This is a genomic window from Halorubrum distributum JCM 13561, assembly GCF_000337395.1.
Lineage (GTDB): Archaea > Halobacteriota > Halobacteria > Halobacteriales > Haloferacaceae > Halorubrum > Halorubrum distributum.
Genome location: NZ_AOJF01000054.1, coordinates 1 through 54057, shown reverse-complemented (window position 1 = coordinate 54057; position 54057 = coordinate 1). Strand labels below are relative to the sequence as shown.

Genomic DNA, 54057 nt, shown 5'->3' with positions numbered 1-54057 from the left:
TCACTTGGCCGGTATGTCACTACGTGAGGTAAGTAAACATCTTGAACTATTTGGGATCAAGCGGAGTCATGTTGCGATCCATAATTGGGTTCATAAAGCCGATTTACAGCCGGTCTCGACCGTCTCAGAGGATCAACTCGCAGTTGACGAAAAGATGATCCGCCTCCACGGCCAGCAGTTCTGGCTGTACGGCGCGGTTGATCCGCAGACGAACGAGATCCTCCACGTGAGCCTCTGTCCGACCACAAATAAACAGACGACGCGATGGTTTCTCACCGATCTCCACCGGCGCTATCAGCTTGATAACGTCGAATTCCTCGTCGATGACGCAGACTATCTCGGATCAGTACTCGCTGAAGACGGCTATCGATTTCAAGTCATTCAACATGGAAATCGGAATGCTATCGAACGTGTCTTTTGGGAGATAGAACGACGAACATCATCGTTTGCGAATAGTTTCAGCAATGTCGCGTTAGAGACAGCTCAAAACTGGCTCGAAGCCTTCGCCGTCTACCACAATTCACGTCAAACTTAACGCGAGGNTAGTTTCAGCAATGTCGCGTTAGAGACAGCTCAAAACTGGCTCGAAGCCTTCGCCGTCTACCACAATTCACGTCAAACTTAACGCGAGGGTCACTTCCCCCAGAAGGGGTCGCGTTTCCGGCGCGTCTCCAAGTAGCCTTGGAGCGCCTCGCGCTCGTCGGCGGTGATCTCCTCTTTTAATTCCTGTTCGAGGATCTTGGCGTGCTTCTCGGGCACCTCGGTCCAGAGCGTGTCGCCCTCCTCGATGTCGCGGCCGACCGTCGGCCCGTCGATGGCGATGCTGACGCGCTCGCCGGAGCGCGCCTCGTCGACGTCGTCGCCCTGCTTTTGAATGCCGGAGAGGCCGCCGACGCGCTCGAACTCGTTGCCCTCGAAGAAGCCGACGTTGCGGTTGTTCTGGAGCGTGCCGGCGATGATCTCGACGCCGACGACGGCGGGGTCGTTCTGCCGGAACGTGTGGTCGGGGAGGATGCGGAAGCGGGCGGGGCGCACGACCTTGTCCAGCACCGTCTCCTGTTGCGCGCGCTGCTTCTCCTCGACGTAGCGCTCGTAGTCCTCGACCAGCTGGTAGATGACCTCGTTCTTGAACAGCTTCACGTCCGCGTTCTCCAGGTCCGACTCCGCGTTCTGGAGGAGGTCGACGTTGAACCCGAGGATCGCCTTGTGCTCGTCCTGATTGGCGGTCTCCGCGACCGCGATGTCGCGCGGCGCGATGTCGCCGACCTCGGCGCGCAGGATGGGGACCTCGGCCTCGCGGAGGGCGTTGGCCATCGCCTCAAGCGAGCCGAGGGTGTCGGCCTTGACGACGACGCCGTTGTCGGCCGTCTCGACCTCGATCTCGGCGAGCTCGGCCTTCACTTCCTCGACCACTTGGTCGACGGTGCGGTCGCGGACGACCCGGACCGGCGCGCCCGCCATCGCCTGGTCGAGGTCGGGCGCGGCGATCTTCACGCCGGCCGCGGCCCCGATCTCGCCGACCTTCTCGAACTCCTTCTCGGTCCGGATCTCCGCGAGCGGCCGCGGGCGGAGCAGCGCGCGGATCTCGGTGACGATCGGCTCGTCTTGGCCCCCGACGACGACGGTGTCGCCGTTGCGGATCACGCCGTCGTAGACGACGGTGTCGACGGTGGCGCCGAACCCGCGCTCGTCTTTCACTTCGAGGACCGTCCCCTCGCCCGGCCCCGTGACGTCGATCGCCATCTCCTCTTTCATGAACCGCTGGGAGAGGCCCATCAGAACCGTCAGGAGGTCCGGGACGCCCTCGCCGGTGAGCGCCGACAGCGGGACGACGCCGATGTTCTTCTGGAAGTCCTGAACGCGCCAGTAGAGGTCGGCGGAGAAGCCGGCGTCGGACAGCTGCCCGATGATCTCGTAGAGGTTCTCGTCGAGCATCGACTTGGCGCGCTCGGACTGCGCCTCCATGCTCCGCTGGATCGGCTCGCCGTCCTGCGGGTTCCACCCGGGCGTCGTGTCCACCTTGTTGGCCGCGACGACGAAGGGGGTCCCCGTCCGGCGGAGGATGTCTATCGCCTCCTCCGTCTGCGGCTGGAACCCGTCGTTCACGTCGACGACGAGCACCGCGATGTCGGCGAGCGCGCCGCCGCGGGCGCGCAGCGTCGAGAAGGAGTGGTGACCCGGCGTGTCGATGAAGAGGAGTCCGGGAAGGTCGAAGTCGGACGGGTCGATGAGCTCGCCCGCCATCCCGGAGATAGTGTCGAGCGGGATGTCCGTCGCTCCGATGTGTTGGGTGATCGCGCCGGCCTCGCCCTCGCTGACGGCGGAGCCGCGGATCGTGTCGAGCAGGCTCGTCTTGCCGTGGTCGACGTGGCCCAGCACGGCGACGATGGGGGTTCGCAGGGTGTCCGCGTGTGTGTGGTCGGTCATATGTGATCGCCCCGAGAAGGTTATACCGCCTCTTCCGCCGGCCGTCAGTTAAGCCTTTCAAAACGCCGCGACGAGCCGAACCGAACCGGACCGACCGATTCGGCGTCCGTCGCCCGTCCGGTGACGAACGCGCGGCCGCGTCCGTCGCCCGTCCGACGCCCCGTGGCGTTTAATACCGTCGCCCGGGACCGTGGGGGTATGGTCGACATCCTCGCGGAGAACCTCTCCGGGAAGGCGGTGATGAGCTCCGACGGTACCGAACTCGGAGACCTGTACAACATCACGATGAACCTCGATTCCGGGGAGCTGAACCACCTCCTCGTCAGCCCGCACGAGCAGCTCAGGCCCGAGCGCGTCGACTTCGACGTCGACGAGATGGGCCGGCTCCGCGTCCCGGTCGCGAACGTCCAGGCGGTGAAAGACTACATCGTCGTCGCCCGCTGATGCAAGTTCTCGACTCGTCCGCGTTCATCCACGAGTACACGACCGACGACGACGTGGTCTCCATCCCCGCGGTCCACGACGAGCTCACCGGCGAGGTGGCGCTCCGGTTCGACGCGATGGAGGGCTCCGGGATGACCGTCCACGTGCCGGCGCCGGAGGCGGTCGACCGGGTCCGCCGGGCCGCGAAGGGGTCGGGCGACGCCGCGGAGCTGTCGGACACCGACATCCGGCTGATCGCGACCGCGCTGGAGCTTCACGCGACGCTCGTCACCGACGACTACGCGATGCAGAACGTCGCCGAGCGGCTCGACCTCCCGGTCGAGGCGATCGCCCGCGACGGCATCTCCGAGGAGCGCGAGTGGCGCTTCCAGTGCGTCGGCTGCAACCGCACCTTCGACGAGAACAAGGAGCGATGTCCGATCTGCGGCAGCGACCTGACGCGGAAGAACCCGGCCTGACCGCTCCCGCACCGCTTTCTGTGGAACACGAACCCACGTGAGAGGGGTTCGCACGCGACCGACCGATTGAACAGGCGCCCCGCCGACCACCCGCCATGAACGCCTTCGAGGAGCTGTCGCCGGACGCGCTCCGCGCCGGGCGGCCGGACGCGCTCGACGACGCGGTCGCGGCGGCGCTGGCCGCCCACCCGCTCGACGGAGTCGAGACCGAGTACCCGCACTACCAGGGGGTGGTGGAGGGACCGGAGGCGCCGCCGCGCCCCGCGGAGGAGCATCCCGTCTTCTACGGCTGCTTCGACTGGCACTCGGCGGTGCACAGCCACTGGGCGCTCGTCCGCGCGCTGCGACTCGTCTCCGACCACCCGGACGAGGCCGAGATCGCGGCGGGCATCGACGGGCGGCTGACCCCCGAGAACGCCGCTCGCGAGGTCGAGTACCTCGACGAGAACCCCGGCTTCGAGGAGCCGTACGGCTGGTCGTGGCTGCTGCGCCTCGCCGCCGAGCTCGCCCTGTGGGACGACCCGCGCGCCGACGCGTGGCGCGAGACGCTCCGTCCGCTCGAAGAGCGAGTCCGGCGCGGGACCCGCGAGTCGTTCCTCGGGACCGACCGCCCGCACCGCGTCGGCACCCACGGCAACACGGCGTTCGCGCTCGCCGGCGTCCTCGACTACGCGCGGGTCGTCGGCGACGCCGATCTGGAATCGGAGACGGAAGCGACCGCTCGCCGCCTCTACGCGGACGACACCGCCGCGGTCGTCGGCGCGGAGCCGGTCGGGTGGGACTTCCTCTCGCCCGCGCTCGTCGAGGCGGACCTCATGCGGCGCGTCCTCGACCCCGACCCGTTCGCGGCGTGGCTCGACGACTTCCTCCCGGACCTCACCGAACCCCCGCACGACGCGCTGCTCGCGCCGGTCGACGTCGAACCGGAGGAGGGCGACGGCGCCGCGATGCACCTGATCGGCCTCAACGTCTCCCGCGCGTGGTGTCTCGCCGGGGTGGCCGACGCGCTGGGCGGTCGAGACGGCCCGGCGGCGACCCGGCTCCGGGAGCCATTGGAGACCGCGGCGCGCCGCCACGCCGAGGCGGGGGCCGCGGACGTGCTCACCGACGACTACGCGGGCTCGCACTGGCTCTCGTCGTTCGCGCTGTACCTGCTGACGCGGAACGAGCGGGGGATCGCGCCGGGCGCGGCTTAGTCGGCTCTCGGCGGGTCCTGCGCGTCGCCGTCGATCCGACCCGCCGACTCGCCGTCGGCCGACCCCACCGCGTCGCCCTCCGCGATGCCGAGGGCGTCGTCAGAGAGGTCGCTCCGATCGAGCCGCGGGACGCGCTCGCGGAGCCGCGCGGCCGCGGCGCGCGCCTCCGCGAACTCCACCTCGGCGAGCGCGCGCACCAGGGCGACGGCCCGCTCCGCCCGGGCGCGCTGCCACGACTCCTCTCGCGACTCGTAGGTGCGGATGGCGCGCAGGAAGTCGGCCTCGGAGAACTCCGGCCAGTACGGCGCACAGAAGTAGACCGCGGCCTCGTTGCCGTTCGCGTGCCACGGGAGGAAGTTCGATGTCCGCTCGTCGCCGCCGGTGCGGACGATCAGGTCCACGTCGCGGATCGGGCGGTCGTACAGCCGGGACTCAACGGTCTCGACGTCGACGTCCGCGGGCGCCATCTCGCCGGCGTCGACGTCGCGGGCGATGGCGCGCGCGGCGTCGAGCAGCTCGGTCCGGCCGCCGTACGCCAGCGCGACGTTGAGCGTGAACCGGTCGTTGTCGGCGGTGCGCCGCTCCGCGTAGTCGACCGCGTCGCGGACGCGCGGCGGGAGCCGGGGCACGTCGCCGATGGCCCGGACGCGGACGCCCTGCTCGTGGACGCGGTCGGCGTCGGCGAACTCGCGCAGCTTGTGCTCAAGCAGGTCGAAGAGGGGGCCGAGCTCCTCGTCGGGGCGCTCGAAGTTCTCGGTGGAGAAGGCGTAGAGGGTCAGCTCCGAGACGCCGAGCTCGGCGCACCAGTCGAGGACGCGCTCGGTGGTGTCCGCGCCCGCGCGGTGGCCCTCGGGCGCGTCGTCGCCCTGCTCGCGGGCGTACCGCCGGTTGCCGTCCTGGATGACGGCGACGTGATCGGGGACGTCGTCGATCTCGCGGCGGAGGTGTCGCCGGTACGCACGTCCGACGAGGCCGCGGAGTCGGTTCAGCATCTTCCCTGACTCAGACGGCCGAGCGGTATGTACTTTTATTCTCCGGCCGGTCCTCAGGCCCACAGATGGAGGCCGCGTACGTCTTTCGCGTCACGGTCCGGCTCGATCCCCGGGCCGCCGCCGTCGACCCCGACCGGTTCGAGACGACGATGGAGCTTCCGGCAGTGGAGCCCGAGACCGACGGCTGGCTGTTCTTCCGCGACCGCCTGTGGCGCGGCGGGATCGGCGACGAACCCTCGTTCCGACGGCTGGCGGCGGAGCGGCTCGGGATCGCCGACGCCCCGGGCGCCGAAGTCGCCGCCGCCGACTTCCGGGAGCTCCGCACCGACGAGGCGTACCTGGACGCGCTAAAGGACGCTATCGCCGCGGATCTCGACCGGTTCAACGCCGACTCGGTCGACGAGGTCCTCCGCAAGTACCTCGGCTCGTCGGTCCACGTCCGGGACTGAGCGGGAGGCGAGGGGTCAGAGCCCCGGCCGCTCCGAACCCGCAACGCACTTGCCCGCCGCCGGCGTACGGAGCGATCCATGACCGTCGCCGACTACGATTTCCACCTGTTCGACCTCGACGGGACGCTCGTCGACGCCGAGTGGGAGTACACCCGTGCGGTGTTCGACCGCGTCGGCGACCGGCTGGACCGCGAGTTCTCGGACCGGGAGGCGCGCGTCCTCTGGCACGGGCTCGGCGGCTCTCGCGCCGAGACGCTCCGCGGGATGGGGGTCGACCCCGACGCGTTCTGGCCCGCGTTCCACGCCGTGGAGGACCCCGCGGCCCGCGCGGAGGCGACGTACCTCCACGACGACGCCGCGCGCCTGCTCGACCGCGTGAGCGAGGTCGGCGGGCCGACCGGCCTCGTCACCCACTGTCAGGAGTTCCTCGCGGAGCCGGTCCTCGACCGCGTCGACCTCGACCACCGATTTGACGCGGTCGTCTGCTGCACCGACGAGACGGGGTGGAAGCCGGAGCCGGACCCGATCGAGGCCGCGATGGAGTCGCTCGGCGTCGAGGCGGGCCGGCACCGCGGCTACTACGTCGGCGACGGCGAGAGCGACGTGGCCGCCGCCTGGAACGCCGGCCTCGACGCGGTCCACGTCGAGCGCGTCGGCCACGACGAGCGCGGGCGGTGCGTCCTCGGCGACCGGCGCGTGAGCCGCCTCGACGAGCTGGTCGGCGGCGACGGGAGCGACGCCGACCGCCGCGGCGGCGTGCGCGTCGACTCCGACGGCGCGGTCGGCGCCGGCGGGCCGGCCGACGCGTCGTGAGCGATTTATCAGCCCGCGGGGCGAGGCGCCGACCATGACCAAGTGGTTCCACAGCGGTCGGCGCCGCGACCTCTGCGCGCTCCTGTACGACCACGGCGAGCTGCGCGCGCAGTCGGCGAAGAGCCGGCTCGAATCCCATTACGACGAGCGGATCGATCCCGGCTCCTTCTACGGCACCCTCTCCGCGCTCGTCGAGGCCGGCTACCTCGACCGGCGGACCGAGGGCATCGCCGACGTGTACGCGCTCACCGAGGCGGGCGAGGCCGCGCTGCTCGACCACTACGCCTGGCTCGGCGAGCGAATCGAGGGCGGCGACGGCGACGACGACGGTGCGTAGCGAGGCGGCGGGCGCGGGGCGGGGCGTCACGGCCCGGACCTCAAGGATTAACAACTCCGCCGGCGTGGATTAACATATGACCGTCGTCAGCGTGTCCATGCCGGAGGAGCTGCTCGATCGGATCGACCAGTTCGCGGACGAACACGGGTACACGGGCCGCAGCGAAGTCGTCCGCGAGGCCTCCCGGAACCTCCTCGGCGAGTTCGAGGACGCGAAGCTGGAGGACCGCGCGCTGATGGCCGTGGTGACGGTCCTGTTCAACTACGAGACGACGAACGTCGAGGAGCGGATGATGCGGCTGCGACACGAGCAGGAGGGGATCGTCGCCTCGAACTTCCACAGCCACGTGGGCTCGCAGTACTGTATGGAGCTGTTCGTCTTGGAGGGCGGCCTCGAGGAGATATCGGCGTTCGTGGGGAAGGTCCGGGCGACGAAGGACACGCTCACGGTCGATTACAGCGTCACGCCCGTCGACGAGTTCGGCGCCGGCGCGCTCGGTGAGGCCCGCGCACACGCCGGGCACGGGAGCGGCGAGGCCGAGGGCGACGCGCACGAGGAGGACGAGACGGAAGCGGGCGCGACCGCCGAAGACGACTGAGGGCGGACCGAGCCGGACCGACCCGCAGTTGTCCCTCCTTCAGGCGGTCTCGGGGCGGACGGAGTCGAGCGCGGCGTCGAAGTCCTCGTCGGTGACCCCCACCTCGTCGGCGTGGTCGTTGGCGGCCTCGCCGTGTTCGTCGGCCACGCGCTCGATGGCGCGCATCGCGGCCGCCCGCGTCAGCGAGGCGATCTCCGCGCCGGAGTACCCCTCCGTCTCGTCGGCGACCCGCTCTAAGTCGACGTCGTCGGTCAGCGGCTTCCCGCGGGTGTGGACCTCCAGGATCTTGCGGCGCGCCTCGCGGTCCGGCTCCGGCACCTCGACGTGAGTCTCCAGGCGACCGGGACGGAGCAGCGCGGGGTCGAGCGCGTCCCGCCGGTTGGTCGCCGCGAGGACGACGAGGTTCGGGTTGTCGCTGGCGCGGTCGAGCTCGGTCAGGAGCTGGGAGACGACGCGCTCGCTCACGCCGGAGCCGTCGCCCCCGGCGGCGTCGCGGTCGGTCGCGACCGCGTCGATCTCGTCGAAGAAGATGATGGCGGGCGCCGCCTGCCGCGCGCGGTCGAACAGCTCGCGGACCGCCTTCTCCGACTCGCCGACGTACCGGTCGAGGAGTTCGGGGCCGGCGACCTGAATGTAGTTGACGCCGCTCTCGCCGGCGATGGCGCGGGCGAGCAGCGTCTTCCCGGTCCCCGGCGGCCCGTACAGCAGGACGCCGGTCGGGGGGTCGGCGCCCGCGGCGTCGAAGAGGGGCCCGTACGACAGCGGCCACGTCACGGCGCGTTCCAGTTCCTCTTTCGCGTCGTCGAGCCCGCCGACGTCGGCGAAGTCGGTGGTCGGCTGCTCGGCGACGTACTCGCGCATCGCGCTCGGCTCGACGCTCGCGTGGGCGGCCTCGAAGTCCGCCTTCCCGACGGTCACGTCGTTGAGCGCCCTCGCGTCGTCCTGGCGCGCGCGCCGCAGGGCCGTCATCGCCGCCTCCTGTGCGAGCCCCTCGATGTCGGCGCCGACGAAGCCGTGCGTCCGGCTCGCGATCCGGTCTAAGTCGACGTCGTCGGCCAGCGGCATCCGCCGCGTGTGGACGTCGAGGATCTGGCGGCGGCCCGCCTCGCCGGGGACGCCGATCTCGATCTCGCGGTCGAACCGCCCGCCCCGCCGGAGCGCCGGGTCGATGGTGTCGACGCGGTTCGTCGCGCCGATGACGATCACGTCGCCGCGGGCGTCGAGGCCGTCCATCAGCGAGAGCAGCTGGCCGACGACGCGGTTCTCCACGTCGCCGCCGTCGTCGCGCTTGCCCGCGATCGAGTCGATCTCGTCGAAGAAGACGATCGCCGGGGCGTCGTCGCTCGCGCGCTCGAACACCTCGCGCAGGCGCTCCTCGGACTCGCCCTTGTACTTCGACATGATCTCCGGGCCGTCGACGGTGATGAACGTCGCGTCGACCTCGTTGGCGACGGCCCGAGCGATGAGCGTCTTCCCGGTCCCCGGCGGGCCGTGAAGGAGGACGCCCTTCGGCGGGTCGATGCCGAGCCGGGTGAACACTTCCGGCTCCGAGAGCGGGAGCTCTATGGTCTCGCGGACCAGTTCCAGCTCCTCGTCGAGCCCGCCGATGTCCTCGTAGGTCGCGCCCGCGGTGTGCTCGGCGGGCGGCGACTCGCCGGACTTCGGGCGGGCGTCGTCTCCGGGCAGGTCGGTCCCCGAGTCGGCGGCAGGTGCGGACCGGTCGGCGTCGGCTCCGTCGTTTCTCGCATCCGCCCGTGCGTCGCCGCGATCGCTCGCGGCCCCCACGTCACCCTCGTACTCGACCGACACGTCGGTCGACGACGTGACCCGAACGGTCCCCGCGGGCGCCGTCCGGGCGACGACGAAGCGGAGCCCGCCGAGCCGCTCGACGTGGACGGCCTCGCCCTCGGTGACGGGACGGTCGCGGAGCTCGCGGGAGAGGGCGCGCTCGACGACCTCGCGGCTCACGTCCACCTCGGCGAGGCGGCCGGGCGCCGTCAGCGTCACGCGGTCGGCGTCCGAGACGTCGACGGGCGCGATCGTCACGGTGTCGCCGACCTTCACGCCGGCGTTCGCGCGGGTGTCGGCGTCGATGAGGACGGAGCCGTCGGGGGCGTCGGGGCCGCCCGGCCACACCTTCGCGACCGCGGTGCGCTCGCCGCGCACCTCGACCGTGTCGCCGCTGAGGAGGGCGAGCCGCTTGCGGGCCGACTCGGGGAGCCTGGCGATGCCCCGGCCCGCGTCCCGCTTCTCGGCGGCACGCACCGTGAGCCGGAGCCCTGCGGTGTCGTTCATAGGCCACGTTCTCGCCCGCGGCTCTTTATCCTTGTCCGACGCCGTCGTGAGTCGGTTCCCGCCCGGAGACGCGGATCCAAAACGGCCGGAGGGTAGCGACGATTGCTTATAAACATCGACTGCGGCGGCGCGTACCGACGAGCGCCCGCGGGGCGCGAGTCGCACGCGCGAGGGAGTCGCGAGCGCCTTTATAAGGCGCGAGCGACGAGGCTGGGGAGGTGAGAGGTGCTGTGCGGTCGCTGTCGGGTGGGACTCAAAGGGGCAGCCGGGAGGGCCGCGGAGACGACGTAAGCACCGCAGGGAGCGAACGGAGTGAGCGACCGAGGAGCGCAACGAGTGTGCGCGGCCCTCCCGGCTGGGGCTTTGGAGGAGTTCTCCGCCGGTCCGTCGGCACTCGTTTATAAACGACCGGTTGGGGCGTTGGAGGTGTTCTCCGCGGCATCGCCGCTTGCTTATAAATATACCACTGCTCGATCCGAGTCACCGCACTCCCGCGCGTATCGACCGCAACCCCCTTCCCTCGGCCGGCCGCGGTGACTGGTATGCAACCGACGGGACACCTGCGGGGCGACGCGGTCCGCGTCGGCGGGGACGCCCGCCAGCGCTTCTACGACGCCCGGGGGTACGGGCGGCCGCTCGACGGCAACGAGATCGCGCTCTCGCGGGTCGAGGCCGCGCACCTGCTGTTCCGCGGCGACCTCTCCGGGATAACGCTGAGCGATGAGTCAGATCCCGTCGGCTTCGAGCGCTTCTTCGTCGCGAGCGCGGCCGCGGCCGACCGCTTCGCGGTGCGCTTCCTCGTCTACTCCGACCTGCGCGACCGCGGCTTCTACCTCTCGCCGGCCCGGGATCCGTGGCCGGGCGGCCGCGACGCGGAGAGCGACGCGGTCGACTTCGTCGCCTACGAGCGCGGCGAGACGCCCGACACGGGCAACGTGAAGTACCCGATCCAGGTCGTCGGCGAGCGCGAGTCCGTCGCGGCCGCGGAACTGGCCGGGCGCACCCTCGCGGTCGTCGACGAGGAGTCCGACATCACCTACTTCGCGGCCGAGGCGGGCGCCATCGACGGCGCGACCGACTACGAGCCCCCCGCCGACCTGCGGGGCGTGCTCCTCGCCGACCGCGTGGTCGTCTGGGACGCCCCCGAGGGCCTCTACGAGCGCGGCTTCTACGGGCGGCCGCTCACCGGGCGGGCGGCCGACGTGGAGGGCGCGCTCCAGCTCTCGCTGGTCGAGGCCGCGTCGCTGGCCGCGGACGGGCGGCTGTCGCTGTCGGCGTCGGTCGGAGACGCGGGGAACGACGGCAGCGTCGCGGACGCGGACTCCGGCGACGCGGCCGCCCGAGTCGTCGCTCGCGGCCGCGACGTGGAGGGCGAGCGCTTCGACCGTCGGCTCGCGATTTATAAGCGCCTCCGCGCGGCCGACGCGGTGCCGAAGACCGGCTTCAAGTTCGGCGCCGACTTCCGGACGTACCTCGACGTGGAGACGGTCGACGACCTCCCGCACTCCGAACACCTCGTTCGCGTCGTCGAGGCCGACCACGAGTTCTCGCCGCGCGAACTGTCGCTCGACGTGCGCCTCGCGGGCGGCGTCCGCAAGGAGATGGTGTTCGCGCTGACGGCAGTCGGCGGCGAGCACTCCGGCGACGACGCCGCCGACGCGCCGATCGGCGCCGACGTGGAGTGGCTCTCGGTCGACCGGCTGACGCCGTAGCTCAGTCCTCGATCTCGAATGGAACGACGTAGGTTCGATCGCTCGCCCTGAGCGAGAAGGCGTACTCGCCCGACCGGTGTAGCACCGCGTCGCGGCGGTCCGACGCGTCCGGCGCGGTCGGGTCGTAGCGGACCTCCCACGTCTCCGTCTCGCCCGGGGCCAGCTCCCGGACGGTCAGGTTGTGGGTGCCCGCCGGGGCGTTCGCGGCCGTCTCCCACTCGGGGGCGTCGGCTCCCCGCGCCGCGGCGTTCCGGAAGACGACCCATTGGTCCGGGTTGACCGGCACCGCTTCGTCCCCGACGTTCGTGGCGGTGACGCGGACGATATCCGCGTCCCGTTCGAGGGACAGCGAGAGGCCGCCCGCCCGTTCCTCCGGACACACCGGGTCGTCGACCCGCTCGCCGTCCGGTCCGATCGCGGGACAGGCCGGCGAACCGCCGGACAGGCAGCCGGTGAGAACGACGAGGCAAGCGACCGCGACGAGCGCGAGCCGAGGCATACCCGGGACGACCGCTCGCCGTTCAAAAATGGGTGCCGGAGGCTACAACGGTCGCTTGAACCACGGCTTCCGAGCGCGGACGTCGTCGGGAGAACGGGAGGTTTTTTCCGGCGGTGACGCCCTTCGCCACCCATGGACGATCCCTCCATGTTCCCGTCCGAGTCGGACGAGTACGACATCTCGACCGTCGACCTCAGCGACGACCGCTACGAGGTGAAACAGTCGCTGGTCCGGAACAAGTACACCGTCCGCGACAGCGCCGGAAACGTCGTCCTCCGCGGGAAACAGAAGATGTTCAAGCTGAAAGAGGAGTTCCCGTTCGTCACCGGCGACGACGAGGACGCCTTCTCGGTGAAGGCGGGCGGCATCGTCGACATCGGCGGCAACTACGCGATCATCGACGCGGGCACCGGCGAGGAGGTGGTCGTGCTGGACGAGGACTACTCGCTGTTCGTCGAGAACTGGACGGTCCGCGACCCCGAGACGGGCGAGGCGCTGGCGACGATCAAATCGAAGAACAAGCTGCTGTCGGGGCTCCGCCACCTCGTCGGCGCCGCGAACCTGATCCCGAACAAGTACGAGATATTCGACGCCGACGGCGGCCACGTCGGCGACATCGAGGGGCAGTTCTCGATGCGGGACGCCTACACCGTCACCATCGACGACGCGAGCGACGTGCCGAAGGAGGCGGTCGTCGCCGCCGCGTGCATCCTCGACGCCTTGGAGAACCAGTAGCGGCGGTCGGACCGTTTTGGACCCAGTCATAGGTCCGCAGAGGAGACATGCGAACACGCCTCGGCGGTAATCAAACGAGATGAGAAAAGAAGAGCGCGCGTACGAGATCGTCGTCGACCTCTATTTCGACGACGTCCTCGGATTCGACGCACTCGCCGCATCGATCGGCCAGCCGGACGCAGAAGCGGCTCGTGCCTCGAAGAAACTGCTTGACGACGGAGAGGCGGTTGCTGACGAATTAGCAGGGGTATAGAGACCCGATTCGGCGACCGACGTCGAGTCTTCGATTCGTCGGTGTGGTACCGATGCGTTTCGAACGTTCAATACCGGAGGCGCAGACCGCCTTCGAATCCGTCCTATTCGGACGCGAACTGGTACTACTCCCCGCCGAGCTTCGATTCGCCGACCGCGTCGTGGCCCTCGATGATCTCCGTCCCACCCATGTACGGCCGCAGCGCCTCGGGGACGGTGACGGTGCCGTCGTCGTTCTGGTAGTACTCCAGGATGGCGACGACGATCCGCGGGACCGCGAGCCCCGAGCCGTTCAGGGTGTGGAGGAACTCGGCCGACTCGTGGTGCTCCTCGCGGTAGCGGATCCCCGCGCGGCGCGCCTGGAAGTCCCTGAAGTTCGAGACCGAGGAGACCTCCAGCCAGCGGCCGCCCCGCTCCGGTCCCTCGTCCATGTCGTCGGCGGGCGCCCACACCTCGACGTCGTACTTCTTCGCCTGCGTGAACCCGAGGTCGCCGGTACACATCTCCAGGATGCGGTAGGGCAACTCGAGGCGGCGCAGCACTTCCTCGGCCTCGTCGACGAGCCCCTCGAAGCGCTCGTCGCTCTCCTCGGGCCGGACGAAGTTCACCATCTCCACCTTGTTGAACTGGTGGACGCGAACGATGCCGCGCGTCTCGGTGCCGTGCTCGCCCGCCTCCTGCCGGAAGTTCGGCGTGTACGCCTGGTACTTGAGGGGAAGGTCCTCGCCGAGCAGGATCTCGTCGCGGTGGAGGTTCGTGACGGGCACCTCCGCGGTCGGGAGCAGCCAGAGGTCGTCGTCGTCGTACTCGTCCTCGTTGGTGCCCTCCACGCGGTAGGCGTCCTCGGTGAACTTCGGGAGCTGGCCGGTGCCGCGCATCGACGCGGAGTTAACCGGGATCGGCGGGAACACGTCCTCGTACCCCTGCTCGCGGTGCACGTCGAGCATGAACTGGATCAGCGCGTGTTCGAGGCGGGCGCCGTCGCCCTTCGCGACGTAGAACCCGCCGCCGGCGACCTTCGCGCCGCGCTCGAAGTCGAGGATCTCGAGCTCCTCGCCGAGGTCGTAGTGGGGCTCGACCTCGTCCGGAAGGTTCCGGAGGTCGTCGAACCCCTCGCGGCGGCGCTCGACGTTCTCCGACTCGTCGGCGCCCACGGGGACCGACTCCTGCGGGATCTGCGGGAGTTCGAGCAGCGACTCCTCCAGTTCGGCCTCCAGCTCCTCGGCGCGCTCCTCGATCGCCTGAAGCTCGGCTTTGAGGTCCTGTGACCGCTCGATCGCCTCTTGGGCTTCTTCCTCCTCGCCGGCCGCCTTCAGCTCGCCGATCTTCGAGGAGACCTCGTTGCGCTCGTGTCGCAGGTCGTCGCCCCGCTGTTTCAGCTCCCGCCACTCCTCGTCGACGTCGAGTATCCGGTCGAGGTCCACGTCGACGCCCTTGTTGTCGAGCGCCTCGCGGACGACCTCGGGGTTCTCCCGGACGAACTGTCGAGACAGCATTTACCGGGAGTTCCGCGGGGCGACCCAAAACCGTATCGGAGCGTCGGCACCGATTCGCACGGAGCGGTGCGGTGGTCGGAACGTGAGGTGGTCGGAGCGTGCGGCCGGGTGAGACACACGCGAAAAACGGACGCCGAGCCGGGGCGTCGGGAGCGGTCCGACGTGACCGCCCGACTGGGGTGTCGGCCGATCCGGTGTCGGCCTAGTTAGTGATCACGTGAGCGACGCAGTCCTCGTCCACGAAGGCGCCGTCGGCGGACAGCTGGGCGCAGTTCTGGACGCCGTCGGAGCCGCCGGGGAACTGGTCGACCGGCGCGACCGCGACGGTCAACACGAGCGTCGGGAGACACTGACCCGCGCTGAGTCCGCCGCTGTTCGGGTGCGTGGCGGTGACCGTTCCGCCGCTCGCCGAGGCGTTCCAGCCGCTGCCGGACGCCGAGACGAACGATATCCCGCCCGGCAGCGTGTCGGTGACGGTGATCTGGCCGTCACAGGTCTGCTCTTGGAGCATACACACGTCGATCTCGTAGCTCGACTGCTGGCCGTACTGGAACTGGCCGCCGGTCGTCTTCTCGATGTTGAGCCCGTCACAGGAGGCCTGCGGGGGCTGGACCGGAACGCTGACGCAGCTTCGGTTGTTCCTGGCGTTGCCGTCGTCGCTCTCGATGCTCGCGCAGTTGCGAATCGCATCGCCGGTCTCGTCTATCGAGCCGATCTCGACTTCGAGGGCGAGCGTCGGGAGGCAGTCGCCCGCGGCCAAGCCGCCGCTGTTCTGGTGTTCCGCGCTGACGACGCCGCCCGACTCGCTGACCGACCAACCGCTCCCGCTTCCGCCGAGGAACGTCACGCCGCTCGGCAGCGCGTCGATAACCGGGACCGGTCCACGGCAGAGCCCGTCGCCGTCGTTACAGACGGTGATCTGGAACTCGGTCGTGTCGCCGGGCGCGACGCTGTCCGCCTCGTGGACCTTCTCGATGGACAGGTCGCAGTCGCCCCCGGTGCCCGTCGTGTCGATCGGGACGCTGACGCAGCTCTGGTTGTTGTCCGAGTTCGCGTCGTCGAACTTGATGCTCGCGCAGTTGCGGACCGCGTCGCCGGTCTCGTCTATCGAGCCGATCTCGACTTCGAGGGCGAGCGTCGGGAGGCAGTCGCCCGGGGCCAAGCCGCCGCTGTTCGGGTGTTCCGCAGTGACGACGCCGCCGGTCTCGCTGACCGACCAGCCGCTCCCGCTCCCGCCGAGGAACGTCACGCCGCTCGGCAGCGAGTCGACGACCGGCACCGAGCCGCGACAGCTCTCTCCGCCGACGTTGCAGACGGTGATCTGGAACTCGGTCGTGCCGCCGGGCGCGACCGCCTCACCGTCGTGTTCCTTCCGTATCGAGAGGTCACAGGCGCCGCCGACGGTGTCCGTGTCGACGGGGACGCTGATACAGTCGCGGTTGTTGGTCGAGTCCGCGTCGTCGCTCTCGACGCTCGCGCAGTTGCGGATCGCGTCGCCGGTCTCGTCTATCGAGCCGATCTCGACCTCGAGCGTGAGCGTCGGGAGGCAGTCCCCTGGAGCTAAGCCGCCGCTGTTCTGGTGTTCCGCGCCGACGACGCCGCCCGATTCACTGACCGACCAGCCGCTCCCGCTTCCGGCGAGGAACGCCACGCCGCTTGGCAGCGAGTCGACGACCGGGACCGGCCCTCGGCAGAGCCCGTCTCCCTCGTTACAGACGGTGATCTCGAACTCGCTCGCGCTACCGGGCACGGCGAGGTCACCGCGGTGCGCCTTCGATATCGACAGGTCACACTCGCCGGTGCTCGTGACCGGGACGGTGACGCAGTCGGTCTTGTAACTCAGGTTCGGATCGCCCTGTTCGACCGCGACGCAGTTGCGGACCGCGTCACCGACTTCGTCCGGAGATCCCACGTCGACCGCGAGGGTCAGCGTCGGCAGACAGTCCCCGGGGCTCAGGCCGTTCGCGTTGGGGTGCTCGCAGGTCACGACGCCGCCGCTCTCGGTACAGTTCCAGTCGGTCCCGGTGTCCCCGGCGTACGTCACGCCGCTCGGGAGGTCGTCCGTGACGGTCACGGTGTCCTCGCAGGTGCCGTCGCCGTCGTTACAGACGGTGATCTCGAACTCGGTGGCGGTCCCGTACGAGACGGTATCGCCGACGTGTGCCTTGGTGACGGAGAGGTCACACTGGCGAGGCGGCCAAGTACAGCCGGCCAGCGAGATCGCGCCGCCCACGCCGACCGTCTGAAGGACACGACGCCGGTTGATCGGTCGCTCGTCCGTCATCGGAGCCACCGCTTCTCCGAGGGGATCCGAGCGGTGCCGAGAGAGCGGCCCGTCTCACGGCCGCGCCCCTCAGAACTCGATCGGATTCGAGTTCGAGGCGACCGGGTCCGCGGGGATTGATCCCGGGGAGATCCGGGTCGATCGAGGCGTCTGTGAGCGGAGAGTCCGCTTCCGTTGAGCTGGTCTGTGGTTGTCATAGTCTGGCATGGAACCACACCCTACCGGGCAGTAAGTGTAGGATACAATTTATGAGTATTCTTATGATTAGGAAAGCACTCCATATATATCTATCGTCGGGGCAGAATACCGAGCGTCCCCGTTCCGCCACGACGGGTCGGACGTATTTGAGGGGAGTAACCGGCCACGGAGGCCGCCGCCTCCCGGTCAGGGGATCACGGTGAAGACGCCGTACAGCATGAACAGTGCGAGCGCGGCGACGACGACGCCCATCACGCGCATCATGAGGATCCGCGTGTCGCTCGGTTCGATTCGCTGCGTCGAGCGGTCGGGCGATCGGGTCTGCCAGCTCGTCATCTTTCGCGGGAACGCCGCCATCGTCAGCGCCCCGGCGGCGACGAGGAGGGGGACGGCGGCGAAGAACAGCCGAAACGGTGCGGGGAGCATGCGCCCGCACCTGTTCGCGCGAGCCAACAAAACTTACGGAGTCGAGCGATCCGCGGGCACCGGCGGCGGTCCCCCGGTGTGGCGCGGGAGCGCCGGCGTCAGTACCCGCCCGGTAGCGCCATCCCGACCGCGAGCGCGACGAGCGGGACCGCGGCGACGACCGCGTACCACAGTCCCGCGCCGCCGAGGAGGAGCCACGTCGAGGGGCCGTACCCGGTCGGGTCCCAGTCGAGCCCGAACCGCGGGAGGCCGGCCGCGGCGACCGCCGGTGCGACGAAGGCGACGAGGACGGTGCCGACCAGCGCCGTGGCGAGGAACCCCCCGCTCCAGGCGGGGCCCGCCTCGCCCGCCCGCGTGACCGTGAGCGCGACGCCGACGAGATACGGGACCGAGAGCGCGATCGAGACGCCGAGGTAGGATGGGAGGAGGCGCCCCGTCGGCGGCAGGGCGCGCAACAGCGCCCGGAGGCGCTCGGCGGCGAGGAACGGCGCGCATAACCCCGCAGCGACGAGGCCGGGGAAGAGGAACAGCGCGACCGTCCACAGCCACCCGACGACCGCGTCCGCGACGGCGGGAACTGCGAGGGAAGCGGCCGAACCCGAGATCGGGGGAACGGCACCTGAGAGGGCGGAGAGAGGAGGGACCATGCGAGAGAGAGCCGCCGCGGGCGACAAACCTCTTGCGGTGCCTTGTGGTGAGTCGCGGCGACCGCAGCCGACTCCTCCGCGCCGACCCGGAACCACCAGCGTTTATCCCGCTCGCCGCGACCGGCCGACAACGATGCTCATCACGGGCGCGACGCTGGCCGACGGCCGGGTTCGAGACGTGCGGATCGGCGACGACGGACGGATCGCCGCGGTCGCCGAGGGGCTCGGCGCCGACGCCGGCGAGCGCGTCCTCGAAGCGCGGGGCAGACACCTCCTCCCGGGCGCGGTCGACGTCCACGTCCACTTCCGCGAGCCGGGCGGGGGCCACAAGGAGACGTGGACGTCGGGGTCCGAGAGCGCGGCCGCGGGCGGCGTCACGACCGTCGTCGACCAGCCGAACACCTCGCCGCCCACCGTCGACGGCGCGGCGTTCGACGAGAAGGCCGCGCTCGCGGCCGACTCGCTCGTCGACTACGGCATCAACGGCGGCGTCACGGAGGAGTGGGACCCCGAGAGCCTCTTCGAGCGCCCCCTCTTCGCGCTCGGCGAGGTGTTCCTCGCGGACTCGACGGGCGACATGGGGATCGACGCCGACCTGTTCGCCGACGCGCTCGACGCGGCCGCGGCCCGCGACGTACCGGTCACCGTCCACGCCGAGGACGCGACGCTGTTCGACGAGTCGGCGCTCGACGGCGACCTCGGCGGCGTCGGCACGGCCGCGACCGCGGACGCGTGGTCCGCCTACCGGACCGCCGACGCGGAGTACGCCGCCGTCGAGCGCGCGCTCGCGGCGGCCGCCGACCGCGACGCGCGGGTCCACGTCGCGCACACCTCGACGCCGGAAGCGGTCGACGCCGTCGCCGAGGCCCGCGAGAGCGGGTCGACCGCGACCTGCGAGGTGACGCCGCACCACCTCTACCTCTCGCGGGAGCGGGCGCGCTCGCTCGGGACGTTCGGGCGGATGAACCCGCCGCTCCGCTCGGAGGAGCGCCGCGAGGCGCTGTTCGCCCGGCTCGCCGAGGGCGCCGTCGACGTCGTCGCGACCGACCACGCGCCGCACACGGTCGGAGAGAAGCGGCGGGGGCTCGTCGACGCGCCGAGCGGCGTCCCCGGGGTCGAGACGCTGTACCCGCTCCTCCTCGAATCGGCCCGGAACGGGGAGCTGTCGCTCGAACGCGTCCGCGACGTCGTCGCCGCGAACCCCGCCGAGATCTTCGGCCTCGACCGGAAGGGACGGGTCGCGGAGGGACGCGACGCCGACCTCGTCCTCGTCGACACCGCCGACCCGCGCGAGATCGAGGCCGCCGCGCTCCACAGCGCCTGCGCGTGGACCCCCTTCGAGGGGCTGCGCGGGGTCTTCCCCGAAGTGACCCTCGTCCGCGGCGAGGTCGTCTACGAGCGCGACCCGGCGACCGGGGCCGCGTCGTTCGGCGAGCCGGTCGGCCGGAACGTCAGGGAACGGTAGTCGCGCGCCGCGGGGAGTCCGCGGGGTCGCCGCCGACTGGGTGAAACGCCGAGACGCCGAGGACCCGAAACGCCGAGACGACGAAGCGCCGAGGACCCGAAACGCCGAAATCGGCCGCGACGAGCGGACCGCCGCCGGCGGAACGCATATGCCGTTGCTCGCCTTACCCGGGGTATATCGATGATCACGGGGAGCATTCGCACGGTCGTCTCCGGACGGGAACCCGACCCCGACGAGGACGACCGACCATGACGGACCCCGGAGAGTCGGGACCGCTCGGGGCCGGTCCCGCGGAGTCGGCGGACGCCGAGACGGAATCGACCGAGGGCAAGGGGACGGGCACGGCGGCCGGCACCGCCGCGGCGGTCGAGCCCGAGACGCCCGCGGACGTCGCGGCGCTCGCGGACCGGATCGTCGAGGAGGTCGAGGACGTGATCGTCGGCAAGCGCGACGCCGTCGAACACGTCCTCGTCACCGTGTTGGCGCGCGGCCACCTCCTCGTCGAGGACGTTCCCGGGGTCGGGAAGACGACGCTCGCGAAGTCGGTGGCGCGCTCGATCGACGGCTCGTTCAAGCGCGTCCAGTTCACGCCCGACCTGCTGCCCTCCGACGTCACCGGCGTCAACGTGTTCAACCGCCGGACCGACGAGTTCGACTTCCAGCCCGGCCCGGTGTTCGCGAACGTCGTCCTCGGCGACGAGATCAACCGCGCCCCGCCGAAGACCCAGTCGGCGCTGCTCGAAGCGATGGAGGAGAACCAGGTGACCACCGACGGGACGACCCGCGCCCTGCCGGACCCGTTCTGCGTGATCGCGACCCAGAACGACGTGGAGCCGGGACAGACGTACGAGCTCCCCGTCGCGGAGGTCGACCGCTTCACGAAGAAGATCCGCCTCGGCTACCCGGACACCGAGGAGGAGGCGGCGATCCTCGGGCGGCTGACCGGCGACCACCCGGTCGACGCGGTCGAGCCCGTGGCCACGATCGCGGACGTCCGACGGGCCCGCCGGATCGTCGGCGAGATCGAGGCCTCGGAGGCGGTCCGGGAGTACGTGGCCCGGCTGGCGGTGTTCACCCGCCGGAACGCGAGGCTCGGGGCGAGCCCGCGCGGGAGCCTCGCGCTGATCCGCGCGTCGCAGGCCCGCGCCGCGCTCGACGGCCGCGGATACGTGATCCCCGACGACGTGCAGGCCGAGGCGCCGACCGTGCTCTCGCATCGCATCCGGACCGAGTCGGGCGGGACCGACGGCGCGGACGTCGTCGACGACGCCCTCGACCGGATCCGCGTGGAGTGACGCCGATGACCCCGACGCTCCCCTCGTCCCGATGACCCCCGAACTCACCCGCCGGGGACGCGTCGCCGGCGTCGTCGGTCTCGTCGCGGCCGCCAGCGCGCTCGCCGCCGGCGGGCGCGCGCTCGACGCGATCGTGATCCCGGTCGCCATCGCGCTCGCGGCCGGCTACGTCCAGGTATCGCGCGTCGACGTCCCCGCGGTCCGCCACGTGACGCCCCCCGACGGGTTCGTCGGGGAGACGCGCGAGGTCCGCCTGGAGTTCGGCCCCGAGGCGGCCCGGGACGGCGAGGCGAGTGGCCCCTCGTTCCTCGCCGACGTACGCGTCCAAGTCGACGCGGGTCTCGAGGGGCCGACGGCGCCGATCCGGGCGGCCGTCGGCACCGAACCGGTGTCGTACGCCGTCGCGTACCGCGAGCGCGGCGAGCGGACGCTCGGTCCCGTCGACCTGACCGTGACCGACGTGTTCGGGCTCTTCGAGCGCGAGTTGGTCGTCGACGAGACGGACGCGGTGACCGTGTACCCGCCCCGGGACCCGGTCCCGACGCGGTTCCGCCGCGAGCTGTACGCGGCCGACGCGGTCGACGTGAGCCGCCGGCGCGAGGAGTTCGACCGCCTCCGGGAGTACACCCGCGGCGACGCGGTCCGCGACGTCCACTGGGCGACGACCGCGAAGCGCGACGAGATCGTCGTCAAGGAGTTCGCGGCCGAGACCGCCCGGAACCGGGTGACGATCGCGGGCGGCACGGAGGTGCGCGGCGGGGAGGCGAGAGGGCGCGGCGACCGCGACGGCCGGGAGCGCTCGGGGTTCGGCGCCGCCGCCCGCGGCGGCGACTCGGCGGCCGACCGCTCCGCGAGCGCGGCCGCGGCCGACGAGCTCGCCCGGGCGACGGCGAGCCTCGCGCTGGCGCTGCTCGACGACGGCGTCCCGGTCGACGTCCGGCTGCCCGGCGGGCGCGTCTCGGCGGCGCCGGGCGGCCGCGGCCGCCGCGAGGTGCTGGAGCTCGCGGCGCGGACCGGCCCGGGCGCGGTGACCGACGACGAGGCCGACGTGACGATCGTCGCCGACGCGGACGGCGCTCGGTTCCGCGCGGGCGACCGCTCCGTCTCGTTCGCCGACCTGCGCCGCGAGGCGGAGGGCGAGCGCACGACGGGCGACGACGCCGAGAGGAGGCGGGCCGACGATGCGGCGGACGGACGGGAGGTGGCGTCGCCGTGAGTCGGCGCCCGACCGTCCGGGAGCGCCTCTCCGGGGGCGGTTCCGACGAGGCCGACCGACGGCTGGCCGACCCGGCGGTCGTCGGCGTCGCGGTCGTCGCCGCGGCGTACCTCGCCGTGTTCTTCGAGGTGACGAACGTCGTCGGCGGGACCGGGCGGACCGCGGCGGTCGTCGCGCTCGCGGGGCTCGGCGGGCTCGCGCTGGCACGGGCCGTCGGCGAGCGGACCGCGCTGTGGCTGGCCGGGGCGCTGTTCGTCGCGGGGCTCGCGGGCTACTTCCTCGCCATCCCCGCGAGCCAGCGCGCGCTGTTCACGGTCCGGAGCGTCGCCCTGGACCTCCTCGCGCTGTCGACCGGGCTCTCCGTGCTGCGGCTTGCGCTCGCGGACGTCTGGGTGCTCGCGGTGGCGCCGGTGCCGACGTTCCTCGTCGGCTACTTCGCGGGGCGCGGGCGCCACGTCGCGGCCGCGGCGGTCGCGGGCGGGACCCTCGGCTTCCTCGTGCTCACCGGCGACGCCGGGACGGGCGCCGCGGTCGCCGGCGTCGTCGGCCTCGCGCTCGCGGTGGGGCTCTCCACGCTGTCGACCCCGAGCCGGCGCCGCGGCCACGCCGGCACGTTCGCGCTGGTGGTGGCGGCGATGGTCGTCGCGAGCGCGACGGTTACCGTGATCCCGGCGGGCGCGGCGGCGCCGCTGGGGCTCGACCGCGGCTCGGCGACGCTGGAGTCGAGCCTGAGCGGCGACGACGAGCTGGAGGTGGTCGGGTCGACGCGGCTCTCGCCCGAGGTCCGATACACGATCGAGAGCCCGGTCGAGCGGAACTGGCACACGGGCGCGTACGACACCTACACCGGCGACGGCTGGGTCCGGACCGGCGAGCGGACCGCGGTCAACGAGTCGCTGCCGGCCCCGCCGGGAGCGAACGACAGCGTCGAGACGACGATCACCGCGGAGACCGAGTCGAGCGCGCTCCCGGCGCCGTGGAAGCCGGTCTCGGCCTCTGGCGGGGGCGCGGTCGAGGCCGACGAGCGCGGCAGTCTCCGGCTCGCGAGCTCGCTCGAACCGGGCGATCAGGTGACCGTCGAGAGCCGCGTCCTCGACGCCGACCCCGCGACGCTCCGCAACGCCAGCACCGACTACCCGGCGGCGATCGAGGAGCGGTACACGCAGCTGCCCGAGAGCACGCCCGACCGGGTCGGCGAGCGGACCGAGGAGATCGTGGCCGCGGCGGACGCGGAGTCGCCGTACGAGCGGGCGGCCGCGATCGAGGCGTACCTGCGCTCGGAGTACGACTACTCGCTGACCGTCGAGGAGCCCGAGGGCGACGTGGCGGACGCGTTCCTCTTCGAGATGGACGCCGGCTACTGCGTGTACTTCGCGACGACGATGGCGGCGATGCTCCGGTCGCAGGGCATCCCCACGCGGTTCGAGACCGGCTACACGCCCGGCGAGCGGGTGGGCGACGACGAGTACGTCGTCCGCGGACAGAACGCCCACGCGTGGGTGTCGATCTACGTGCCCGACCACGGCTGGGTGGCGTTCGACCCGACCCCGTCCGACCCGCGCGACGAGGCCCGAGAGACGCGACTCGCGGAGGCCCGCGCCGACGGCGCCGAAGACGTCGACACCGAGGCGTCCGCGCCGGACGCGGCGACGGAGACCGAGCCGGACGAGACCGACGCGGAGGCGACCGACGATCCGCGGACGCCGACTCCCGGTGCGGGCAACGTGACGAGCGGAAACGAGACCGCCGCGGGAGAGGCGAGGACGCTCGGCCCCGGTGGCATCGCGCAGCTCGACGGCACGCAGACGGGAACCGCGCCGTCGACGGCCACCGGCCCGGCAGCGGGGACCGGGGCGAGCGGGAGCGACGGCCCGTTCGACCCGCTCCCCGACCCGGAGACCGCGCTCTACTGGTTGATCGTCGCAGGGCTCGGCGTCGCCGGCGTTCGGCGGACCGGCCTCGCGGGCCGTGCGGGCCGGCGGATCGGTCCGTTGCTCCCGCGGCGGCCCGGCGACCCCACCGCGGACGCCGAGCGGGCGTTCGCCGACCTCGAACGCCTCCTCGCCGAGCCCTACCGCGAGCGGCGACCGGGGGAGACCCCGCGGCGTTACGTCGACGCGGTCCGGACGCTCGGGGCGGACGAGCGCGTCGAGATCATCGCGGACGCGTACGAGCGCGCCGCGTACGCCGGATCGGTGACCCGCGACGAGGCCGACGCGGCCCGCCGGGCCGTGCGCCGCCTCGCTCTCGAACGACTGCCGCTCATCGGGCGGTTCGTCCGCTGATCGGGGGGCTTCCCGACACTATTTAATACGGGCATCGTGTAGATTCGGGCTGTAATGTCGGAAGTCTGCTCGACGTGCGGACTGCCCCAGGAACTCTGCGTCTGCGAGGACGTCGCGAAGGAGTCCCAGCAGATCAGCATCCGCATCGACGAGCGCAGGTACGGTAAGGAGGTAACGGTCATCGAAGGATTCGACCCGAAGGACGTGGACCTGAGCTCCCTCTCGTCGGATCTCAAGTCGAAGTTCGCCTGCGGGGGCACCGTCGAGGACGGCGCCATCGAGCTCCAGGGGAACCACTCGGGTCGCGTGGAGGACTTCCTCCGCGACAAGGGTTTCAACGTCGCGTGACCGTCACCTGACCGTCCGCCGTCGAGCGTCGGTTCTCCGCGCAGTTTTTCACCGTTTTCCGTCGCCGAGCGACGGCCCCGTCCGTCTCACGCGACCACGGCGGCTCGCCCGACGACGAACGCGGCCGCCGCCAGGAAGGTGCCGTATTTAAACCGTCGCTGCGCGGCGGCGGGGTCTGAGAAGCTCTCGTAGGTCGCGTACAGCATGACCGCGTCGGCGACCGCGACGACCGCGAGGTAGGCCGCGCCGAGCGTCCCGGAGCGGTACGGCAGCGGGCTGACGGCGACGGCGACGACGAGCGCGGCGGCGCCGATCCGCAGCGCCGTGCGCTCGCCGACCGCGATGGGGAGCGTCGCGAGCCCCTCCTCGCGGTCGCCGGCCACGTCCTCGACGTCTTTGATCACCTCGCGCGTGAACGTCGAGAGCCCGGCGAGCGCGGCGAGGACGAGGACCGCACGCGGATTCCCCGCGGCGGCGCCGCCGAACAGGAACGTCGAGCCGACGAGGTAGGCGACGAGGGCGTTGCCGAGGCCGGGCGTCCCCTTAAAAATGCTCGTGTAGGTGACCAGGGCGACGAGGTTCACCGCGGCGATGGCGATCGCGAGCGGCGGGAGGGCGACCGCGGCCGCGACGGCGACGGCGAACCAGACGGTCGCGGTCGCGAGTGCGCCCCGGGGCGAGACGGCGCCCCGCGGGATCGGCCGGTCGGGGCGGTTGACCGCGTCGATCTCGCGGTCGAAGTAGTCGTTGATCGCGTTGCCCGCGGCGACCGCGAAGGCGGTGGTCACGGCCGCGAGCGCGGTCGGGAGGGCGGCGCCGCTCGCGCCCGCGACGAACGCGCCGGTGGCCGTGAGGGCCCCGGCCGCGACGCAGTTGCCGAGGCGCGCGAGCTCGACGATACCGCGGAGCGTGTCTCGCACGTCGTCCGCGTACTCCCGCCCGCGAGGAATAAACGGTGCGGGATCGGTCGGGGGCCGCGGTAGGCGACGGGGCGTCAGTCGTCTCGTCGTCGCGGAGGCGTCTCGTCGTCGCGGAGGCGTCTCGGCGTCGCGGAGGCGTCTCGGCGTCGCGGAGGCGTCTCGGCGTCGCGGGGGCGTCTCGGCGTCGCGGGGGCGCCTCGTCGTCGCGGGGGCGTCGCGAGGGCGTCGCCCCTTCCCGAATGTGTTCGCCCGGCCTCGGACGGTTGTCGGTCGGTCTGCCACGAACGTTTATCAGGTCCGAAATGAAACACACGGACATGGCCAAAGGCTTAGACGTCGGCACGATGAACATCCTCTCCGGACGGCAGGAGGGCGCGGAGACGGTGTTCGTACAGCAGCGCAACTCGTTCGTCGAGATCGAGTACAGCGACATGGCCGAGCAGATGCTCTCGCGCAGCGAGGTCCTCCACATCCGGAAGGACGACAAGGTGTACGTCGTCGGCGACGACGCCCTCAACTTCGCGAACATCTTCAACAAGGAGACCCGCCGGCCGATGCAACACGGCATCCTCTCCAGCGAGGAGGCGTCGGCCATCCCGATGATCAAACTGATCACCGAGCAGGTCGTCGGCGAGCCCTCGAAGCCGAACGAGCGGCTGTTCTACTCCAGCCCCGCGGACCCCATCGACTCGCCGCTCACGACGCTGTACCACGAGAAGACGCTGGAGTCGATGCTCGGCGACATGGGGTACGACCCCGAGCCGATCAACGAGGGGATGGCGGTCATCTACTCCGAGCTCGCCGACAACAACTTCACCGGCCTCGGGATCTCCTTCGGCGCGGGGATGACCAACGTCTGTCTCGCCTACTACGCGGTCCCCGTCATGAAGTTCTCCATCGCCCGCGGGGGCGACTGGGTCGACGAGCAGACCGCGCAGGCGACGGGCACCCCCGTCGACAAGGTGACGAGCATCAAAGAGGACGACTTCGAGCTCGACTTCCGCACCGACGTGGGCGGCGTCGAGGGCGCGCTCGCCATCTACTACGAGAACCTGCTCGACTACGTCATCGAGAACATCTCCCGCGAGGTCGACGAGGAGGACGTCGAGGAGGGGCTGGACGTGCCCGTCGTCGTCACCGGCGGTACCTCCAGCCCGAACGGCTTCGAGGACCTGTTCGCCGACCACCTCGCGGACGCGAACATCCCGTTCTCGATCAGCGGCGTACGCTCGGCCGACGAGCCGATGTACAGCGTCGCCAGCGGCGCCCTCGTCGCCGCCCGCTCCGAGGAGGGCGAGGACGACTCGGGCGCCGCCGAGGAGCCCGCGGCCGAGGAGGCCGTCCCCGAGTCAGAGGACTGAGGCGCGGGCGAGCGGCCGCCGACTTTTTCCGACCGACCGCCGCGCCGGATCCCGGGAATCCGCCGAAAAGTAAAACCGACGCCGTCCGTAGCGGCTGACATGTCTGACGCCGCCGGCGCCGACGGCGACCGTCGCCTGCGAGTCGACCTCGACGTCGATCCGACCGGCGACCGCCCTTGTCCGATCGTCTCCGAGGCCGACGAGGCCGCCGCGGTCGCGGTCAACGCGGTCGGCGACGAGTGCGTCGTCGACGTGACGACGCCGGAGGGCGAGGTGCGCCGCGGGACCGGCGAGGTCGACGCGGACTGCCTCTGTCACGCGTTCGGGCGGCTCGGCTACGTCCCGCACTTCCGGCGCGTCGAGGACGGGACGATCCTCGTCACCGCGTACGTCGACGACCGGGGCGCGGTCCGCCGCCTCGTCGAGGAGCTCCGCGAGGTCGTCGACCGGGTGCGGCTCGTCCGGCTCGCGGTCGTCGAGGGGCCGGACGCGACCGAGCAGGTCACGTTCGACCTCTCCGCGCTGACGCCGAAGCAGCGCCGCGGGCTCGAGCTCGCGGTCGTCCGCGGCTACTTCGACGACGACCGCGACGTGCGCCTGAGCGAACTGGCCGACGAGCTCGGGATCAGCAAGTCCGCGCTCTCCCAGCGGCTCCGCACCGCGCAGGCGAAGCTGGTGACGGACGTCTTCGACGGCGCCGAGCGGTGAGACCCTCTTGAAGCGATGGACCGGTAAAGCGGGACGCCGAGGGGGCGCGGTCGCCTCGGTCCGCCCATGAGCGACGACGACCCGCCGGCCGTCGAGCCGGTCCGAGACGACGCCACCGTCGAGCTCGTGCGCGACGCGATCGGCGTCGCTCGCGGCGAGGTGCCCGCGAAGCGCTTCTCGGCGAAGTACGGCACGGAAAGGGAGTCAGGGACCGCCGGCGACGAGGAGTAGGGACCAGCGGCGGCCGCGCGGCCCGGTGCGGCTCAGTCGTCGGCGGGCGCGGACCGGTCGGCGCCGTCGATCCGCGCGAGCGCCTCCTCGCCGGCGCGCTCCGACTCGGTGAGGTAGCACTTCGGGTCGGGCGCGAACGGGTCGCCGTGCGCCGAGAGCGCGCGGAGCCGCGAGCCGCCCCGGCAGATCGACTGGTACGCGCAGTCGGCGCAGCGACCGGAGAGCCGCTCCTCCCGCTCGCGCAGCCCGGCGAGGAGCGGGTTCGACTCGTCGGACCAGATCGCGCCGAACGAGCGGTCGCGGACGTTACCCGGCGAGTACCCCTGCCAGAACTGCGTGAGGTGAACGTTGCCGACGGGGTCGACGTCGGCGACGCGCTCGCCGGTCGGGTCGCCGCCGTTGCGCCGGAGATACTGATAAATGAGCCGGGCGCGGTCGGTCCCCATCTCGCGGTCGGCGTACTCGACGAGGTGGCCGGCGTCGGCGTAGTTCCCGACGAGCAGCGTCTCAATCTCCTCGCCGGCCTCGTGGTACTCGCGGGTGAGGTCACAGAGGTCCGTGACCGCTTTCCGAGTCGCCTCGGGCGAGAGGTCGACGTTCGAGATGTCGGCGCCCCGGCCGCCGTAGTCGAGGTGGTAGAAGCAGAAGCGGTCGACGCCGACGTCGACGAGCAGGTCGACGACGCCCGCGAGGTCGTCGACGTTGTGCTCGGTGATCGTGTACCGGAGCCCGGTCTTGAGCCCCACGTCGAGGCAGGCCTCGATGCCGCGCACGGCGGCGTCGAACGCGCCCTCCTCGCCGCGGATACGGTCGTTGCGCTCGGGGAGCCCGTCGACCGAGACGCCGGCGTACTTCAGCCCCGCCTCCTTCAGTTCGCGGGCGCGCTCGCGGGTGAGGAGCGTGCCGTTCGTCGAGAGCACCGGCCGGATCCCGCTGTCGTCTGCGTAGTCGATCAGCTCGGGGAGGTCCTCGCGGACGAGGGGCTCGCCGCCGGAGAACAACAGGACTGGAACGCCGAACTCGGCGAGGTCGTCGATGAGCGCCTTCCCCTCGGCGGTCGACAGCTCGTTCGGCGCGCCCTCAGTGTCCGCGCCCGCGTAGCAGTGCTCGCAGTAGAGGTTGCACCGCTTCGTGGTGTTCCAGACGACGACCGGTCGCCGCTGTTTCTCCTCGGTGATCTGCGGCTCCTTCGAGCCGTCGGCCGCGTCGTAGCGGAGCCCGTCGCTCTCGGCGTCGAGCCCGCACAGCAGCTTGCTGACGGAGATCATCGCGACCCCTCCGAGGACGGCTCCCCGGCGTCGCCCCCGTCGTCGACCGGCGCGCTGCCGCACGCGACCGTCGGCGTCCCCTCGGTCTCCTCGTAGACGCGCGGCTCGTCGGGGTCGTCGGACGACTCGTCGCCCCCCGCCTCGTCGCTCGCGAGCGACTCCTCGGAGTAGCGGGACACCTCCGCGGCCGGACACACCCACACGTCGCGGGCGTACCACGCGAAGAGCTTGCTCGCCTCCTCGTGGGCGGCGTCCGGCGTCGGCGCGGCGACGGTGCCGACGTGGCGGAGCGGGTCCGACTCCTCTTCGCGGACGAACACCTCGAACCGGCGACCGTCGGCCGACCGGGGCCCGTTCGCGTCCTCGCCTCGGTCCGTCTTCTCGACCATACCCCCGATACGGACGGTCCCCCGAACGGGGTTTCGCGCGTTCTCACAGCCGCGAAATTCGGCCGAACAGGTTCGGGCGATGGGGGCGGCTCGGTCGCCGCTCGGGAGGGGCGCGACGAGCGGCGGACGACGAACGGCGGAGCCGCCGCTACCGAAGCGGGGAGAGATGCGAGGACCGCAGGCGGCGCGATCCCGCGTGAGAACGGCCAGTCACCGCAGGAGAGTGCCGATCAGATGACGCGGTTCTGCAGGTAGTCGAGGTGTTTCGCGTTGTAGACGATCTTGACCTCGTCGGTGGCCGGGCTGCCGATACAGGTGAGGCGGACGTTCTTCTCCTCGACCTCCTCGTCGGAGAGGATCTGCTGCATGTCCATCTCGATGTCGCCCTCCTTCACAATGGACGCGCAGTTCGCGCACGCACCGGCGCGGCACGAGAAGGGCCAGTCGTAGCCCTGCGCCTCGGCCGATTCGAGGATGTATTCGCCCTGGTTCACTTCGAGGGTGCCGTAGTCCTCGGCGTCGAGGTCGGCGTCGGCGGCCTCCTCGAAGAGGTTGTCGTCGTCCATCGACCAGCCGTGGTCGTCGAGCACTTCGTAGTTGAGGTATTCTACTGTGGGCATCACCTGTCGGTTTGATGCCCACCTCATTAGGCTTTGCTGTTCCCCACCCGACCGCCTCGCGAGCGGTCGCCGTGAACCGAACACATTCGGCTCCTTTCGGCGGCCGCGGCGCGCTTCGAAACGCGCACCGACGGCGCCGTTCGCCGCGGAGGCCCGTCCGCGGCCGTTCGCGTGACAGACGGTTATCACGATTGATACGGCGTGAGTAACAATAAATAGCGTACGGCGCTCAGGAACTATCGATGGAGGAGTCCGTCGTCGCCGACTTCGTCGGCCGCGTCCACGCGGCGAGTTTCGGAACCGACGAGCCGGTGACTGGCCGCGTCCTGCTGAGCCAGCGGCGGCTGGTCCTCGCGACGGACGACGGAAAGGAGACGGTCCCGCTCTCGCGGGTGTTCGACGTCGTCGTCGGGAGCGTGCCGGGCGACCTGCGCTCGTTCTTCAACGACAGCGTCACCGTCGCGTACGAGCAAGACGGGTCGCGCCGCGCCGCGCTCGTGGAGGGCGAGCCCGAGGACATGGACAAGTTCGTCAGGCTGCTGTTCAAGGCCCTGCTGCGGAACGTCACCGTCACGGTTCGGCACCCGGCGAAGGTCGGCGGGCGCGTCACGGACGCGAGCGACCACCGCGCCTCGGTGTCGGTGTCGCCGGGCGAGATTCGGTTCGAGAACTGCCCGGATCCGTTCACCGTCGACCTCTCCGCGGTGATCGACTACGAGCGCACCGACCGCACCGTGGGCGGGAAGAAGCGGCCGGCGCTCGTCTTCCGGCACGTCGCCGACGGCCAGACGGTCACGTCGATCGCGACCGTCCCGAACGAGCGCGCGCTCAACGTCCTCGGCCGGTACATCAAGATCGAGTACGACGAGGCCATGGAGGACCTCGAGACGTTCGACCCGACCGAAGAGCAGCTGGAGATCCTCGTCTCCATCTACTCCGCGGGCGGCGAGGCGAACATCGCCGACGTGGTCACCGGCGACGTCGCCCAGACGTCGATGATCCTCGACACGCTCCGGGAGGCCGGCCTCGTCGCCGACGGCGAGAGCGGGGCCGCGCTCACCCGCAAGGGACAGATGATCGTGAGCTCCTACCTCGAATCGGTGAACGCCTGACGACCCGACGCGGCACGATTGCGGGTCGGACCCGGGCGCGTTCGGGGCCGAACGTGACGCGTCGGCCCGGGGGAAGTTTCAAGCTCCTGTAACCGTAGGTATCTCTCATGCGAGACAGCGACCACCGCGGCGGCGAGACGCCGCTCGACGCCGTGGTCCGCGAACGGGGAATCAGCGCGCCCGACGGGGCGGGGGAGGGCGATTCGCCCGGCGGCGAGACGCCCCCGAGCGACGCCGTCGAGTCGGGACCGCGGGTCGCCCGCGTCCCGGAGGGCCACGACCACGACACGTTCTCCGTCGAGGGGATCGACACCGACCGCCGTGAGGGACTGTTGGAGGCGGTACTGCGCGACGTCGACGGCGTCAGCGACGCCTCGGCGACGCGACGCAACGGGACGGTGGGCGTCCACCACGACCCGTCGCTGTCGCGCGACGCGCTGCGCGAGACGCTCGAATCGTGCGGGCTCGTCGTCGCGCCCGGCGACGAGGCGTTCGAGGCGCGGCGCGCGTCGCAGTTCGCGTCGGCCCGCGTCGCGGTCGCGGTCCTCTTCGGCCTGATGGTCGCGACGCCGTACGTCGCGGTGCTGTACCCGACCCGCGTCGAGTGGCTGTTCTACGACCCCGTGACGGTCCAGTACCTCCAGTCGATCCTCGACTCGTCGATGACGACGCACTTCTTCGTGAACCTCGGCGCGCTCTCCGGGATCGCGTTCCTCGTCGCCTGCGGGCCGACGATCCGCCGCGCGGTCGCCGCGGCGCGCGACGGTCAGTTCACCAACGAGGCCGCGTTCGTCGGGGGCGTCGTCGCGCTGTACGGATACAGCACCCTCACCGCGTTCACGGGACTGGCGGGCGCGGTCCACTACGACATGGTCGCGTACGCGGTCGTCGCCGCCACGCTCTGGACGGAGTTCGGCGTCGCCGACACCGCGACCGATCCCGCGTCGAGCGACGAGCCCGCGAGCGCGCCCGGCGACGTCGACACCGACGAACCGGTCGCGATGACCGACGGCGGGCGCTGAGGCGATCGCGGGCCTGCGGAAACGGTTCGGGGCCCAGCGGTCGAACGCAGTTCGACGGGGCGGCGTCGGGCTGTCGGTCGCGAGAAGACGGACGCCCACGAGATCGCGTTCACCGACCGCGACCCCTCCTCGATCGTCGATGCGCTCCGGTACGGCGGGCTCGTCGTCCCCGACATCGCGGTCCTCGAGGCGGTCGCGGTCGAAGAGGACCGGTTCATTCCTTCCGCGTCGCTCGGAGAGGTGCCCGCCTTCGTCGAGGCCGCCGATGAGCTGTGCGCCGAGTAAACCGGCACTATCCGCTCGAGCTCCGGGCGCTCGACTCCGGCGACCGCGAGGTGGTGTATTTCGGGGATCTCATCCAAGACGGCCGCTTCGACGTGTTCGACGCCGGTGGGCTGGAAGCCGCGAGCGAGTCCGAGACAATCGAGTGGCGGGACGGCGACTACAGGCTGACNGACGTGTTCGACGCCGGTGGGCTGGAAGCCGCGAGCGAGTCCGAGACAATCGAGTGGCGGGACGGCGACTACAGGCTGACGCCGCCGCCCAGGAAGTAGAGGTACACCCACCAGACGTAGCCGACGGCCAGCGCGCTCGCCGTCAGTATCTCCAGGGCCGTGACGTAGGTGTTCCCGTGTGTCCTGCGGAAGTCCTGAATCAGCTCGATGCGGCGCCAGACCGGCATCAGCGGCTCCGGAATGATTTCTTCGAGGCCGCCCACGTCGGAGGTGTCGACTTGGTCTTCGGGGGCTTCCTGTTGGGAACTCATTGTTTCACCTCCTTCCCGAAGGGGTTCTTGAGACCGCGGACCATCACCTTCTCAGCGAGGAAGACGGCGGTGAAGACGACGATGCCCGCGATCTTCGCGAGCACCATCGGGTACGTCATGACGAGCACGCCGAGCACGGCGAGCGCGCTCCGGGTGAAGATCACGCGCCCGACGGACATCTCGAACGGGTAGTTCAGCCCGTAGATGATGGAGATGGCGCCCATCACGACCAAGAGACCGGTGAAGAGCGTGTTGAGGCCCGGGGACATCGAGATCAGGGCGGGGTTGTAGACGAACGCGACGGGGAGGACGAACAGCGGCGCAGCGATTTTCAGCGCCGCTCCGCAGGTCCGCCAGAAGTTCGCCTCCGCGATCCCCGCCGCGACGACGGCAGCCGTCGCCACCGGCGGCGTGATGCCCGCCAAGATGGCCGCGTAGAACATCGTGTAATGAGCGGTGATCTCCGCGACGCCGAACTCGGAGACGAACGTCGGGACGATGAGGATGGCCACGATGACGTAGGCGGCCACCGTCGGCATCCCGACGCCCATCACGATGGCGACGGCCATCCCGAGCAGCACCGCGAACAGCAGGACGCCGCCGGAGAGGTTGATCATCAACAGCGCGATCTTCGCGGGCACGCCGGTCGTCGAGAACAGGTTCACGACGCCGCTGATGACCACGAGGATGATGGCGATGGGCGCGAGGATAATGGCCCCTCGCCGGAAGCCGTGAATCGTGTTCTTGATCTGCGTGACGAACTCCGAGACCGGCGAGACGTCCGACTCGTCGACGAGCCGCTGGAGCGGCGGCATCAGAACGCCCGTGAGCATCATCGCGAACACGGTGTACATTGCCGACGTCATCACCGTGTACTGGGCGAAGCCGAGGTAGTAGATCAGGACGCCGAACGGAACGCCGAACCGGAGCGCCTCGGCTATCTTCTCGTTGCGCGAGAGCGTCTCGTCGAAGAACTCCGAGAACTCCATATCTTGGTCGCTGGAGTCGCTGATCGCGGTGTAGTGGACCGCGATGGCGATCGACGCGACCAGGATCGCCGCGGGGACCAGCCCCGCGACGACGATGTTCAGGTACGCGACGCCGAGGTACGACGCCATCACGAACGCGGACGCCCCCATGACCGGCGGGAGCACCTGTCCCGCGGTCGAGGCGACGGCTTCGATGCCGGCCGCGCGGTGGCCGGACATCCCGCTCTCCTTCATCGTTGGAATCGTGAACGACCCCGTCATGGCGGCGTTCGCAGTGTACGAGCCGTTGATGGAGCCGATGACCGCCGAGGAGAGCACGGCCGTCTGTGCCACGCCCGAGCGGATGCGTCCGGCCGCGACGATGGCGAGACGGAGAATCAGGTCGAACGCACCGTACGCGAACAGCAGCCCGGCGTACAGGAGGAACGGCGCGATCCAGGACGCGGTCAGCTGCGTCAGCGAGCCGTAGAACCCGTACAGGTCCGTGACCGTCGCCTGGAGCAGGGTCAGCTGGTTCATCCCGGCATGCCCGAGGACGCCGGGAACGGCGTCGCCGAACATCGCGTACAGCATCACGCCGATGACGAGCCCGAGGAACAGGTTCCCGAACTCGCGCCAGGTGAGGTACAGCAGCGAGATGATGATGAGCCGCGCGAGCATGTACTCGTGTTCGCTGGCGAACCCCTGACGCAGGAGGTAGACCATCTCGAAGTTCAGGAAGAAGTAGAACGACGCCGTGATGAGCACGCCGGCCGACGGTAGCAACACTAAGGCGTCTATTCGGCTGCCTTCTTCGAGCGATTCGCGGGTTTCGTTGAGGGCGTACACCGTCATGATGCCGCCGACGAACAGGACGGCGTACTTGACCGTCGACCACTGCTGGGTGGACGCCCACCAGAGGACGACCGCCCAGAACAGGACGGCCGTGAGCGTGACGCTGACGTCGAGGCCTCGTATCCATCCCGTGGGACCGGTCTGCCGTTCGGATTGTGTAGCCATGTTTGGGTATGAGTTTGTGTGTCGTAAAATATTAATATTAGTTGGAACCCGGTTCGCCGGTCGGAACTACGCCTCGGGAGGGGTTACGCCGTGTCGCCCTCTTGGAGGCTGTCGTCCCACGCGTCGTTGTCCTTGTAGTACTGAACGGCACCGGGGTGGACCGGGATGCGCTCCTGCGCGTAGCCGAGCATCCCCTCGGCGGAGTCGTAGTTGTTGAACTGCTCTTCACCGTTGTTGACGACGTCGTTGTGCTCGTGAACGACGCGGCAGAGCTCGTAGACGGCGTCCGGATTGGCCTCGGGGTTGAACGTGTAGTTGACCTCCAGGTCCCAGGTGAACACCTCGTCGGTGCCGATGTCCGTGCCCGCGATCTGCCAGTCGCTGTAGGACGTCCGGGTCGTGCCGGCGCCGGCGTACGACTCCGCGGAATCGATGAGCGCGTCCGTCGGCTCGACGTAGTGGAGGTCGACGCGGGAGGCCATCTCCTGAACGAAGCCGGTGTACCGAACGCCCGGCGCGCCGTAGGCGATGGACGCGTCGATGGTGCCCTCCTCCATCGCGCCGGGCGCGTCACCGACGCCCATGTTCTGGATGTTCATCTGGTCGTACACGTCCGCGGTCGGGTCCTGCGACCAGACGTCGAGGGTCGTCGCGCGCGTCGAATACCCCGGCTCGGCGGGGTAGACGTTCGCGCCGGCGAGGTCGTCGAACGTCTCGATGTCCGTGCCGTCGCGGGCGACGACGTAGATGCTGTACGGGAACGCGCCGAACCCGTACTGGGGAATTCGGGACACCGACTGCTCGGAGAACCGGCCGCGGTCGTCGAGCGCCTTGTTGAGGGAGTTGTTGTCGGTGATGCCGGCGTTGAACTGATTCTGCGCCATCCGATAGATGGTCCCGATGTAGCCGGGGCTCTCGATGGTCGAGTAGTCCAGCGTATCGCTCTCCTGGCTGACGGCGCGCTCGACGGCGAGCCCGACGTCTTGGGTCCCGCCGGCGGACGTGCCGACGCGGAGCGAGAGTTCCGCGCTACCGCCGTCGTCGCCGTCCGAACCGTCGGAACCGTCGGAGCCGTCCGTGCCGTCGGAGCCGTCGGAACCGTCCGAACCGTCGCCGCCGCCTCCGGAACAGCCGGCGAGTCCGGTGATGCCTACCGCGCCGGTACCGTACAGGAACTTCCGCCGATCGATCGAATTATCGGACATACTCAACAGAGTACTCCCGGTCGATCATTAACAATGTGTCTGTTTATTTCAGTTCAAACCGGAGGAATATCCATTATAATGATCGTTAGGGAACACGTCGCCGGATTGAGTTACCTGTCGCAGGCCGGCGTCGTCGGAACGAGTCGCCGGTCGCAGGCCGGTGCCGTCGGAACGAGTTACTCGTCGAGGATAACCGTCACCGGACGGTCGGCCGCGAGCAACACTGACTGCGTCGTGCTCCCGAACAGCATCTTGCCGGTCGGGCTCCGGCGCCGCCCGCTCATCGTGATGTTGTCGACGTCGAGCTCCTCGGCGACCTCGATGATCGTCTCCGCGGGGTCGCCGTGCTCGCGCCGCTTCGACGTGGCGATTCCGGCCTCCGCCAGCCGGGCCTCGATGGCGGCGACGGCCTCTGGGTAGTTCTCCTCGTCCCACACGTCTTCGGAGTCGACGCGGCCCGCCTCGCCGCTGACCTCGAACCCCTCGTAGACGTTGAGCAGCACCGCCTCGACCTCCTCGGCGGCGTTCGGAAGCGACGCTACCGCGTCCGCGGCGGCCGGCGCGTGTTCGGTCTCTCCGCCGACCGGCACCAGTACCCGGTACATACCCGTCCCTTCCCGAAATGAGGTAATAAAAGTAGCTGCGGGGGCGCCGGCCGCCTACCGCGTCACCGGCGCGCTGACGGACCCGATCGACTCGACGACCGCCCGCACCTCGTCACCGGGGTCAATCGGCGCCGCGCCGGGCGTCCCGGTGCTGAACAGGTCGCCCGGCTCCAGCGTCATCACGTCGGAGTGGAAGGAGACGATCTCCGCCGGCGGGAACAGCATGTTCCGGATCTCGTTTTCGGCCCGCACGTCCCCGTTGACCTCGGTCCGGACCGAGAGCTCGTCGAGGGCGACCGGCTCTTCCGGCACGGCGAGGGCGGCGCCGGGGACGAGGAACGTGTCGTAGCTCTTCGCCCGCGTGAGAAAGCGCGGGTTCCGCTGGAGCACGTCCTCTGCGGTCACGTCGATCACGGGGAGGAAGCCCGCGATCACGTCGTCGACGTCGCCCTCGTCGACATTCCGGCACGTCCGCCCCATCACGACCGCTAGCTCGGCCTCGGCGGTCACCCGTTCGCTCTGCGACACCGGCGGCAGCCGGATCGGCCCGCCGGGGCCCGTCAGGACCGACCGCGGCTTCATGAAGCTCGCCGGCTCGTCCGGGCGCTGCTCGTCGAGGTCGCCGGCGTGCTCCTCGTAGTTCAGGCCGATCCCCCACAGCTTCCCGAACGACTCCAGGGGCGCGCCGAACGACACGTCCGCCGCCGGGACCGGGTCGGCGGGCGCGTCGGCCGCGTCTCCGAGGTCGCCCGCGGCCGCCCGGGGGAGCGCGTCGCCGACCGTCTCCAGGTCCGGTTCGACGGCGCCGAGGGGGACGTACCCCTCCCCGTCGCCCAACAGCGGCTCCCCGGTCGCCGTGCGTGCGAGGTACTTCATCGCGAGGTGGCCCCGTTCATCTCACTCCTCCCGGTCCGTCCAGAAGTCGAACGAGCGTCCGGGCGCGAACACGTCGAGGCCGACCGCGCGCTCGTCGCCGGTGTTCTCGACCCTGTGGGGCTCGTTCGACTCCAAGAGCACGGAGTCGTTCTTCTCCAGCGTGACCTCGTCGTCCTCGGAGACGACGGTCAGCTCGCCCTCCAAGCAGAGGCACACCTGCTCGTTCTCGTGGTCGTGCATCGGGGAGCTGTGCCCCGGCGGCTTCTCGAACCACTCGAAGGAGAACCGGTCGCTGCCCGCCATCGACACGCGCCGCCAGCCCTCGTCGGGCTCGTACGTCTCCGCCTCGTCGAACGCGACCGGCTTCATAGGTTCGCTCCGGTCGATCCCCCGTCGATGGGGAGGGCGGTGCCGTTGACGTACCCCGACTTCGGCGACGAGAGGAACGCGACCGTGTTACCGAGTTCCATCGGATCGCCGATGCGTTCGAGCGGGTTCCCCGCCCAGTCGTCGAGCCCCTCCTCGTAGGAGTCGTAGTCGCCGCGCTCGACGGCGGCCTCGACGAGGTCTTTGATCCGGCTCGTCTCGTGGGGACCGGGCAGGACGGCGTTCGCGCGGACCTCGGGCGCGAACTCCTTCGAGAGCGTCTTCTCCAGCCCGATGACGCTCATCCGGACGGCGTTCGACAGCACGAGGCTGTCGATGGCCTCCTTCACGCTGCGGGAGGTGATGTTGACGATGGTGCCGCCGTCGCCCTCCTTGAGGTGGGGATACGACTCCCGCGCCAGCCGGACGACGCTCATCACGAGCAGGTCGTAGGCGTGCTGCCAGTCCTCGTCGTCCGTGTCGAGGAACGCGCCAGAGGGCGGACCGCCCGCGCTCGTCACGAGGTGGTCGATCGTGCCGAACTCGTCGACGGTCGCCTCCACCAGCGCCGCGACCTCGTCCGCGTCGGTCAGGTCCGCGGAGTGGGCGACGACGTCGCCGGTCGCGACCGCCTCGACCTCATCCTTCGCGTCCGCCAGCCGCTCCTCGTCGCGGCCGTTGATGACGACGTCGACGCCCTCCCGGGCGAGCGCCTTCGCCGATGCCTTGCCGAGTCCGCTCGATGAGGCCGTCACGAGGGCCGCGTTGCCGTCGATCTGTAGGTCCATGTCTCACCCATCCCGAGTATGGCGTGAAAACGTTTCCCTACAGGCAACCGGGCGTCTCAGCCGACGAGACGGCGGCTCCGACCCGACGACGCGGGGGCTACGCACCCGAGTCGCCGTCGGTCGCCGCCTCGAACCCCGCCGTCCCCGCGTCGAACGCCACCGCCTCGCGGTCGGTCACCACCGCGGCCTCCGGGAGGTCCTCGACCACGGCCTCGGAGACGCGGAACTCGCCGAGGTCCTGCGTGTTCCGGATCCAGACGATCCGGACCGTCTCGGGGTCATATCCGCCCAGCGCCGCCAGGGCGGTCCGGAGCGCGAACTCGTCGTCGGGCGCCACCACGGGGAGCTTCGACTTCGCGAGCGACCCGCTCGTGAGCGCGTTCGCGTACGTCTTCTTCAGGTCGAGCTGGTCGACCGCGCGCTTCCGGGTGAGGTCGGCCAGCCCGATCCCGTTGCCGTTCCCCTTCGTCGCCTCGGTCAGTCCTCGCACGTAGATGAGGTCGACGTCCGGCGTCTCGGGATCGGGTGCGTTGAGGACCCGGTAGCGACCGATCACGTTCGTGTCCATCCCGGCGCCCGAGATCTCCTTGCCGATCTCGTCGACGACGAGCAGGTCGACGTCGTCGACCGGAAGCGTCGGCATCTCGTCGTAGGCGCGCTCCAACAGCTCCGGCTCGCGGTCGAGGAACGAGCCGGCCGGCACCGCCTCCACGTGCCCGATCTCCTCCTCGAAGTTCTCGACGAGCGCGATCCCGCCGACCGTCGGGGTCTCCCGCTCGATGACGTCGAGCGCCGCCGTCAGCGTCTCGACGTACCCCTCGGCGATCGCCGTCGAGTGGAACGCCTTCGCGCCGCGCTGCTTGCCGAGCCCGACGACGGTCATCTTCGCGAGCCCGCTCTCGATCGGCCCGGTGAAGTTGGTGTGGGCCTTCACGCGGTTCACGACGAGCACGGCGTCGGCGGCGAGCGCCGCCTCCGAGAAGTAGACGGGGAGGTCGGCGTCGCCCACCGACACCGTCGCCAGCTCCGCGGCCGCCATGCGCGCGTCGATCGGCGCCCCGACCGACTCCTCCGTGATCCCGAGCGCCGCCAGCACCTCGCGCTGCCCCTCCGACGTCGCGCCGCCGTGGCTGCCCATCGCGGGCACGACGACCGGGTCGAGGCCGCGCTCGGCGAGGCGGTCGACGACCGCCGCCGCGACCTCGTCGATGCGGTCGATGCCGCGGCTGCCGACCCCGACGGCCACGGTCGCGCCGGCCGGGAGGTCGTCGAGGTCGAGCGCGTCGAGCGACTCGCGGGCCGCCCCGACGGGGTCGTCGAGCCGCTCCGTCCGCGGCTCGTAGCGCACTTTCGCGAACCCCGGGAGCGGCTGCGGATCGATGAGTCCGTCTACGTCGGATCGCTCGGGGAACTCCATGTGGGGCCCTCGCGGTGCCGATACAAAAATCGCGGGTGAGAACCTTGCCGATACAGCGGTCTACTTGTATCCGTGTGACGCCGCCCCACGCATGCAGATAACCGAAGTGGAGTCGTTCCCGATCAAGCTCCCGCTGGAGTCTCCCGTCTCCTTCTCCAACCGGACGCTCACCTACCGGGACCACGCGATCACGTACGTGCGGACGGATACCGGCCACGAGGGGGTGGGCTACTCGCTGGGGTACGAGGGGGCCGGCCTCATCGCCGACGCGGTCGAGTCGCTGCTCGAACCGCTGCTCGTCGGCGAAGACCCCCGCGACACCGAGCGCCTGTGGCACGAGATGTACGAGGGGAACGTCCAGATCGGGCGGACCGGGCTCTTCTTGCGCGCCATCTCCACCGTCGACATCGCGCTCTGGGACGTGAAGGCGAAGGCCGCGGAGATGCCGCTTCACAAGCTGCTCGGCGGCCATTCCGAGTCGGTACCGTCGTACGCCAGCGGCGGCTACTACCGCGACGAGAAGGGCCACGAGGCGCTCCGCGGCGAGATGCGGCGCTACCTCGACGAGGGCCACGACGTCGTGAAGATGAAGGTCGGACGCCTGTCGGCCGACGAGGAGGCCGAGCGCGTCGCCGCAGTGCGCGACGAGATCGGCGACGACCGGACCCTCCTGCTCGACGCCAACGGGGTCTGGGGGTCGACGACGGAAGCGCTCCGCAACTGCCGGGCGTTCGCGCCGTACGACCCGTACTTCGTCGAGGAGCCGGTGATGATCGACCGCGTCGACACGATGGCCGAGGTGAACGACGGGCTCGACTACCCCGTCGCCACCGGCGAGCTGGAGGGAACCCGACACAACTTCGCCCGGCTCGCCGACAGCGGCGCGGCGTCGATCCTCCAGCCCGACGCCACGGTCTGCGGGGGGATCACGGAGTGGCTGAAGATCGCGAACCACGCCTCGGCGTACGACGTCCCGGTCGCGCCCCACTACAACTGGAACCTCCACGCCTCCCTGCTCGGGGCCGTCGAGAACGGCCTCTGGGTGGAGTACTTCTACCGCGACATGGACGTGAAGGCGTTCGACGACGTGGTCGCCGACCCGCTGAAGCCCGGCGACGACGGGGCCATCGAACTCCCCGACCGACCCGGGCACGGCGTCCCGCTCGACGAGGACGCGCTGGAGCGGTTCAGAGACGACTGACTCGGCGATACCAGCGAAACACGAACACCACCACACATGCGCGACTACTCAGACCAGATCGACACCCGCGACCCGGACCGAGACGTACAGATCACCGGCCTCGACGCCTGCGTCGTCGAGGGGAACTTCGAGTGGAACCTGATCAAGGTGGAGACCGACGCCGGCGTCACCGGGATCGGCGAGGCGTACCGCGGCGGCGGCGTCCCGGAGCTCGTCGAGTACACGAACCGCTTCCTCGTCGGGGAGAACCCCCTCGACGTCGAGCGCCTCGTGCGCTACATCTTCCAGGAGATGTCGGGCCACGGCGGCACGACCGGGAAGGTCGTCACCGCGGCGTCCGGTATCGAGATCGCCCTGCTGGACGCCGCCGGGAAGATCCTCGGGCTCCCCGTCTACCAGCTGCTCGGCTCGAAGTACCGCGACGAGGTGCGGCTCTACTGCGACTGCCACGCCGGCGAGGCGTACGCGGTCGAGGACGGCGCGACCGCCTACGCCGACGCCGAGGCGTACTCCCCGGAGGCGTACGCCGCCGAGGCCGCCCGCGTCACCGACATGGGCTTTCCCGCGCTGAAGTTCGACCTCGACCTGCCGGCCGACAACGAGAACGACCCGTACAACGGGCGCCTGACGAACGCGGCGATCAGAGAGAAGAAGGAGATCGTCGCGGCCGTGCGCGAGGAGATCGGCTACGATATCGACCTCGCCTTCGACTGCCACTGGGACTACTCCGTCGAGAGCGCGAAGCGGCTCGCCCACGAGCTCGAGGAGTTCGACCTGATGTGGCTCGAGGACCTCGTCCCGCCCGAGAACATGGACGCCCAGAAGGAGGTGACGAGGGCGACGCGGACCCCCGTCGCGACCGGCGAGAACCGCTTCCGAGTGTTCGAGCTGTCGGACCTGATCTACGACCACGGCGTCGACATCGTCACCCCCGACCCGGCCACCGTCGGCGGCCTCACGGAGACGATGCGGATCGCGGACCGCGCTGAGGAGAACTACATGCCGGTGTCGCCGCACAACGTCTGTAGCCCGGTCGGGACGATGGCGTGCGTCCACCTCGGCGCCGCGACGCCGAACTTCGACCTGCTGGAGTACCACGCGCTGGAGGTCGACTGGTGGGACGACCTGCTGGCGCGCGACGAGCCGCTGATCGAGGACGGCCGCATCGCGGTGCCGGAGGCGCCCGGGCTCGGGATCGAACTCGACATGGACGTGGTCGAGGCGCACCTGCTCGACGGGACCGACGGCTGGGCCTGAGGCGCCGCGAGCGGTTCCCCCAGCCGACGGCGGTCCCGACTTGGGCGCCGACGCGTCCCGCCGTCTCCGTCGGCCGGCGACCCGTTTCGGCTCCGCTCGGCCGACCGGAGAAATCGGCGGTTTTGGTCGGAGAGCGGACACAACTATACTTATTTATCCTTGGGATCGCAAGCGATCGTATGCTTGATTACTTCGATATGGAGTCGACCCTGTCCGAGGAAGAGCGGCTGCTCGTCGACTCCGCCCGTTCGTTCGTCGACGGCGAGGTCCCGGACATGGGCGACCACTGGATCGAGGGCACGTTCCCCACGGAGCTCATCCCGAAGATGGGCGAGATGGGCTTTTACGCACCGAACCTCGAGGGGTACGGCCTGCCGGGCGTCAGCGAGACGGCGTACGGCCTGCTGATGCGCGAGTTGGAGGCGTGCGACTCCGGGCTCCGCTCGATGGCGAGCGTCCAGGGCGCGCTGGTGATGTACCCCATCCACGCGTTCGGCAGCGACGAGCAGAAAGAGGAGTGGCTTCCGCGGCTGGGCACCGGCGACGCGGTCGGCTGCTTCGGGCTCACGGAGCCGGAGCACGGGTCGAACCCCTCCGCGATGGAGACGATGGCCGAGCCGGACGGAGACGAGTACGTCCTGAACGGCTCGAAGACGTGGATCACGAACTCTCCGATCGCGGACGTCGCGGTCGTGTGGGCGAAGGACCACGGCGAGGAGGGGACGCCGGTCCGCGGGTTCCTCGTCGAGACCGATCGGGACGGCGTCACGACGAACAAGATCGACGAGAAGCTCAGCCTCCGGGCGTCGATCACCGGCGAGATCAGCCTCCAGAACGTCCGCGTCCCGGCCGAGAACCGCCTCCCCGGCGTCGAGGGGATGAAGGGCCCGCTGTCGTGTCTCACGCAGGCCCGCTACGGCATCGCGTGGGGCGCGGTCGGCGCCGCGCGGGACTGCTTCGAGGTGGCCCGCGAGTACGCCACCGACCGCGAGCAGTTCGGCAAGCCGATCGGCGGCTTCCAGATGCAACAGGAGAAGCTCGCGGAGATGGCGACGCAGATCACGCTCGCGCAGCTGCTCGCCCACCGGCTCGCGGACCTCAAGGAGGCCGGCGAGATGCGGCCGCAGCACGTCTCGATGGCCAAGCGCAACAACGTCCGCACCGCCCGCGATCAGTCGCGGATCGCCCGAGAGATGCTCGGCGGCAACGGGATCACGGCCGACTACTCGCCGATGCGTCACATGGCGAACATGGAGACGGTGTACACCTACGAGGGCACCCACGACATCCACACCCTGATCCTCGGCGAGGATATTACCGGGCTACAGGCGTACCAATAGCGCCGCGAACCCCGAGTGGGCGTCGACGGCTCAGAACACGCCGGCGATGAACCCGACGCCCATGACGATGAGAACCGCCGCGGAGAACGCGGGCAGGTACGGCGTGTACCGCTCGACGCGCTCGCGAGAGCGGTGATAGCCCGCGATCAGGAGCATCGTGAGTCCGACGATGCCCGCGATCACCGTGAGCGCGTAGGCGCTCATCAGTTCGAGACAGTAGTTCGACCCGGCACACAGCGCGATGATCTCGAACTCCTCCTCGTGGGCGAACCCGAGGACGAACGCGAACCACGCGATGCCGAGGAGCCCCCGGTCGGCGCTCTCGTCGAAGCCGTCGTGCGAGTGCGAGTGACCGCCGACGAACGGGAGCACGCCTTTTATCCGGGCGAGTCGTCCGCCGCCGTCGCCCGCTCCGCCGTGTGAATGGTCGTGTTCGTGCTGGTCGTCGCCCTCGTGCGGGTGCCCGTGGCCGTGCTGGTCGTCGCCCTCGTGCGGGTGCCCGTGGTCGTGGCCGTGATCGTTCGCCTCACCGGGAGCGCCGTGCGAGTGGCCGTGGAAGTACTCGCGGACGCCGAGCCCGATAAGGAGGACGCCGGCGACGAGGCTGACCGGGCCGCCGATCTGAACGCCGCCGAGCACCGTGACCGGCTCGTTGACCCGCGTGAGATCGAAGTAGCTCTTCGCGTAGAAGAACGCCGCCACCATCGCGAGGCTGCTGACGAGGTGGCCGAGCCCGATGATGGTGCTCGCCGCGAACCCGTACAGCCACTTGTTGGTCTGATCGAGCGCGTACGACGCCGCGACCGGCCAGCCGTGTCCCGGTTCGACGCCGTGGACCGCGCCGAGGAGGATGGCGCCCGCAAGCGGGCCGAACAGTTCGCTTGAGAGCATCGGTGTGCGAGCGTCGGGAACGGGTCCGCTTAGCGGTTGTTAGTACCGAACCGGGGAAAACGTAATACGGAGCCTCTTGTGTCCCCGGGTTCGAGGACGGGCTAATGAGAACGAGTTTCAACATCCCCGACGAGCTGGTCGCGGAGTTCGACCGCGTGTGGCGAGACGAGGGGATCGAGAATCGATCGCGGGCGGTGCGGGAGGCGATGCGGGAGTTCGTCGAGTCGCACTCGCGGCTCGAAGACACCACCGGCGAGGTCGTCGCGCTCGTCGGCTTCGACTACCGCCACCACGAGGTGATCCGAGAGCTCCACGGCACCCAACACGAGTACCAGGACGTGATCCTCAACACGAGCCACACCCATCAGGGCGAGTGGTGTCTCGAATCCCTGTTCTGCCGCGGGGACGCCGAGCGCGTTCGCGAACTGACGTACCGCCTCCGCGACTTCGACGCCGTGCGCCGGGTGAAGACGATGCTGATCCGCGACGGGGACGGGTAGGTCGGAGGGGCCGCGTCGATCTGGGGAGACGCTAGCGGTTCTCCCGCTGTTCGACCTTGTTCAGATGGCTGAAATCGATAAGATATTCTGTAACTTCGACGAGAAGTCCGTGGGTAATAGTGGGCAATACATATTAGCAGCGGGTCCGTACCGTTCCTCGATGAAAGTCGACGCGACGGACCTCAAAACGAACGAGACGGACGACCGGGGTCGAGTGTATCTCGGCACCGAGTACGCGAACAAGCGCGTGACCGTCGCCGTCGTCGAGGTCGAGTCCGACCGGCCGGACGACGACGAGCTGGCGGCCGCCTATCGGGAGGCCTCCGAGAGCGCGGAGGCGCTCGCCGAGGAATGGAGCGGAACGTCCGACGAAGCGTGGGAACGCCTCGATGAGTGACGGCACGGACGTGCGACGGGGCGACGTGGTAATCGTTCGGCTCGACCCCGCCGAAGGACACGAGATGAAGAAGACGCGGCCGGCAGTAGTCGTTCAAAACGATATCGGAAACCGAAACTCCAGTACGACCATCGTCGCGCCCGTCACGGGAACCTACCGCGAGTATCCGTTCGAGGTGTTCGTCGAGGCGGACGGGTCGCCGCTCGAAAACGACTCGTCAATTCGGCTCGACCAGATCCGAACCGTTTCGGCTCCGAAACGGATTCACTCGGTCGTCGGTTCGCTCGACGGACCCACGATGGCCGAGGTCGACGAGGCGTTAAAACTGAGTCTCGACCTCGACTGAGCTACCGGCTCTCGCGCTGTTCTACCTTGTTCAGGTAGCTGAAATCCACCATGGATTCTTTCGAAAACAACGTCAGGTTATGAATTCACGCTGTTAAGAACAGGATACAGCGCCTTTCATTAGACGGTGTATATAAACAAAACGTCTGTGACCTACAATCAGGATGATCGGTTAGTTAGCGCGTGTCGAATGTGCCGATCACATCGGTCGTCGAATATACCTCGACGACATCTTGCTCGTCGAAGTCATTGTCGTCGCTCCAGATGGCTGCATCGCCGGCGAGAGCACAGGCGACGTACAGCACGTCGTCGGGATCAGTCTCACCGATCGCTGCGTCGGCCTCCTCGATATACGGATAGAACTTGCTAGCGGGGACGACCTCGATATACTGAAACAGAAGGTCGACGAACTTGGCGACTCGCTCTGGATTCGTGCCGGACTTCTCGACGATCAACTCTGTGTAGTTCTCGATCTCCTCGTAGACGAACTCGGGTGTCAGGAGGTCGGGTTCGAGTGTGACGATGAGTTCACGAGTTTTCGAGTCAGCGATGAGTGCGGAGATAACGACGTTGGCATCGACGACCAGCTTCACTCGTTGAGGCTACTCCGACTCGTCTTCGACGCGCTTGCGCGCGCTCTCGTTGATTTTGTCGGCGATATCGGCAACGTCGCTCTCGGTGAGTTCACTCCCAGACGTGAGTTCGTCCATCACTTCGAGTGCCTCGATTTTTTCCTGGATGGCCTGTCGGGTAACCTCACTCCAGTTGATTTCCGGGTGTCTCTCCATTTGGTCTTTGAGGTCGTCGTCGACATTGACGGTGATACTAGGCATACAGAAAACTATGTGTACACAGTATGTTGTGTCTTTGGGTGGGAACACAGCAACAAGAACTGACCGCTAGCTTCGCGGTGTTTCTCTCACCGAGACTGGGCGAGGTACTTGAACGGAGTTGCTGGAACGTACTAAATGTAGACGAGTGTCCGGTCTTCCGGCTGCTCGTCGAGTCCAAAGATTCGGGTGGTGACACGAGAATCGACACCTCCACCACTAATATGCGGCTAGAAGACCCGAAATAGCCGTTCTATCGCCTATCGACTCTCTCTTTGTTCTACCTTGTTCAACTCGATCAGCAGCCGGAAGATCGCCTTCACGAGGTTCGCGTCCACGTCGAAGCGCTCGGCGTTCTCCCCGGCGCGCTCCATCACGCGCTCCTCCTGTCCCTCGTCGGTGGTCGGCAGGTCGCGCTCTTCTTTCACCGCCGCGACCGTGTCGGCGACGTACGTTCGGCGGGCTATCAGTTCGACTATCTCGCGGTCGATGTCTTCGATCTCGTGTCGCAGTTCGTCGAGGCTCCGGTCCTCCGCGTTGGGTGTGTCGCTCATTGGTGGGTAGTGGGTCGGTGGGTGGTGTGGCAGGGGTGGGCCGTGGTGTACTCGCTGGCGCTCACTCGACGGCCGCGCCGTCGTTCCTGGTCGTCGTTCGTCGCAGCGTTCCGGGGCGGTCGCCCCACGCGTCGGCGACCGCGTCGAGGTCGGTCTCGGGGTCGGCCGGGTCCGCGACGGCGACGACGCTCGGGCCGGTGCCCGACAGCGACACGGCGGTCGCGTGGGGCATCGCCTCCACGGCGGGGTCGGCGTCGAAGCCGAGCGCGGCCGAGAACGCCAGCCCGTTCACGGTCATCGCCTCGCCGTACCGGCCGTCGAGCGCCAGGTCGGCGACGAGGTCCGCCATCGGCGCCACGGCTTCACAGCGCGCCACGTCGGCGTCGGCGCTGTACGCGCGCTCCGGCGGCGTCCAGACGAGCACGTCCCAGTCGACCGCCTCGCGGACGCGCAGTTCGTCCGCGTCGTTGTCGGTGACGGTGACGCCCCCGAGCATCGACGCGGTCGCGTCGTCGAACGCGCCCGTGACGGTGACGCCGGCCTCGCGGGCCGCTCGCACGCCGAGCCGGCAGGCCTCCAGGCGGGTGACGTCGACCGCGGGGTCGCCCGGGTCGTCGTCGACCGCGTCGTCGCTTGCGCGGCCGCCGTCACCGACCGCGTCGTCGTTTGCGCGGCCGCCGTCACCGACCGCGTCGTCGTTTGCGCGGCCGGCGTCGCCGACCGCGAGGCCGAGCGCGTCGCAGGTCGCGAGGACGGTCGCGTTGGCGGCCGCGCTGGAGCTCTTGAGGCCGGCCGCCAGCGGCACGTCGCTGTCGGTCCGGACGCGGCCGCCCTCGCCGTCGCCCCAGCGCTCGGTCGCGAGCGCGACGCAGCGCTCGATCAGGTCGGTGTCGGCGTCGGCGTCCTCGGCTATCTCTCCGTCGACGCCGTTCGCCGCGGGGTCGAGTTCGACCGTCGCGCGCGTCTCGACGTCGATGCCGAAGGCGGCGCCCGTACCGGTCGCGAGCGCGTTCAACACCGTCCCGGCGCCGAGCGCCGCCGCCCGTCCCTCCATGGGTTCACGGCTCGCGAGCGCGGACAAAGAGGTAGCGATCACGGCGAGTCTCTCCCGGGCGGACCGGACCGCGATCGGGGCCCACCCACCGCCTCAGACCGGCTCGGCGCGCCTGACCGCCGCGTCGACCGCGTACCGGTCCGGGTCGGGCCGGACGTTGGTCCGATCGTCCGGGAACGTGATCTCGACCGTGAACCGCCGGGGCCGCGAGCCGTCGAACCGGTCGTCGCCGGTGAACCGCCTCGTGACATCCCCGTCGCCGACGGCCTCGCGGTCGCTCGTCCCCGCCGGCGTCGCGTACGCGTCGACCCGGAGCTCGACGACGCCGTACTCGAAGCGTCCGGCGTTCTGGACGGTGAGCCGAGCCCGGACCGTCGTCTGCCCGCGGTCCTCGCTCACGCTCAGGACGGAGGTTTCGGTGACGACGAGTCCCGAGCCGTCCGGCTCGACCTCGTCGGGAGTCGGTTCCCCGGCGTCGTCGCTTCCCGAGTCGTCGCCGGATCCCCCGTCGTTGCTCGACCCGTCGCCGTCCGAGTCGCTCCCGTTCGCTCCGTCGTCCGTCTGTCGAGTGTCGGAGCCCTCTTCCTCCGAGGTCACGAGACAGCCGGCCAGCAGTCCGGTGGCGCCGAGCGCGATGACTCCCCGCCGCGACGCGCGTCGGATCGGTCGGCCGGAACGATGGGTGTCGGGTCGATTCGATCCGTCTCGGTCGGAGCTCATCGCATCACCGTCCCGAGGACGCCGGTCGACGCGCCGACGGCGCCGGCGACGAACGCGGTCGCGAGCGTGGGCAGGGCGGCGTCCGCGAGCCCGTGTGCCTGCGCGGCGGCGTCGCCCTGCGAGACGACGATTACCGTGACCGCGATCAGCCCGTACGCCAGCGTGCCGAGGCCCGTCCCGAGCCCGCAGGTCGTCGCCGCGGCGACGACGCTGCGGGCGCGCGACCCGACGAGGACGCCGAGGACCCCGGCCAGCGGGACGGCGGCGACGAGGACCGTCGCGGTCACCGCGAGGTACGACTGCGCGACGAACACCGGGCCGAACCGCGCCGTCTCGCCCGTCGCGGCGGTCGCCAGCGCCGCCTCCGCCCAGCCCGTCGCGGCCGCGGCGACGATGCCGACGCCGGCGCCGACGAGGGCGAACGCCGCGGCCACGAGGCCGATCTGGTTCGCGTTCACGCGCCGGTCACCCACCCGTGCCGTAATCGGCCGTGCCAGCCGGTCCGCTCCTCCCACGCGTCGCCGGAGAAGCCGGTCGCGAGCAGGAACTCGCCCGCCCGGACGACGTAGCCGTACTGGACGCCGGCGTGCTCGTCGAAGCCGTACCGTTCGCCCTCCGCCTCGCGGTGGTAGAACCGGTGCCAGGCGGTGGGACCGTCTGCCGATTCGCCGTCCGTTTCGGAAGCGTTCCCTCCGGCGGACGCGTTCCCGCTGAAGTCGGAGCCGGCGAGGGTGGCCTCGGGGTCGATCGGCGCGCGCCCCTCTGTCGCCCCCTCGTCGAGGGCCGTCGAGAGCCGCGCCTCTGCGGTCTCGGCGTCCGGGTAGCGCTGGACGTGGACCGGGACTCCGTCGAGCTCGCGGGCCCACCCCTCGAACGCGTCCCGGCGGCGGTTCCCCAGGGGAGGGCGGTCCGCGAACGCGACGAACAGCTCCTCCGTGCGGTCTTCCGACTGCGGGATCGGGCCGAGCCGAGCGCGCAGTTCCCGCCGCCGCTCGGAGCCGAACGCGTCGCCGTAGATCCGCGGGATCCGGTCGCGGTCGACCCCGTCGCGGTCGTACGGCCGGTGCGCGAACGTCGTGAAGTCGCGGCTCGCGACGGCGAGTTCGACGAGCGTGCCTCCGGTGACGCGACCGCGTTCGGGGTCGTCCGGCGGCAGCGGCGCCAACAGCCGGCGGAACAGTCGATTGTGTATCGGGTTTCGAGAGAACGCCTCCTCGACGTAGGTGGCCGTGCCGATGCTCGCGAGACCGGTGCGCATCCGGTCGAGTTCCTCGAGGGCGCGGTCGACGTCGCCGCGGGGCGCGAACTCCCGCAGAACCTCGACGTGTCGGTCGACCCGGGCGCGGATCCGGAGGCCGGGCGAGAAGTGCGGTTCGAGGGCCTCGGCCGCGCGGTCGGCGGCGGTCTCGCCCGCGGCCGCGACCGCGTCGACCTGTTCGGACGTGATTTCCGCCTCCGCGTCGACGGTCGCGCGGACCGACCGGACGGTCGAGGCCGCGTCGGCGACCGCGTCGCGGTAGGTCGCGACCGCGTCCGGGTACTCGGTCGCGAACCACACCGCGTCGTCGACGACCGCGCGGGTCGCGTCCGCGAGCGCGGCGTTCGCGGCCGACGGGTCGCCGTCGGTCTGCTCTGGCGGGTCGTCGGGAGGGCCGTCCTCGGGCGGGTCGCCGTCGGGGTCGTCCCCGTCGCCCGGCGCGTCGGCGCCCGCGGGGGCGTCGGGATACTCGACGCCCTCGACGCCGAGACACCCGGCGGTCCCGACGATGGCGGCGCCGACGCCCAGAAGCGTCCGTCGCGTCCGTTCCATGACACGCACTCCCCGCGGCAGGAACTTAAATGTGGTACGCCGATTCTCGCGGCTGAGGGCGCCCCGTCGCGCGGCGGTCGAGTCCGGCAGCCGTCCGGTGCGCTCCGGCGCGAGGGCCGAGCGCGTCCCTTTTGAGGCCGGCACTCCGAGCGTCGCGTATGTCCGCGCCATCACGCAGCGACGTGCCGCCGACATCGATCGGCGTCGACCTCCGGGAGGAGGGCGTCGTCGTCGAGTACCTCGACGGCCGGACGACCCTCTACCGGGGCGTCCCCGAGTCCGCCGAGGGAACGGTGACCGCCGGCCCCGGCAAAGAGACCCACGTCCTCGTCACCGACCCCACCGAGACGGAGGGCGTGATGACGTACGTGAACGACTACAAGACAGACGACGAGATCCTCGAGGAGTCCGGCGTCGGCCGCGTCATCGTCGAGGACGGCGAGCGCGACGAGGTGTTCCCCGGCGTGATCGTCGGCCGCGAGGGGCAGCGCAACGAGGTCGTCGCCGACCCCGAGGTCGCCGGCGGCCGCGTGTTCGTCTTCGTGGAGGACGGCTGGACCGAGGGGAGCTACGAGATCGTCGAGGGGCCCGAGGACGGCCTCGACGCGCACCGGTGACCGCGCCGGAGTCACGGAAATGAGCCTGGCGAAACCCTGGCGCGATCTCGACCGTTCGACCGTCGGGGGCGCCCCGGACCGCTACGCGCTCTACGAACTCGGCGACGCGGACGGGGACACGGTCGGCTTCGGCACGGGCGTCCTCCGCGACGAACTGAAGGAGGCGCTCGCGTACGGCGACGCCGCGAAGGTGCGCTGGGAACTGGCCGACTCGCCCGACCACGCCGAGCGGCTGCTCGCGGACCACGTCGAGGAGTGACGGGTTCGCCCGTCTCGGCCCCACCCCTCCCGAGCGCGCGGGAACGACCGACAGACGAAAGGCCCGCGACCGCCGAGGGAGCGACATGAGCGACGAGGCCGACGGCGACGAGGCCGCGACAGACGGCGGCGACGAGGTGCTCCGCGCCAGCGACATCGGCGGCGAGGGGCCGCCGATCGAGGAGAAGCCCTACAAGATCGTCTTCGAGGCGAACAAGTGCTTCGGGGCGGGGAAGTGCGCCGAGGTCGCGGACAACTGGGTGATGGACGTCGTGAGCGGGATGGCGAAGCCCGAGGCGTACTACATCGGCGAGGACGATCTGGAGGAGAACGTCCGCGCGGCCGAGGCCTGTCCCGCGAAGAAGGAGGCCGGCGTGATCCACGTCGTCGACCGCCGGACGGACGAGGAGATCGCGCCGGACCCGCACGGCGACGGGACGCTTTCCGTCGACTGGTAGGGATTTCCGAAAGGGGTTTCACCCCGCCGCCGGTAGCCGAATCCGCGCGGGGGTGGCTGAGCCTGGCCAAAAGCGGCGGACTTAAGATCCGCTCCTGTAGAGGTTCGAGGGTTCGAATCCCTTCCCCCGCATGCTGTCGCGAACAATACGTGAGCGACAGCACCGAGCACAGAAGGGATTCGAACCAGGGAACGGAGCGAGCGGAGCGAGCGAACGGGAGCGACTGAGGTTCGAATCCCTTCCCCCGCACTCCTGCGGCGAGCAGTCCGCGAGCGACGACGATTGTTTATAAATAGACCGCGGTGCGGTCGGCGCGTGCCTCCGAGTGGCCGCCGAAGGCGGCCGCGAGGAGCNGGGAGCCCGACGGACGCGCCCGACGAGGCTGGGGAGGCGTGAGGTGCCGTGCGGAGCGGGGCGGGAATCAAAGGGGCAGTCGCGACTGGGGCTTTGGAGGTGTTCGCGGTCGATCTTCGCTCGATTATTTATAAGCAGACCGCTGAGTCCCTATCGGTGTTCGCCGTCGATCCGTACCCGGCCGTTTATAACTGAACGATCCGCACGATAGCGATGCCCGCGGTCGGGCTACGGTGAGTTGGTTATAAATAAGCGATAGAGGCGTTAGTGGCGTTCACTGTCGATCGGCGGTCTGTCGTTTATAAATAGCGCCCGAGTCGGCGGCGGCGGTCGCCGCGGCCCCGATACCGCGTTCAACAACAGAACATGAACGGGTAGACCAAGGCGACGCGGTCCCCCTCCTCCAGCTTCGTGTCGAAGCCGTTCTCGTTCTCGTTGAAGTGGCCGTTGACGAGGATCCGGGCGTACGCGATGGTCTGCTCGCCGACGGGGTTCTTCGACCACGTGCCCGGCAGCTCCTCCGGCGTCGGCGCCCAGCCGCTGTGGGTCGCGTCGGACTCCGACTCCGCGATCAGCATGTCCTGGAGCTGCGGGTACTCCTCGAACAGCTCGTCTAAGAACGCGCGGAGCGTGTCGCCCTCGAAGGTGTACTCGAACTCGTACACGTCCAGCTCCGTGCGCACGTGGCCGGTACACCGCACGGTGACGGTCGTCTCCGTATCGGTCGCGGTCGCGTCCGCCTCTGCTCCGCCGGTCTCCGCCTCGGGCGGGTCGGTCATCTCGCCGGTTTGGGCCATGTGCGAGCGTACGCGGCCGTGCCGGGTAAGCCGGGTTACGAACATGTTCGCGGGAGGACGGACTGGAGGCGAGCGGAATCTGCCGGTCGCGGTCGGTACCGCGCGAAGCGCATCCGGGGGTCCGCTAACTGTCTCTTATACACATCTCTGAGCGGGCTGGCAAGG

At 69.9% G+C, this 54057-nt stretch carries 59 protein-coding genes and 1 tRNA gene (1 of these 60 only partly in view); 31 read left to right on the top strand and 29 right to left on the bottom strand.

The window, feature by feature from the left end; translation table 11 throughout:
- Positions 1-535, top strand: the 3' portion of a protein-coding gene (locus C470_RS15400; RefSeq protein WP_008367711.1) for an IS6 family transposase. Its footprint begins 104 nt before the window's first position; 535 of the gene's 639 nt are visible here — the last part of the coding sequence; its start codon lies beyond the left edge, outside the window; it ends in the stop codon at positions 533-535.
- A 98-nt stretch (positions 536-633) separates the two neighbouring features.
- Here C470_RS15400 and infB read toward each other — a convergent pair whose 3' ends face one another.
- Positions 634-2427, bottom strand: coding sequence for a translation initiation factor IF-2 (infB, locus tag C470_RS12665; protein ID WP_004596643.1), 1794 nt, complete (start codon positions 2425-2427; stop codon positions 634-636).
- A gap of 198 nt (positions 2428-2625) precedes the next feature.
- On the opposite strand from infB, the gene C470_RS12660 reads away from it, so the two are divergent.
- The 3 genes from C470_RS12660 (at position 2626) to C470_RS12650 (ending at position 4525) form a co-directional block, all read left to right on the top strand.
- Complete coding sequence (locus tag C470_RS12660) at positions 2626-2871, top strand: PRC-barrel domain-containing protein (protein ID WP_004596644.1); 246 nt, start codon at positions 2626-2628, stop codon at positions 2869-2871.
- Entirely contained in the window at positions 2871-3329 is a 459-nt protein-coding gene (locus C470_RS12655) for an NOB1 family endonuclease (protein WP_007345155.1), read from the top strand. Before C470_RS12660 ends, C470_RS12655 begins: the two co-directional genes overlap by 1 nt.
- Positions 3330-3424: 95 nt before the next feature.
- Positions 3425-4525 (top strand): DUF2891 domain-containing protein, encoded by a 1101-nt coding sequence (locus C470_RS12650; RefSeq protein ID WP_008367710.1) that lies wholly within the window; start codon positions 3425-3427, stop codon positions 4523-4525.
- Here C470_RS12650 and uppS read toward each other — a convergent pair.
- Complete coding sequence (gene uppS / locus C470_RS12645; protein WP_007345157.1) at positions 4522-5517, bottom strand: polyprenyl diphosphate synthase; 996 nt, start codon at positions 5515-5517, stop codon at positions 4522-4524. The two genes, C470_RS12650 and uppS, sit on opposite strands and share 4 nt — an antisense overlap.
- A 65-nt stretch (positions 5518-5582) precedes the next feature.
- Here uppS and lwrS point away from each other — a divergent pair, with 65 nt between their 5' ends.
- The 4 genes from lwrS to C470_RS12625 all read left to right on the top strand — a co-directional run bounded on the left by lwrS (position 5583) and on the right by C470_RS12625 (position 7714).
- On the top strand, positions 5583-5966 hold the full coding sequence (gene lwrS / locus C470_RS12640; RefSeq protein WP_004596655.1) for an LWR-salt protein: 384 nt from the start codon (positions 5583-5585) through the stop codon (positions 5964-5966).
- A gap of 78 nt (positions 5967-6044) precedes the next feature.
- On the top strand, positions 6045-6779 hold the full coding sequence (locus C470_RS12635; protein WP_004596657.1) for an HAD family hydrolase: 735 nt from the start codon (positions 6045-6047) through the stop codon (positions 6777-6779).
- A gap of 34 nt (positions 6780-6813) precedes the next feature.
- On the top strand, positions 6814-7116 hold the full coding sequence (locus C470_RS12630; protein WP_007345159.1) for a PadR family transcriptional regulator: 303 nt from the start codon (positions 6814-6816) through the stop codon (positions 7114-7116).
- A 76-nt stretch (positions 7117-7192) separates the two neighbouring features.
- Positions 7193-7714 (top strand): CopG family ribbon-helix-helix protein, encoded by a 522-nt coding sequence (locus tag C470_RS12625; protein WP_007345160.1) that lies wholly within the window; start codon positions 7193-7195, stop codon positions 7712-7714.
- Between the two features lie 39 nt (positions 7715-7753).
- On the opposite strand, the gene C470_RS12620 is transcribed toward C470_RS12625, so the two are convergent.
- Positions 7754-10009 carry an AAA family ATPase gene (locus C470_RS12620; RefSeq protein ID WP_008367707.1) on the bottom strand — a complete coding sequence of 752 codons (2256 nt, stop codon included), beginning with the start codon at positions 10007-10009 and terminating at the stop codon, positions 7754-7756.
- 542 nt (positions 10010-10551) lie between these two features.
- On the opposite strand from C470_RS12620, the gene endA reads away from it, so the two are divergent.
- Positions 10552-11721 (top strand): tRNA-intron lyase, encoded by a 1170-nt coding sequence (gene endA / locus C470_RS12615; protein ID WP_008367706.1) that lies wholly within the window; start codon positions 10552-10554, stop codon positions 11719-11721.
- A 1-nt stretch (position 11722) separates the two neighbouring features.
- On the opposite strand, the gene C470_RS12610 is transcribed toward endA, so the two are convergent.
- Positions 11723-12220 (bottom strand): hypothetical protein, encoded by a 498-nt coding sequence (locus tag C470_RS12610; protein ID WP_008367704.1) that lies wholly within the window; start codon positions 12218-12220, stop codon positions 11723-11725.
- Positions 12221-12352: 132 nt separating this feature from the next.
- Between C470_RS12610 and C470_RS12605 the strand changes: the two genes are divergently transcribed.
- Together C470_RS12605 and C470_RS16160 are read left to right on the top strand one after the other, a co-directional pair.
- Positions 12353-12955 carry a hypothetical protein gene (locus C470_RS12605; RefSeq protein WP_008367703.1) on the top strand — a complete coding sequence of 201 codons (603 nt, stop codon included), beginning with the start codon at positions 12353-12355 and terminating at the stop codon, positions 12953-12955.
- Between the two features lie 79 nt (positions 12956-13034).
- On the top strand, positions 13035-13208 hold the full coding sequence (locus C470_RS16160) for a hypothetical protein (RefSeq protein WP_008367701.1): 174 nt from the start codon (positions 13035-13037) through the stop codon (positions 13206-13208).
- 124 nt (positions 13209-13332) lie between these two features.
- Here the strand turns inward: C470_RS16160 and serS are convergent, their stop codons facing one another.
- The 4 genes from serS to C470_RS12585 form a co-directional block, all read right to left on the bottom strand.
- Positions 13333-14703, bottom strand: a complete 1371-nt coding sequence (gene serS / locus C470_RS12600) for a serine--tRNA ligase (protein ID WP_008367699.1) — start codon at positions 14701-14703, stop codon at positions 13333-13335.
- A 202-nt stretch (positions 14704-14905) separates the two neighbouring features.
- Positions 14906-16987 carry a DUF11 domain-containing protein gene (locus C470_RS12595; protein WP_008367698.1) on the bottom strand — a complete coding sequence of 694 codons (2082 nt, stop codon included), beginning with the start codon at positions 16985-16987 and terminating at the stop codon, positions 14906-14908.
- Positions 16988-17371: 384 nt separating this feature from the next.
- Complete coding sequence (locus C470_RS12590) at positions 17372-17611, bottom strand: hypothetical protein (protein ID WP_008367696.1); 240 nt, start codon at positions 17609-17611, stop codon at positions 17372-17374.
- Between the two features lie 98 nt (positions 17612-17709).
- Positions 17710-18258, bottom strand: coding sequence for a hypothetical protein (locus tag C470_RS12585; RefSeq protein WP_008367694.1), 549 nt, complete (start codon positions 18256-18258; stop codon positions 17710-17712).
- Between the two features lie 133 nt (positions 18259-18391).
- Between C470_RS12585 and C470_RS12580 the strand changes: the two genes are divergently transcribed.
- From C470_RS12580 to yciH, 5 genes are all read left to right on the top strand, one after another.
- On the top strand, positions 18392-19723 hold the full coding sequence (locus tag C470_RS12580; protein ID WP_008367693.1) for a dihydroorotase: 1332 nt from the start codon (positions 18392-18394) through the stop codon (positions 19721-19723).
- Between the two features lie 248 nt (positions 19724-19971).
- Positions 19972-21018, top strand: a complete 1047-nt coding sequence (locus C470_RS12575) for an AAA family ATPase (protein WP_007996732.1) — start codon at positions 19972-19974, stop codon at positions 21016-21018.
- Between the two features lie 31 nt (positions 21019-21049).
- Positions 21050-22234, top strand: a complete 1185-nt coding sequence (locus tag C470_RS12570; RefSeq protein ID WP_008367688.1) for a DUF58 domain-containing protein — start codon at positions 21050-21052, stop codon at positions 22232-22234.
- The gene (locus C470_RS12565; protein ID WP_008367686.1) at positions 22231-24519 is read left to right on the top strand and encodes a transglutaminase TgpA family protein; all 2289 of its coding nucleotides are present in this window, start codon (positions 22231-22233) and stop codon (positions 24517-24519) included. The genes C470_RS12570 and C470_RS12565 overlap by 4 nt, the downstream gene beginning before the upstream one ends.
- Positions 24520-24573: 54 nt before the next feature.
- Positions 24574-24867 (top strand): stress response translation initiation inhibitor YciH, encoded by a 294-nt coding sequence (gene yciH, locus C470_RS12560; protein ID WP_004596695.1) that lies wholly within the window; start codon positions 24574-24576, stop codon positions 24865-24867.
- 86 nt (positions 24868-24953) lie between these two features.
- Here the strand turns inward: yciH and C470_RS12555 are convergent, their stop codons facing one another.
- Positions 24954-25787, bottom strand: coding sequence for a geranylgeranylglycerol-phosphate geranylgeranyltransferase (locus tag C470_RS12555; RefSeq protein WP_004596697.1), 834 nt, complete (start codon positions 25785-25787; stop codon positions 24954-24956).
- A gap of 317 nt (positions 25788-26104) precedes the next feature.
- Here C470_RS12555 and C470_RS12550 point away from each other — a divergent pair, with 317 nt between their 5' ends.
- From C470_RS12550 to C470_RS15955, 3 genes are all read left to right on the top strand, one after another.
- A complete protein-coding gene (locus tag C470_RS12550; protein ID WP_049897957.1) occupies positions 26105-27148 on the top strand; it encodes a hypothetical protein in 1044 nt (347 codons plus the stop codon).
- 99 nt (positions 27149-27247) lie between these two features.
- Positions 27248-27856, top strand: a complete 609-nt coding sequence (locus tag C470_RS12545) for a helix-turn-helix domain-containing protein (protein ID WP_008367684.1) — start codon at positions 27248-27250, stop codon at positions 27854-27856.
- Positions 27857-27922: 66 nt separating this feature from the next.
- A complete protein-coding gene (locus C470_RS15955; protein WP_159358823.1) occupies positions 27923-28087 on the top strand; it encodes a hypothetical protein in 165 nt (54 codons plus the stop codon).
- Positions 28088-28119: 32 nt separating this feature from the next.
- On the opposite strand, the gene C470_RS12540 is transcribed toward C470_RS15955, so the two are convergent.
- From C470_RS12540 to fer, 3 genes are all read right to left on the bottom strand, one after another.
- Entirely contained in the window at positions 28120-29355 is a 1236-nt protein-coding gene (locus tag C470_RS12540) for a TIGR04347 family pseudo-SAM/SPASM protein (RefSeq protein WP_004596704.1), read from the bottom strand.
- Complete coding sequence (locus C470_RS12535; RefSeq protein ID WP_004596707.1) at positions 29352-29744, bottom strand: Htur_1727 family rSAM-partnered candidate RiPP; 393 nt, start codon at positions 29742-29744, stop codon at positions 29352-29354. The genes C470_RS12540 and C470_RS12535 overlap by 4 nt, the downstream gene beginning before the upstream one ends.
- A gap of 230 nt (positions 29745-29974) precedes the next feature.
- On the bottom strand, positions 29975-30364 hold the full coding sequence (gene fer, locus C470_RS12530; protein ID WP_004596710.1) for a ferredoxin Fer: 390 nt from the start codon (positions 30362-30364) through the stop codon (positions 29975-29977).
- A 242-nt stretch (positions 30365-30606) separates the two neighbouring features.
- Here fer and C470_RS12525 point away from each other — a divergent pair, with 242 nt between their 5' ends.
- Positions 30607-31476, top strand: a complete 870-nt coding sequence (locus C470_RS12525; RefSeq protein WP_004596711.1) for a CheF family chemotaxis protein — start codon at positions 30607-30609, stop codon at positions 31474-31476.
- A 107-nt stretch (positions 31477-31583) separates the two neighbouring features.
- On the top strand, positions 31584-32498 hold the full coding sequence (locus C470_RS12520) for a hypothetical protein (protein WP_008367682.1): 915 nt from the start codon (positions 31584-31586) through the stop codon (positions 32496-32498).
- 523 nt (positions 32499-33021) lie between these two features.
- On the opposite strand, the gene C470_RS12510 is transcribed toward C470_RS12520, so the two are convergent.
- From C470_RS12510 to C470_RS12475, 8 genes are all read right to left on the bottom strand, one after another.
- Positions 33022-33264, bottom strand: coding sequence for a hypothetical protein (locus tag C470_RS12510; protein WP_008367678.1), 243 nt, complete (start codon positions 33262-33264; stop codon positions 33022-33024).
- Positions 33261-35252, bottom strand: a complete 1992-nt coding sequence (locus C470_RS12505; protein WP_008367677.1) for a TRAP transporter permease — start codon at positions 35250-35252, stop codon at positions 33261-33263. Before C470_RS12505 ends, C470_RS12510 begins: the two co-directional genes overlap by 4 nt.
- Before the next feature lie 83 nt (positions 35253-35335).
- Positions 35336-36457: a TAXI family TRAP transporter solute-binding subunit gene (locus tag C470_RS12500; protein WP_008367676.1), complete on the bottom strand. Its 1122-nt coding sequence runs from the start codon at positions 36455-36457 to the stop codon at positions 35336-35338.
- 176 nt (positions 36458-36633) lie between these two features.
- Positions 36634-37062 (bottom strand): universal stress protein, encoded by a 429-nt coding sequence (locus tag C470_RS12495; RefSeq protein WP_008367675.1) that lies wholly within the window; start codon positions 37060-37062, stop codon positions 36634-36636.
- A gap of 54 nt (positions 37063-37116) precedes the next feature.
- Positions 37117-37938, bottom strand: coding sequence for a fumarylacetoacetate hydrolase family protein (locus C470_RS12490; RefSeq protein WP_008367674.1), 822 nt, complete (start codon positions 37936-37938; stop codon positions 37117-37119).
- 21 nt (positions 37939-37959) lie between these two features.
- On the bottom strand, positions 37960-38307 hold the full coding sequence (locus C470_RS12485) for a cupin domain-containing protein (protein ID WP_004596715.1): 348 nt from the start codon (positions 38305-38307) through the stop codon (positions 37960-37962).
- The gene (locus C470_RS12480; protein WP_007996705.1) at positions 38304-39092 is read right to left on the bottom strand and encodes an SDR family oxidoreductase; all 789 of its coding nucleotides are present in this window, start codon (positions 39090-39092) and stop codon (positions 38304-38306) included. Before C470_RS12480 ends, C470_RS12485 begins: the two co-directional genes overlap by 4 nt.
- A 97-nt stretch (positions 39093-39189) precedes the next feature.
- The gene (locus C470_RS12475; RefSeq protein WP_008367673.1) at positions 39190-40509 is read right to left on the bottom strand and encodes a DUF362 domain-containing protein; all 1320 of its coding nucleotides are present in this window, start codon (positions 40507-40509) and stop codon (positions 39190-39192) included.
- 91 nt (positions 40510-40600) lie between these two features.
- Here C470_RS12475 and C470_RS12470 point away from each other — a divergent pair, with 91 nt between their 5' ends.
- From C470_RS12470 to C470_RS12460, 3 genes are all read left to right on the top strand, one after another.
- Positions 40601-41710, top strand: a complete 1110-nt coding sequence (locus C470_RS12470; RefSeq protein ID WP_008367671.1) for a mandelate racemase/muconate lactonizing enzyme family protein — start codon at positions 40601-40603, stop codon at positions 41708-41710.
- Between the two features lie 36 nt (positions 41711-41746).
- On the top strand, positions 41747-42967 hold the full coding sequence (locus C470_RS12465; protein WP_008367669.1) for a mandelate racemase/muconate lactonizing enzyme family protein: 1221 nt from the start codon (positions 41747-41749) through the stop codon (positions 42965-42967).
- 179 nt (positions 42968-43146) lie between these two features.
- Entirely contained in the window at positions 43147-44307 is a 1161-nt protein-coding gene (locus tag C470_RS12460; protein ID WP_007345179.1) for an acyl-CoA dehydrogenase family protein, read from the top strand.
- Positions 44308-44337: 30 nt separating this feature from the next.
- Here the strand turns inward: C470_RS12460 and C470_RS12455 are convergent, their stop codons facing one another.
- The gene (locus C470_RS12455; RefSeq protein ID WP_007996702.1) at positions 44338-45198 is read right to left on the bottom strand and encodes a hypothetical protein; all 861 of its coding nucleotides are present in this window, start codon (positions 45196-45198) and stop codon (positions 44338-44340) included.
- Positions 45199-45302: 104 nt separating this feature from the next.
- Between C470_RS12455 and C470_RS12450 the strand changes: the two genes are divergently transcribed.
- From C470_RS12450 to C470_RS12440, 3 genes are all read left to right on the top strand, one after another.
- The gene (locus tag C470_RS12450) at positions 45303-45698 is read left to right on the top strand and encodes a CopG family ribbon-helix-helix protein (protein WP_004596724.1); all 396 of its coding nucleotides are present in this window, start codon (positions 45303-45305) and stop codon (positions 45696-45698) included.
- 160 nt (positions 45699-45858) lie between these two features.
- Entirely contained in the window at positions 45859-46095 is a 237-nt protein-coding gene (locus C470_RS12445) for a hypothetical protein (protein ID WP_004596726.1), read from the top strand.
- On the top strand, positions 46088-46441 hold the full coding sequence (locus C470_RS12440) for a type II toxin-antitoxin system PemK/MazF family toxin (protein WP_007345182.1): 354 nt from the start codon (positions 46088-46090) through the stop codon (positions 46439-46441). Before C470_RS12445 ends, C470_RS12440 begins: the two co-directional genes overlap by 8 nt.
- A 175-nt stretch (positions 46442-46616) precedes the next feature.
- Here the strand turns inward: C470_RS12440 and C470_RS12435 are convergent, their stop codons facing one another.
- From C470_RS12435 to C470_RS12405, 7 genes are all read right to left on the bottom strand, one after another.
- Positions 46617-47033: a PIN domain-containing protein gene (locus tag C470_RS12435; protein ID WP_008367665.1), complete on the bottom strand. Its 417-nt coding sequence runs from the start codon at positions 47031-47033 to the stop codon at positions 46617-46619.
- A gap of 9 nt (positions 47034-47042) precedes the next feature.
- A complete protein-coding gene (locus C470_RS12430; RefSeq protein ID WP_049897956.1) occupies positions 47043-47273 on the bottom strand; it encodes a hypothetical protein in 231 nt (76 codons plus the stop codon).
- A 257-nt stretch (positions 47274-47530) separates the two neighbouring features.
- Positions 47531-47824 (bottom strand): chorismate mutase, encoded by a 294-nt coding sequence (locus tag C470_RS12425; protein WP_004596730.1) that lies wholly within the window; start codon positions 47822-47824, stop codon positions 47531-47533.
- Positions 47825-47885: 61 nt separating this feature from the next.
- Positions 47886-48878 carry a shikimate kinase gene (locus C470_RS12420; protein WP_008367655.1) on the bottom strand — a complete coding sequence of 331 codons (993 nt, stop codon included), beginning with the start codon at positions 48876-48878 and terminating at the stop codon, positions 47886-47888.
- Between the two features lie 93 nt (positions 48879-48971).
- Positions 48972-49598 carry a hypothetical protein gene (locus C470_RS12415; protein ID WP_008367653.1) on the bottom strand — a complete coding sequence of 209 codons (627 nt, stop codon included), beginning with the start codon at positions 49596-49598 and terminating at the stop codon, positions 48972-48974.
- Positions 49595-50056, bottom strand: coding sequence for a hypothetical protein (locus C470_RS12410; RefSeq protein WP_004599565.1), 462 nt, complete (start codon positions 50054-50056; stop codon positions 49595-49597). The genes C470_RS12415 and C470_RS12410 overlap by 4 nt, the downstream gene beginning before the upstream one ends.
- Positions 50053-51408, bottom strand: a complete 1356-nt coding sequence (locus C470_RS12405; RefSeq protein WP_008367651.1) for a hypothetical protein — start codon at positions 51406-51408, stop codon at positions 50053-50055. Before C470_RS12405 ends, C470_RS12410 begins: the two co-directional genes overlap by 4 nt.
- Positions 51409-51566: 158 nt before the next feature.
- Between C470_RS12405 and C470_RS12400 the strand changes: the two genes are divergently transcribed.
- The 4 genes from C470_RS12400 to C470_RS12385 all read left to right on the top strand — a co-directional run bounded on the left by C470_RS12400 (position 51567) and on the right by C470_RS12385 (position 52872).
- Positions 51567-52025, top strand: coding sequence for a DUF5796 family protein (locus C470_RS12400; protein WP_007345187.1), 459 nt, complete (start codon positions 51567-51569; stop codon positions 52023-52025).
- A gap of 19 nt (positions 52026-52044) precedes the next feature.
- Positions 52045-52284, top strand: coding sequence for a DUF7508 domain-containing protein (locus tag C470_RS12395; RefSeq protein WP_004596742.1), 240 nt, complete (start codon positions 52045-52047; stop codon positions 52282-52284).
- A gap of 85 nt (positions 52285-52369) precedes the next feature.
- Entirely contained in the window at positions 52370-52741 is a 372-nt protein-coding gene (locus C470_RS12390) for a ferredoxin (RefSeq protein ID WP_004596745.1), read from the top strand.
- Positions 52742-52787: 46 nt separating this feature from the next.
- Positions 52788-52872: transfer RNA gene (locus C470_RS12385), tRNA-Leu, on the top strand.
- Between the two features lie 576 nt (positions 52873-53448).
- Here C470_RS12385 and C470_RS12380 read toward each other — a convergent pair.
- Positions 53449-53892: a MoaD/ThiS family protein gene (locus C470_RS12380; protein WP_008367650.1), complete on the bottom strand. Its 444-nt coding sequence runs from the start codon at positions 53890-53892 to the stop codon at positions 53449-53451.
- Positions 53893-54057: the final 165 nt, after the last annotated feature.

Bases quoted from the DNA above. Each gene is read 5' to 3' on its own strand.
- infB (WP_004596643.1), bottom strand. From the start codon at position 2,427: ATGACCGACCACACACACGCGGACACCCTGCGAACCCCCATCGTCGCC.
- C470_RS12660 (WP_004596644.1), top strand. From the start codon at position 2,626: ATGGTCGACATCCTCGCGGAGAACCTCTCCGGGAAGGCGGTGATGAGC.
- C470_RS12655 (WP_007345155.1), top strand. From the start codon at position 2,871: ATGCAAGTTCTCGACTCGTCCGCGTTCATCCACGAGTACACGACCGAC.
- C470_RS12650 (WP_008367710.1), top strand. From the start codon at position 3,425: ATGAACGCCTTCGAGGAGCTGTCGCCGGACGCGCTCCGCGCCGGGCGG.
- uppS (WP_007345157.1), bottom strand. From the start codon at position 5,517: ATGCTGAACCGACTCCGCGGCCTCGTCGGACGTGCGTACCGGCGACAC.
- lwrS (WP_004596655.1), top strand. From the start codon at position 5,583: ATGGAGGCCGCGTACGTCTTTCGCGTCACGGTCCGGCTCGATCCCCGG.
- C470_RS12635 (WP_004596657.1), top strand. From the start codon at position 6,045: ATGACCGTCGCCGACTACGATTTCCACCTGTTCGACCTCGACGGGACG.
- C470_RS12630 (WP_007345159.1), top strand. From the start codon at position 6,814: ATGACCAAGTGGTTCCACAGCGGTCGGCGCCGCGACCTCTGCGCGCTC.
- C470_RS12625 (WP_007345160.1), top strand. From the start codon at position 7,193: ATGACCGTCGTCAGCGTGTCCATGCCGGAGGAGCTGCTCGATCGGATC.
- C470_RS12620 (WP_008367707.1), bottom strand. From the start codon at position 10,009: ATGAACGACACCGCAGGGCTCCGGCTCACGGTGCGTGCCGCCGAGAAG.
- endA (WP_008367706.1), top strand. From the start codon at position 10,552: ATGCAACCGACGGGACACCTGCGGGGCGACGCGGTCCGCGTCGGCGGG.
- C470_RS12610 (WP_008367704.1), bottom strand. From the start codon at position 12,220: ATGCCTCGGCTCGCGCTCGTCGCGGTCGCTTGCCTCGTCGTTCTCACC.
- C470_RS12605 (WP_008367703.1), top strand. From the start codon at position 12,353: ATGGACGATCCCTCCATGTTCCCGTCCGAGTCGGACGAGTACGACATC.
- C470_RS16160 (WP_008367701.1), top strand. From the start codon at position 13,035: ATGAGAAAAGAAGAGCGCGCGTACGAGATCGTCGTCGACCTCTATTTC.
- serS (WP_008367699.1), bottom strand. From the start codon at position 14,703: ATGCTGTCTCGACAGTTCGTCCGGGAGAACCCCGAGGTCGTCCGCGAG.
- C470_RS12595 (WP_008367698.1), bottom strand. From the start codon at position 16,987: ATGACGGACGAGCGACCGATCAACCGGCGTCGTGTCCTTCAGACGGTC.
- C470_RS12590 (WP_008367696.1), bottom strand. From the start codon at position 17,611: ATGCTCCCCGCACCGTTTCGGCTGTTCTTCGCCGCCGTCCCCCTCCTC.
- C470_RS12585 (WP_008367694.1), bottom strand. From the start codon at position 18,258: ATGGTCCCTCCTCTCTCCGCCCTCTCAGGTGCCGTTCCCCCGATCTCG.
- C470_RS12580 (WP_008367693.1), top strand. From the start codon at position 18,392: ATGCTCATCACGGGCGCGACGCTGGCCGACGGCCGGGTTCGAGACGTG.
- C470_RS12575 (WP_007996732.1), top strand. From the start codon at position 19,972: ATGACGGACCCCGGAGAGTCGGGACCGCTCGGGGCCGGTCCCGCGGAG.
- C470_RS12570 (WP_008367688.1), top strand. From the start codon at position 21,050: ATGACCCCCGAACTCACCCGCCGGGGACGCGTCGCCGGCGTCGTCGGT.
- yciH (WP_004596695.1), top strand. From the start codon at position 24,574: ATGTCGGAAGTCTGCTCGACGTGCGGACTGCCCCAGGAACTCTGCGTC.
- C470_RS12550 (WP_049897957.1), top strand. From the start codon at position 26,105: ATGGCCAAAGGCTTAGACGTCGGCACGATGAACATCCTCTCCGGACGG.
- C470_RS12545 (WP_008367684.1), top strand. From the start codon at position 27,248: ATGTCTGACGCCGCCGGCGCCGACGGCGACCGTCGCCTGCGAGTCGAC.
- C470_RS15955 (WP_159358823.1), top strand. From the start codon at position 27,923: ATGAGCGACGACGACCCGCCGGCCGTCGAGCCGGTCCGAGACGACGCC.
- C470_RS12540 (WP_004596704.1), bottom strand. From the start codon at position 29,355: ATGATCTCCGTCAGCAAGCTGCTGTGCGGGCTCGACGCCGAGAGCGAC.
- C470_RS12535 (WP_004596707.1), bottom strand. From the start codon at position 29,744: ATGGTCGAGAAGACGGACCGAGGCGAGGACGCGAACGGGCCCCGGTCG.
- fer (WP_004596710.1), bottom strand. From the start codon at position 30,364: ATGCCCACAGTAGAATACCTCAACTACGAAGTGCTCGACGACCACGGC.
- C470_RS12525 (WP_004596711.1), top strand. From the start codon at position 30,607: ATGGAGGAGTCCGTCGTCGCCGACTTCGTCGGCCGCGTCCACGCGGCG.
- C470_RS12520 (WP_008367682.1), top strand. From the start codon at position 31,584: ATGCGAGACAGCGACCACCGCGGCGGCGAGACGCCGCTCGACGCCGTG.
- C470_RS12510 (WP_008367678.1), bottom strand. From the start codon at position 33,264: ATGAGTTCCCAACAGGAAGCCCCCGAAGACCAAGTCGACACCTCCGAC.
- C470_RS12505 (WP_008367677.1), bottom strand. From the start codon at position 35,252: ATGGCTACACAATCCGAACGGCAGACCGGTCCCACGGGATGGATACGA.
- C470_RS12500 (WP_008367676.1), bottom strand. From the start codon at position 36,457: ATGTCCGATAATTCGATCGATCGGCGGAAGTTCCTGTACGGTACCGGC.
- C470_RS12495 (WP_008367675.1), bottom strand. From the start codon at position 37,062: ATGTACCGGGTACTGGTGCCGGTCGGCGGAGAGACCGAACACGCGCCG.
- C470_RS12490 (WP_008367674.1), bottom strand. From the start codon at position 37,938: ATGAAGTACCTCGCACGCACGGCGACCGGGGAGCCGCTGTTGGGCGAC.
- C470_RS12485 (WP_004596715.1), bottom strand. From the start codon at position 38,307: ATGAAGCCGGTCGCGTTCGACGAGGCGGAGACGTACGAGCCCGACGAG.
- C470_RS12480 (WP_007996705.1), bottom strand. From the start codon at position 39,092: ATGGACCTACAGATCGACGGCAACGCGGCCCTCGTGACGGCCTCATCG.
- C470_RS12475 (WP_008367673.1), bottom strand. From the start codon at position 40,509: ATGGAGTTCCCCGAGCGATCCGACGTAGACGGACTCATCGATCCGCAG.
- C470_RS12470 (WP_008367671.1), top strand. From the start codon at position 40,601: ATGCAGATAACCGAAGTGGAGTCGTTCCCGATCAAGCTCCCGCTGGAG.
- C470_RS12465 (WP_008367669.1), top strand. From the start codon at position 41,747: ATGCGCGACTACTCAGACCAGATCGACACCCGCGACCCGGACCGAGAC.
- C470_RS12460 (WP_007345179.1), top strand. From the start codon at position 43,147: ATGCTTGATTACTTCGATATGGAGTCGACCCTGTCCGAGGAAGAGCGG.
- C470_RS12455 (WP_007996702.1), bottom strand. From the start codon at position 45,198: ATGCTCTCAAGCGAACTGTTCGGCCCGCTTGCGGGCGCCATCCTCCTC.
- C470_RS12450 (WP_004596724.1), top strand. From the start codon at position 45,303: ATGAGAACGAGTTTCAACATCCCCGACGAGCTGGTCGCGGAGTTCGAC.
- C470_RS12445 (WP_004596726.1), top strand. From the start codon at position 45,859: ATGAAAGTCGACGCGACGGACCTCAAAACGAACGAGACGGACGACCGG.
- C470_RS12440 (WP_007345182.1), top strand. From the start codon at position 46,088: ATGAGTGACGGCACGGACGTGCGACGGGGCGACGTGGTAATCGTTCGG.
- C470_RS12430 (WP_049897956.1), bottom strand. From the start codon at position 47,273: ATGCCTAGTATCACCGTCAATGTCGACGACGACCTCAAAGACCAAATG.
- C470_RS12425 (WP_004596730.1), bottom strand. From the start codon at position 47,824: ATGAGCGACACACCCAACGCGGAGGACCGGAGCCTCGACGAACTGCGA.
- C470_RS12420 (WP_008367655.1), bottom strand. From the start codon at position 48,878: ATGGAGGGACGGGCGGCGGCGCTCGGCGCCGGGACGGTGTTGAACGCG.
- C470_RS12415 (WP_008367653.1), bottom strand. From the start codon at position 49,598: ATGAGCTCCGACCGAGACGGATCGAATCGACCCGACACCCATCGTTCC.
- C470_RS12405 (WP_008367651.1), bottom strand. From the start codon at position 51,408: ATGGAACGGACGCGACGGACGCTTCTGGGCGTCGGCGCCGCCATCGTC.
- C470_RS12400 (WP_007345187.1), top strand. From the start codon at position 51,567: ATGTCCGCGCCATCACGCAGCGACGTGCCGCCGACATCGATCGGCGTC.
- C470_RS12395 (WP_004596742.1), top strand. From the start codon at position 52,045: ATGAGCCTGGCGAAACCCTGGCGCGATCTCGACCGTTCGACCGTCGGG.
- C470_RS12390 (WP_004596745.1), top strand. From the start codon at position 52,370: ATGAGCGACGAGGCCGACGGCGACGAGGCCGCGACAGACGGCGGCGAC.
- C470_RS12380 (WP_008367650.1), bottom strand. From the start codon at position 53,892: ATGGCCCAAACCGGCGAGATGACCGACCCGCCCGAGGCGGAGACCGGC.